Source organism: Vibrio iocasae, assembly GCF_042245395.1.
GTDB lineage: Bacteria > Pseudomonadota > Gammaproteobacteria > Enterobacterales > Vibrionaceae > Vibrio > Vibrio iocasae.
Window position 1 is genome coordinate 1 of sequence record NZ_CP145310.1, and the last position, 57,671, is coordinate 57,671.

The 57,671-nt window shown below is 43.5% G+C and carries 49 protein-coding genes (1 of these 49 running past the window's edge); 29 read left to right on the plus strand and 20 right to left on the minus strand.

Translation table 11 applies throughout. The features are described from left to right. The first annotated feature begins 294 nt into the window (after positions 1–294). From SNR28_RS00005 to SNR28_RS00020, 4 genes are all read left to right on the plus strand, one after another. Positions 295–945: a tetratricopeptide repeat protein gene (locus SNR28_RS00005; RefSeq protein WP_375748967.1), complete on the plus strand. Its 651-nt coding sequence runs from the start codon at positions 295–297 to the stop codon at positions 943–945. Beyond that, entirely contained in the window at positions 935–1,798 is an 864-nt protein-coding gene (locus tag SNR28_RS00010) for a helix-turn-helix domain-containing protein (protein WP_375748968.1), read from the plus strand. The genes SNR28_RS00005 and SNR28_RS00010 overlap by 11 nt, the downstream gene beginning before the upstream one ends. Positions 1,799–1,922: 124 nt before the next feature. Continuing rightward, on the plus strand, positions 1,923–2,183 hold the full coding sequence (locus tag SNR28_RS00015) for a type II toxin-antitoxin system Phd/YefM family antitoxin (RefSeq protein WP_375748969.1): 261 nt from the start codon (positions 1,923–1,925) through the stop codon (positions 2,181–2,183). Then, positions 2,183–2,437 carry a Txe/YoeB family addiction module toxin gene (locus SNR28_RS00020; RefSeq protein WP_375748970.1) on the plus strand — a complete coding sequence of 85 codons (255 nt, stop codon included), beginning with the start codon at positions 2,183–2,185 and terminating at the stop codon, positions 2,435–2,437. The genes SNR28_RS00015 and SNR28_RS00020 overlap by 1 nt, the downstream gene beginning before the upstream one ends. Before the next feature lie 13 nt (positions 2,438–2,450). Here SNR28_RS00020 and rpiB read toward each other — a convergent pair whose 3' ends face one another. From rpiB to SNR28_RS00060, 8 genes are all read right to left on the minus strand, one after another. After that, positions 2,451–2,900 carry a ribose 5-phosphate isomerase B gene (rpiB, locus tag SNR28_RS00025; RefSeq protein WP_375748971.1) on the minus strand — a complete coding sequence of 150 codons (450 nt, stop codon included), beginning with the start codon at positions 2,898–2,900 and terminating at the stop codon, positions 2,451–2,453. 87 nt (positions 2,901–2,987) lie between these two features. Further along, positions 2,988–4,472, minus strand: a complete 1,485-nt coding sequence (locus tag SNR28_RS00030) for a tripartite tricarboxylate transporter permease (protein ID WP_375748972.1) — start codon at positions 4,470–4,472, stop codon at positions 2,988–2,990. Positions 4,473–4,481: 9 nt separating this feature from the next. Beyond that, entirely contained in the window at positions 4,482–4,928 is a 447-nt protein-coding gene (locus SNR28_RS00035) for a tripartite tricarboxylate transporter TctB family protein (protein WP_375748973.1), read from the minus strand. A 72-nt stretch (positions 4,929–5,000) separates the two neighbouring features. Further along, the gene (locus tag SNR28_RS00040; RefSeq protein WP_375748974.1) at positions 5,001–5,930 is read right to left on the minus strand and encodes a tripartite tricarboxylate transporter substrate binding protein; all 930 of its coding nucleotides are present in this window, start codon (positions 5,928–5,930) and stop codon (positions 5,001–5,003) included. A gap of 16 nt (positions 5,931–5,946) precedes the next feature. Then, positions 5,947–6,423, minus strand: coding sequence for a hypothetical protein (locus SNR28_RS00045; RefSeq protein WP_375748975.1), 477 nt, complete (start codon positions 6,421–6,423; stop codon positions 5,947–5,949). Between the two features lie 382 nt (positions 6,424–6,805). Beyond that, positions 6,806–7,432 (minus strand): bifunctional 4-hydroxy-2-oxoglutarate aldolase/2-dehydro-3-deoxy-phosphogluconate aldolase, encoded by a 627-nt coding sequence (locus SNR28_RS00050; protein WP_375748976.1) that lies wholly within the window; start codon positions 7,430–7,432, stop codon positions 6,806–6,808. Positions 7,433–7,465: 33 nt separating this feature from the next. Continuing rightward, positions 7,466–8,398, minus strand: a complete 933-nt coding sequence (locus SNR28_RS00055) for a sugar kinase (protein WP_375748977.1) — start codon at positions 8,396–8,398, stop codon at positions 7,466–7,468. A gap of 11 nt (positions 8,399–8,409) precedes the next feature. Continuing rightward, positions 8,410–8,745, minus strand: a complete 336-nt coding sequence (locus SNR28_RS00060) for a cupin domain-containing protein (RefSeq protein ID WP_375749928.1) — start codon at positions 8,743–8,745, stop codon at positions 8,410–8,412. 317 nt (positions 8,746–9,062) lie between these two features. Between SNR28_RS00060 and SNR28_RS00065 the strand changes: the two genes are divergently transcribed. The 5 genes from SNR28_RS00065 (at position 9,063) to SNR28_RS00085 (ending at position 18,043) form a co-directional block, all read left to right on the plus strand. After that, positions 9,063–11,210 (plus strand): heparinase II/III family protein, encoded by a 2,148-nt coding sequence (locus tag SNR28_RS00065; RefSeq protein ID WP_375749929.1) that lies wholly within the window; start codon positions 9,063–9,065, stop codon positions 11,208–11,210. Further along, a complete protein-coding gene (locus SNR28_RS00070; RefSeq protein ID WP_375748978.1) occupies positions 11,207–13,357 on the plus strand; it encodes a heparinase II/III family protein in 2,151 nt (716 codons plus the stop codon). The genes SNR28_RS00065 and SNR28_RS00070 overlap by 4 nt, the downstream gene beginning before the upstream one ends. 221 nt (positions 13,358–13,578) lie before the next feature. After that, positions 13,579–14,658, plus strand: a complete 1,080-nt coding sequence (locus tag SNR28_RS00075; RefSeq protein WP_375748979.1) for a hypothetical protein — start codon at positions 13,579–13,581, stop codon at positions 14,656–14,658. Further along, positions 14,655–16,565: a DUF3857 domain-containing transglutaminase family protein gene (locus tag SNR28_RS00080; RefSeq protein WP_375748980.1), complete on the plus strand. Its 1,911-nt coding sequence runs from the start codon at positions 14,655–14,657 to the stop codon at positions 16,563–16,565. Before SNR28_RS00075 ends, SNR28_RS00080 begins: the two co-directional genes overlap by 4 nt. A gap of 437 nt (positions 16,566–17,002) precedes the next feature. Beyond that, on the plus strand, positions 17,003–18,043 hold the full coding sequence (locus tag SNR28_RS00085) for a porin (protein ID WP_375748981.1): 1,041 nt from the start codon (positions 17,003–17,005) through the stop codon (positions 18,041–18,043). Positions 18,044–18,132: 89 nt separating this feature from the next. On the opposite strand, the gene SNR28_RS00090 is transcribed toward SNR28_RS00085, so the two are convergent. Continuing rightward, complete coding sequence (locus SNR28_RS00090) at positions 18,133–19,965, minus strand: ABC transporter ATP-binding protein (RefSeq protein ID WP_375748982.1); 1,833 nt, start codon at positions 19,963–19,965, stop codon at positions 18,133–18,135. Between the two features lie 492 nt (positions 19,966–20,457). Between SNR28_RS00090 and SNR28_RS00095 the strand changes: the two genes are divergently transcribed. From SNR28_RS00095 to SNR28_RS00125, 7 genes are all read left to right on the plus strand, one after another. Beyond that, complete coding sequence (locus tag SNR28_RS00095) at positions 20,458–21,360, plus strand: arginine deiminase-related protein (protein WP_375749930.1); 903 nt, start codon at positions 20,458–20,460, stop codon at positions 21,358–21,360. A 194-nt stretch (positions 21,361–21,554) separates the two neighbouring features. Then, positions 21,555–21,983: a TetR/AcrR family transcriptional regulator gene (locus SNR28_RS00100; protein ID WP_375748983.1), complete on the plus strand. Its 429-nt coding sequence runs from the start codon at positions 21,555–21,557 to the stop codon at positions 21,981–21,983. A 412-nt stretch (positions 21,984–22,395) separates the two neighbouring features. Then, positions 22,396–22,830, plus strand: a complete 435-nt coding sequence (locus SNR28_RS00105; RefSeq protein ID WP_375748984.1) for a TetR/AcrR family transcriptional regulator — start codon at positions 22,396–22,398, stop codon at positions 22,828–22,830. 226 nt (positions 22,831–23,056) lie between these two features. Continuing rightward, positions 23,057–24,127: an efflux RND transporter periplasmic adaptor subunit gene (locus SNR28_RS00110; RefSeq protein ID WP_375748985.1), complete on the plus strand. Its 1,071-nt coding sequence runs from the start codon at positions 23,057–23,059 to the stop codon at positions 24,125–24,127. A gap of 48 nt (positions 24,128–24,175) precedes the next feature. After that, complete coding sequence (locus SNR28_RS00115; RefSeq protein ID WP_375748986.1) at positions 24,176–27,232, plus strand: efflux RND transporter permease subunit; 3,057 nt, start codon at positions 24,176–24,178, stop codon at positions 27,230–27,232. A 99-nt stretch (positions 27,233–27,331) separates the two neighbouring features. Further along, positions 27,332–27,958: a DUF3313 domain-containing protein gene (locus SNR28_RS00120; RefSeq protein WP_375748987.1), complete on the plus strand. Its 627-nt coding sequence runs from the start codon at positions 27,332–27,334 to the stop codon at positions 27,956–27,958. 121 nt (positions 27,959–28,079) lie between these two features. After that, a complete protein-coding gene (locus SNR28_RS00125) occupies positions 28,080–28,754 on the plus strand; it encodes a hypothetical protein (RefSeq protein ID WP_375748988.1) in 675 nt (224 codons plus the stop codon). Positions 28,755–28,815: 61 nt separating this feature from the next. On the opposite strand, the gene SNR28_RS00130 is transcribed toward SNR28_RS00125, so the two are convergent. The 4 genes from SNR28_RS00130 to SNR28_RS00145 all read right to left on the minus strand — a co-directional run bounded on the left by SNR28_RS00130 (position 28,816) and on the right by SNR28_RS00145 (position 34,642). After that, positions 28,816–30,075, minus strand: coding sequence for a hypothetical protein (locus tag SNR28_RS00130; protein WP_375749931.1), 1,260 nt, complete (start codon positions 30,073–30,075; stop codon positions 28,816–28,818). A 744-nt stretch (positions 30,076–30,819) separates the two neighbouring features. Then, positions 30,820–31,194, minus strand: coding sequence for a RidA family protein (locus SNR28_RS00135; RefSeq protein WP_375748989.1), 375 nt, complete (start codon positions 31,192–31,194; stop codon positions 30,820–30,822). A 93-nt stretch (positions 31,195–31,287) separates the two neighbouring features. Continuing rightward, the gene (locus SNR28_RS00140) at positions 31,288–32,568 is read right to left on the minus strand and encodes a serine dehydratase subunit alpha family protein (RefSeq protein WP_375748990.1); all 1,281 of its coding nucleotides are present in this window, start codon (positions 32,566–32,568) and stop codon (positions 31,288–31,290) included. A gap of 316 nt (positions 32,569–32,884) precedes the next feature. Next, positions 32,885–34,642, minus strand: coding sequence for a sigma 54-interacting transcriptional regulator (locus SNR28_RS00145; RefSeq protein WP_375748991.1), 1,758 nt, complete (start codon positions 34,640–34,642; stop codon positions 32,885–32,887). 426 nt (positions 34,643–35,068) lie between these two features. Between SNR28_RS00145 and ygeW the strand changes: the two genes are divergently transcribed. The 6 genes from ygeW to SNR28_RS00175 all read left to right on the plus strand — a co-directional run bounded on the left by ygeW (position 35,069) and on the right by SNR28_RS00175 (position 43,176). Next, complete coding sequence (gene ygeW / locus SNR28_RS00150) at positions 35,069–36,256, plus strand: knotted carbamoyltransferase YgeW (RefSeq protein ID WP_375748992.1); 1,188 nt, start codon at positions 35,069–35,071, stop codon at positions 36,254–36,256. A 95-nt stretch (positions 36,257–36,351) separates the two neighbouring features. Next, positions 36,352–37,554, plus strand: coding sequence for a diaminopropionate ammonia-lyase (dpaL, locus tag SNR28_RS00155; RefSeq protein WP_375748993.1), 1,203 nt, complete (start codon positions 36,352–36,354; stop codon positions 37,552–37,554). Between the two features lie 111 nt (positions 37,555–37,665). Further along, on the plus strand, positions 37,666–38,877 hold the full coding sequence (locus tag SNR28_RS00160) for a YgeY family selenium metabolism-linked hydrolase (protein WP_375748994.1): 1,212 nt from the start codon (positions 37,666–37,668) through the stop codon (positions 38,875–38,877). Positions 38,878–39,071: 194 nt separating this feature from the next. Continuing rightward, the gene (hydA, locus tag SNR28_RS00165; protein WP_375748995.1) at positions 39,072–40,523 is read left to right on the plus strand and encodes a dihydropyrimidinase; all 1,452 of its coding nucleotides are present in this window, start codon (positions 39,072–39,074) and stop codon (positions 40,521–40,523) included. After that, complete coding sequence (gene arcC / locus SNR28_RS00170; protein ID WP_375748996.1) at positions 40,520–41,422, plus strand: carbamate kinase; 903 nt, start codon at positions 40,520–40,522, stop codon at positions 41,420–41,422. The genes hydA and arcC overlap by 4 nt, the downstream gene beginning before the upstream one ends. A gap of 158 nt (positions 41,423–41,580) precedes the next feature. Then, positions 41,581–43,176 (plus strand): diguanylate cyclase domain-containing protein, encoded by a 1,596-nt coding sequence (locus SNR28_RS00175; protein WP_375748997.1) that lies wholly within the window; start codon positions 41,581–41,583, stop codon positions 43,174–43,176. 1 nt (position 43,177) lies between these two features. Here SNR28_RS00175 and SNR28_RS00180 read toward each other — a convergent pair whose 3' ends face one another. Both SNR28_RS00180 and SNR28_RS00185 read right to left on the minus strand, forming a co-directional pair. After that, positions 43,178–43,813: a nitroreductase family protein gene (locus tag SNR28_RS00180; RefSeq protein WP_375749932.1), complete on the minus strand. Its 636-nt coding sequence runs from the start codon at positions 43,811–43,813 to the stop codon at positions 43,178–43,180. Positions 43,814–43,855: 42 nt separating this feature from the next. Further along, positions 43,856–44,836, minus strand: a complete 981-nt coding sequence (locus tag SNR28_RS00185; protein ID WP_375748998.1) for an alpha/beta fold hydrolase — start codon at positions 44,834–44,836, stop codon at positions 43,856–43,858. A gap of 256 nt (positions 44,837–45,092) precedes the next feature. On the opposite strand from SNR28_RS00185, the gene SNR28_RS00190 reads away from it, so the two are divergent. From SNR28_RS00190 to SNR28_RS00205, 4 genes are all read left to right on the plus strand, one after another. Beyond that, positions 45,093–45,950 (plus strand): SMP-30/gluconolactonase/LRE family protein, encoded by an 858-nt coding sequence (locus SNR28_RS00190; protein ID WP_375748999.1) that lies wholly within the window; start codon positions 45,093–45,095, stop codon positions 45,948–45,950. 107 nt (positions 45,951–46,057) lie between these two features. After that, positions 46,058–47,002 carry a LysR family transcriptional regulator gene (locus SNR28_RS00195; protein WP_375749000.1) on the plus strand — a complete coding sequence of 315 codons (945 nt, stop codon included), beginning with the start codon at positions 46,058–46,060 and terminating at the stop codon, positions 47,000–47,002. A gap of 157 nt (positions 47,003–47,159) precedes the next feature. After that, on the plus strand, positions 47,160–47,699 hold the full coding sequence (locus SNR28_RS00200) for a hypothetical protein (protein WP_375749001.1): 540 nt from the start codon (positions 47,160–47,162) through the stop codon (positions 47,697–47,699). A 2-nt stretch (positions 47,700–47,701) separates the two neighbouring features. Then, on the plus strand, positions 47,702–48,601 hold the full coding sequence (locus SNR28_RS00205; RefSeq protein WP_375749002.1) for a sterol desaturase family protein: 900 nt from the start codon (positions 47,702–47,704) through the stop codon (positions 48,599–48,601). Between the two features lie 188 nt (positions 48,602–48,789). Here SNR28_RS00205 and SNR28_RS00210 read toward each other — a convergent pair whose 3' ends face one another. Continuing rightward, the gene (locus SNR28_RS00210; RefSeq protein WP_375749003.1) at positions 48,790–50,037 is read right to left on the minus strand and encodes an ankyrin repeat domain-containing protein; all 1,248 of its coding nucleotides are present in this window, start codon (positions 50,035–50,037) and stop codon (positions 48,790–48,792) included. A 424-nt stretch (positions 50,038–50,461) separates the two neighbouring features. On the opposite strand from SNR28_RS00210, the gene SNR28_RS00215 reads away from it, so the two are divergent. Both SNR28_RS00215 and SNR28_RS00220 read left to right on the plus strand, forming a co-directional pair. Next, complete coding sequence (locus SNR28_RS00215) at positions 50,462–51,958, plus strand: DUF4041 domain-containing protein (protein WP_375749004.1); 1,497 nt, start codon at positions 50,462–50,464, stop codon at positions 51,956–51,958. 182 nt (positions 51,959–52,140) lie between these two features. Further along, complete coding sequence (locus tag SNR28_RS00220) at positions 52,141–52,974, plus strand: DUF3626 domain-containing protein (protein WP_375749005.1); 834 nt, start codon at positions 52,141–52,143, stop codon at positions 52,972–52,974. Between the two features lie 128 nt (positions 52,975–53,102). Here the strand turns inward: SNR28_RS00220 and SNR28_RS00225 are convergent, their stop codons facing one another. Beyond that, a complete protein-coding gene (locus SNR28_RS00225) occupies positions 53,103–53,513 on the minus strand; it encodes a hypothetical protein (protein ID WP_375749006.1) in 411 nt (136 codons plus the stop codon). A 435-nt stretch (positions 53,514–53,948) separates the two neighbouring features. Between SNR28_RS00225 and SNR28_RS00230 the strand changes: the two genes are divergently transcribed. Then, complete coding sequence (locus SNR28_RS00230) at positions 53,949–54,791, plus strand: hypothetical protein (protein WP_375749007.1); 843 nt, start codon at positions 53,949–53,951, stop codon at positions 54,789–54,791. Positions 54,792–54,931: 140 nt separating this feature from the next. Here the strand turns inward: SNR28_RS00230 and SNR28_RS00235 are convergent, their stop codons facing one another. The 3 genes from SNR28_RS00235 to SNR28_RS00245 form a co-directional block, all read right to left on the minus strand. Beyond that, entirely contained in the window at positions 54,932–56,572 is a 1,641-nt protein-coding gene (locus tag SNR28_RS00235; RefSeq protein WP_375749008.1) for a methyl-accepting chemotaxis protein, read from the minus strand. Positions 56,573–56,839: 267 nt separating this feature from the next. Beyond that, positions 56,840–57,403: a rhodanese-like domain-containing protein gene (locus SNR28_RS00240; protein ID WP_375749009.1), complete on the minus strand. Its 564-nt coding sequence runs from the start codon at positions 57,401–57,403 to the stop codon at positions 56,840–56,842. A gap of 51 nt (positions 57,404–57,454) precedes the next feature. Continuing rightward, positions 57,455–57,671 carry the 3' end of a MauE/DoxX family redox-associated membrane protein gene (locus SNR28_RS00245; RefSeq protein WP_375749010.1) on the minus strand. 242 nt of this gene lie beyond the right edge of the window, so 217 of the gene's 459 nt are visible here — the last part of the coding sequence; the start codon falls outside the window, past its right edge; the stop codon is at positions 57,455–57,457.

Genomic DNA, 57,671 nt, shown 5'->3' on the forward strand with positions numbered 1-57,671 from the left:
GATTCCAGGCAGCAAGCAGACTGGTAATTGCTAACAGACGAAAGAGCTTTGAAAAATCAAATCGCCATTTGACCTTCGGCTCGGACTTTTTATTTTGGCAGCTACTCTCACTGCAACTTAAACAACTCATAAACTGTTCCCCAACAAATCGACAAGGGAATTATTTGCTTAGCTCGCCTATAAGTCACTGTGACATATCACAGTGCCATTGTTGTGTACGTCTACGAGAATTGCTCACTATCAATCTTTGTCCTAGGTGATATGTATCGTGTGCAAACAATTGGAGTTTAAATAATGAGTGAAGTGAATATTCTCAAGCATCCTGAATTCATACAGGCAGTGCAATTGATTCAGTCAGATAGTTTTACTGAAGCTTCCAGGTTATTGGAAAGGCTATTGGAAGTGCACCCAACGAATACATCGATCATGTATAACCTGGCAGTTTGCCATAGCCAGACTGGAACATATGATGTTGCGGCGGTGCTGTTTGAGAAGGTGCTGGAAGCAGAGCCAAATTTCGCCATTGCGTATATTAATTTCGGGAAAATGGAGTATTTACGCGGAAATCATGACGAAGGATTAGCGCTCTTTGAAGGTGCCTGCAAGATTGAACCTGAAAATCAGGACGCAAGAATTGCGAGAGCCATGGGCTACCACTCTTGTGGGCGTATCAGTGATGCTTTGCAAGAGTTCGAGGAGATAGTGAACAGGGAAGATGGCAGCGAGGTCGCGGTACATTTTTATATAAGTTGTCTGGTGCAACTTCAATATTTCAGTCGTGCGTTAAAAACGATTGAAGAACTGGACGCAAAAGGAATGATCTCATCAGAGCTAAATGAAGTGAAGGAGATGTGTGTACAGCATTTAGATTTCGACCAGGATTCAATCAAACAAGGAGAGCAAGAACAGGAACAGAGCAGAGTGATATTCCAACATGCATTGTAAGAAACTACCTGAAATAGAAAGTAACAGCTCTGAATTCAATGCGATGCTATTGACGGACTACGTTAGGCGTCAATTTAAAAGTGCTCTTACACTTCCATCGAAGCCAGAGAGCGGCTTATTGATATTGGTAACCAGTGGCAAAGGCTATCACTACATTGATGAACAGGTCGTATTTTTTAAACCTGGCACCCTGTTGATGATCAGTCAGGAACAGACTCACAAGTTTGCTAAAGAGATAGATTGGCAGGGGATAGTTGTTACGTATGACGAGCAAGACGTGTTCTCGATGGAAAAGTACGAGTTCAGGATACCGGTTCGAAAAAATGTACGAGAAATAAATGCTGTGTATGACACGGATGAACTTCTGAGGTCAGACTTTCAGTACTTGCTCAATGGTTATTTGAATCAAGCCAATCATTTTAGTGAAGCCATTTACAGAAACACGTTAAGAAACATTATTTTCAAAGCGCTTTCCAAGTCAGAGCAGGTGGATAAGCGAGAGGTACGGTGTAAGTATCAGAATATCTATTTTGACTTTGATGCCGTGCTAGAAAAAAACTTTAAGGATCGAAAGAATGTGAGTGATTACGCTGACACGATGAAGCTAAGCAGCAAGCTCATTAACACTGCCTGCCAAAGAGTTAAGGGCAAATCAGCAAAGTCAATTATTGACTCGCGAGTGATTCTTGAAGCTAAGAGGCTACTGCGGAACTCATCATTTACGATTACTGAAATAGCGGACAATCTGGGCTTTGACCAGCCTACAAATCTGGCTAAGTATTTCAGGCGACATACCAGTGTTACACCGACGGAGTTCCGAAATATGACTAAGTACTTTTCCGGCTCAATGTAATGGAGACCTATGGTAAAGAACGAAACCTCGCCGCTCATAGGTTGTTATACAGAGTTGATTAACTTGCACTTAAATACGTACAAGTTATAATCGGTACTTAGTTAAGTACAACTAGGGGTTAAACATGACAGTTTTTAATTATTCTGAGTTGCGAGCCAACCTGAAAAATGTATGCGATAAGGTCGTGAATGATTGTGATACAGTGACAATCCATCGTAGAGATTCAGAGAATGTCGTAATGATGAGTGAGTCCGAGTTTAACTCCTGGCGTGAAACGATCTATCTGATGTCTAACCCAAAAAATGCTGCCTGGTTGATGGAATCAATCGCTCAGGCTGAAAAAGGTGAAGTGAGCGAAAAACAGCTTATTGATGAGGATGACTGATGTTACTTTGTTTTACTGACAATGCCTGGAAAGACTACGAGTATTGGCAGACGCAAGATAAAAAGACGTTGAAACGAATTAACACCCTTATAAAAGATACTAAGCGGACGCCATCTGAAGGGCTTGGTAAACCGGAACCATTAAAAGAAAATCTATCTGGATATTGGTCAAGGCGCATTACCACTGAACATCGCATGATATATAAGTTTACTCAGGATACGCTGACCATCGTTGCCCTAAGGTTTCACTACTGATCGAAAGGGTGAACTAGCCCCACCGATTTTCGATTTCTTCCATCAACTCAAGCCGATATTTTCGGATCTCGGTTTCATCAAAAGTCGAACTTAACCAGACATCAACAAGCTCTTTAGCTTTTTCTGGGCTGGTGGTTATTGCCCCCAGAGTGAGGATGTTGGTGTCATTGTGTTCTTTAGACTGTTTTACAGTGTAAATATCTGCTCCTAACACCGCGCGAATACCGTTCATCTTGTTAGCGCAGATAGACATTCCAACACCTGTACCACAAATCAAAATACCTAGGTCGGCTTTGTTTTCGATAATTTGCTTACAAACCTGTTTGGCGTAAAGAGCAGAATGTGTTCTCTCAGGTGTATTGGTGCCGACATCAATCACAGTGTACTTCTGTGTTCCAAGGTAGTCAGCAATTTGCTGCTTTAGCGCTAAACCAGAATGGTCGTTGCCAATAGCAATTTTCATAAGCGAACAGTTCCTGAAATAAACTAAAAAAAGAGCGATGTTGATTACAATCAAAATCGCCCTAAGGGAGTGATCCAGTAAATCAGATCAGGTTTGCGGAGTTAGTTTCTTCTTCATTTTCATTGTCGAGTAGACAGAGAATACGGCCAGCACAATAAACGCTAGAGCGATGGGTCTTTCGTATAAGAATGACCAACTATTGTCGTACATCAGCAGGGCTTTACGCAGATTAGTTTCCGCCATTGGGCCAAGAATGATGGCCAACAGAATAGGAGAGGAAGGAATATCCATCTTACCCAGAGCAAATCCAAGTACACCAAAGCAAATAGCCACACCCACATCAAACATCGAGTTGTTGATCGCGTATGCACCGATAATCGACAGGAAGATGATGATAGGAATCATCAGAATCTTAGGTACTTCGATAATGCGGCAGAAGAAGCGAATACCGATCAGGCCGATAATCAGCATGATGATGTTACCTACCAACATTGAGCTGAATACGCCATAAACCACATCTGGACTTTGAGTAAACAGCAGTGGTCCCGGAGTGAGTCCCTGAACAATAAGCGCACCTAGCAGAACCGCAGCAACGGCATCTCCCGGTACACCCAGAGTAAGAAGGGGAACCAGAGCACCACCTGTAACACCGTTGTTCCCTGCTTCTGCAGCACTTAAACCACGTACAGAACCTTTACCGAACTCGTCAGGATTCTTAGAAGAGCGTTTCGCTTCGTTATAGCAAACGAAAGCTGAAATATCTGCGCCTGCTCCAGGAACTGAGCCGATTGAGGTGCCCATCAAACCACTCTTAACCGCGGTTGGAAGCATCTCTTTAAGATCTTTTTTGCTCATTAGGCTGTGGTCAAACTTAGGCATTTTAACCTTGTTACCAGCCATCACTTTTTCGATCTGGTTGAGTGATTCTGAAAGCGCAAACAGGCCGATCAGTACAGGGATAACGTTCACACCGCTATACAGATCCATGATGCCGTAGGTAAAACGAGGAACACTACTGATTGGGTCAAGGCCAAAGGTTGATATGAGTAAGCCAATAGCACCAGCAAGCAAGCCTTTCAGAATGTTCTGTGCTGAAACACTGGCAATGATCGTCAGGCCAAACAGTGCTAGCGCAAAGTACTCAGGAGCGTTGAATCTTAAGGCAAAGTTAGCCAGCAAAGGTGCAACTGCAATAAGAACGATAGTACTGATTGTGCCACCCACAAAAGAAGCTACAGCAGAAATACTCAATGCTCTGGCGGCTTGTCCTTTGCTGGAAAGTGAGTAGCCATCTAAAACAGTGGCAGCAGAGGCAGGAGTCCCGGGTGTTTTTAATAAGATGGCAGCAATGGAACCACCGTAGATACCACCGATGTAGACGCCGATAAGCATCACCAGTGCTGGCGTTGAGTCCATACCAAAAGTGAATGGCAGAAGAATCGCTACACCCATGGTTGCGGTCAAACCTGGCAATGCACCGAGAATGATACCGCCCAAAACACCAAAAAAGAGAACCGGTAGAACGGCAAAACTAAATGTAGTCGAAAGGCCAGCAATTAGATGTTCTAACATAAATCCACCTTAGAAAAGCGAGCCCTGTGGAAGTGAAATAATGAACACTTCACTAAACAGGTAATAAATAGCAACGACAAATGTCCAGGCGATGGCGTAATAAGATGGTTTCTTTACCTTGAATACAACCAGATAGACAGTGAATGCGATTAGAGAAGCGGGTAGGTATCCGATGAAGCTGATTAGTACCGCATAAACTAAAAGAAAAGCGACACCAAAAATCGCCAGTTTTGAAAATATGGGTTCAGCACCTTTAGCCGCTTCGTTTTTCAGTTTGCTTTGTACAGCAAGCAGCACAGAAATAAAAATAATGAAGCATGCAACAACCGTAGGGAAGAACTTCGCATTTACGCTGGCATCCTGAAACCTGGGATTGTCAAACTGGCTTATTGAAATAAGAGCAAGAATGCTGATTATCACCATAAGCACAGGAAATAATATATTGCGCTCTTTCATAGAATTGCCTAAATAAAATTATTTCATAAAGGGGACGTATCGTCCCCTTTATGAAGAGTGGAACAGTAAAACTTAGTTGTTGATTAGCTCACCAAGTGTTGCAGTGTCCTGTTTAACAAAGTTAGTAAATTCTTCAGCATTCATTGGGTGGATAGTCATCGCACCTTTCTGCATGAACTCTTTGAACTCAGTAGTTGCCATCGCTTCATCAAACGCTTTACCAAGAGTTTCGATTACAGCATCTGGCGTATTCTTAGGAGCACCAATACCACGCCATGTACCACTTTGTACGTCAACGCCTTGCTCTTTTAGAGTTGGTACATCTGGGATATATGAAATGCGCTCGTTAGACATTACACCCAGGGCTTTAAGTTGACCTGAACGTAGCTGAGCAATAGCTTCACCCGGAGTCACCATAGTCACGTCAGTGTGACCACCAAGTACTGCTGGGATTGCTTCTGCTGCGCCATTGTATGGGATAGCGTTTAGCTTAATGCCTTCAGCTTTTTCAAGTGTCATCAGGTAGAAGTTTGGAGCAGCTGTAGAAGCAAACTTCACTGCGCCATCTTTCTTCTTAGCTTCAGCAATCAGGTCATTGATCGTGTTGTATGGGCTGTCTTTCGCGACCAGAACAACCGCTGGGTCAAGGTTTACAAGACGAATCAGTTTAAAGTCATCAACATCGTGCTGCATCAGTCCCATTTGAGGAAGAGAGGCGATTTCACGCGTAACAACCGTTAGTGTGTATCCGTCGGGGCGTTGCTGAGCACCAAAGCTCATACCTACCGCACCACTACCACCCGTACGGTTCATTACAGCAATGTTTTGACCAAGGATATCTTTTGCAGAGTTAGCAAGAGTACGGCCAACAGCATCAGTACCACCGCCAGCACCAAAAGGAACAACAAGACGAATGTTTTTGCTAGGGTAATCAGCTGCCATAACAGAGGTAGAAGCGATAATGCCGGCAGTGACTAATACTTTTTTTAGTAGGTTACTCATAAGGGACACCTTTTGTTCACGAAATTCTAGTTTGTTGGGTAGGGTTATTTGTTTTTACAGATTGGTACTCGCTGATGGCTAACTGCTCGGTTGCTACTGCAATCCAGCCTGCCATGAGCATGTCGTACCATTGTTCAACGCCGCTGCATGCGACAACCACATCGCCATAGACGAATGAGCCATAAAACATCAGGTCATCGTCCTTGAGGGACGCAGGGTGAATATTTTGAATCTGAGTGTTGGAAACCGAGTTTCTCCACGCTTGTTTTGCTTTCTTTCTTGCAAACTCATCAAATGGAATGGTCCACTCTTCAGGAGAGCCGATAGAAGCCTCTACCAGAATCGCTTCTTCGAAGCTGGATTCCCAAGGCTTGATGGAAGGATCCATCACTACGATGTGAAGCTCTTTGCGGTTTGTTCTTTCGAACAGTCTTTCTATCGCCGGTTTTACCAGCTCAATAGCATCTAGAGCCAGTGCTTTGTTATTTCTCATACATCCTCCATGAATGACATGGGAATTAGCATATTGTAATACAATAATTATTTACAACATATTAAGAGTGAAACAATACCTAGGTCACATACCGGATTGTTGTGATGAGATTTCGATCAAGTTCCTAGCTATATCTAAGGATTGTTAGGTTTCTAGGATTGTTGATAGCTTTGTTTGTAGTGTATAGGGAGTAGCAGGTTTTGAGGTTATTGTATGTGTAGTTTGTGAGGTTTTAAGAATGTTAGGGGGAGAGATGGCTCCTGAATAAAAAAAGCAAGATTGCCGACAGAACAATCTTGCAACGGAGATTCATTGCGAGTGCGCTGAACAAACAGCACACTCTAATTATTATTATCAATAGGGTGATTCTTATTGGAGTTGATTACGCTTGAATAAACTCAACCGCTTCTTTCACAAGCGCAGCCAGTTCATCCCACTTACCTTCGTCGATCAGCTTGGTTGGAACCATCCATGTACCGCCACACGCGAGTACAGATGGGATATCCAGGTATTCATCCAGGTTCTTGGTGCTTACGCCACCAGTAGGCATAAATTTCACCGGGTAAACCGCAGTGAGTGCTTTTAGCATACCTGTTCCGCCAGATGGCTCTGCCGGGAAGAACTTAAGTGTGCGAAGGCCCATTTCCATTGCTTGCTCAACAAGGCTTGGGTTATTAACACCCGGTACGATTGCAACGCCTTTTTCCTGACAGTAAGCAACTGTACGAGGGTTAAAGCCAGGGCTTACTATAAAATCAACGCCAGCGTTAATCGCTTCGTCTACCTGATCGTTAGTCAGAACGGTACCAGCACCGATCAGCATCTCAGGAAACTCATCACGCATCAACTTGATAGCTTCAGCGGCACATTCTGTACGGAAGGTGATTTCAGCACATGGCATGCCGTTTTCAACCAAAACTTTACCAAGAGGGATTGCGTCTTCAGCTTTGTTAATTGCGATAACCGGAATAACTTTAAGTTGAGCCAGTTGTTCGTTAAGTGTTGCCATTTTAATGGGTTCCTTTGGTTTAATGAGTTTTGGTTAGAGGGTCAGGCCTGTCATAGCTTCTACAGGGATAACTGCGCCTTTGTACTGAATAACAGTACCCGCCATCTTGTGTGCCAGTTTTGCAGATTCTTCTGCGCTGCCGTCTGTCAGGCGTTTTGCCAGATAGCCACCGCTAAATGAGTCTCCAGCAGCTGTTGTGTCTACAACGTTTTCTACTTTTGTTGCAGGTACAGAAACTTGTTCGTCGCCTACTACAATAAGGCAGTCTTCAGCGCCACGTTTGATCACTATCTCTTTAACACCAGCAGCTTGAGTGCGCTCAATGCACTGATCTACATCAGTGTCACCATACAGATCCTGCTCATCGTCGAAGGTCAGCATCGCGATGTCGGTCAGTGACAAAATCGTGCGGTATGTGTTCAGAGCTTGCTCTTGGGTTTCCCAAAGCTTTGGACGGTAGTTGTTGTCAAAACAAACCAGACCACCTTTAGCACGAAATTTATCAAGTAGGCTAAACAGTACGTTGCGGCCAGTATCTGTAAGAATCGCGATAGTGATGCCACTGATGTAAATAGCATCGAACTCCATCAGGTTGTTAATGAGTTCAACTGAGCGCTCAGCCTGGTCGAAAATGTATTTCGCAGCAGAGTCGTTACGCCAGTAGTGGAACTTTCGCTCACCGGTATCGTCAGTCTCGATGTAGTACAGACCTGGTTGTTTTTCATCGATGTGCATAATGAGGCTGGTATCAACGCCATTCTCATTCCATTCACGAACCATTCCATGGCTAAACGGGTCATTGCCCAGGGCTGTTACATAGCTGGTTTGTCCCAAACCTTTTGTCAGGCGCGAAAGATACATAGCCGTATTCAGCGTATCACCGCCAAATGCCTGCTTTAGATATTCGCCATGCTGTTGAAGCTCTACCATGCACTCGCCGAGTAGCGCAATCTTAAATGGTCGCATTGGAGTACCTCTTATTTCAGAAAATCTTCACGAACCGGAGAGAACACATCCATAAGAATGCTGCGGTCTTCCAGTGATACAGCGCCGTGTACAAGGTGCTTTTTCGCAATGTAAGCATCACCGGCTTTTAGTACCTGCTTTTTGCCATCTACTTCAGCTTCAAAGCTACCTTTAACAACATATCCAATCTGGTCATGAATCTCATGAGAGTGCGGTTCACCAACAGCACCTTTGTCGAATTCAAGATGAACTGCCATTAGGTCATCAGTGTAACCAACAATCTTTCTCTTGATGCCGCCACCAAGCTCTTCCCATTCATTTTCATTAATCATAAAGAAAGGGTTCATAACATCTCCCGGAATTTGTTCAATACTTAACTCTGTAATTGGCGTCATCATAACCGTACTTTATTCAATTGTCATACAATAAGTTTAAGATAATGAGAGGTGCATCAAGTTTATATCCAGTTCATGGATAAGGGCGATACAAAGTAATAATCTTTAAAGGTTTATTTAATAAGGGCTTGTAGGGTTAATGTGATTTATCTCGTTATTTCTGATTTTGATTCGTGCAAAAAAAGCCTATTTGTATTATTTTATATTTAGAAATGAGATTTGCTTGTTGGGAGAGCTCTGTGAACACAGCAGTAACACAACCGATTTTGATGACTGAAGCCGAAATCGCTGAACTAAAAAAAGAAGTAGGCCGCGACACTCTAATGGGTCGTACTATCGCAAAGCATATTAAAGAAACAGAATCTTTTATGGCTTTGGGCTATGACGTTCCAGGTCATGGAGAAGCAGGTGGTTATGAGCATAACCGCCATAAGCAGAACTATCAGTATATGAACCTGGCGGGTCGTCTGTTTTTGGTTACCGGCGAAGAAAAGTACGCAAAGTTTGTTACTGAGTTACTTGAACTTTACGCAGAGAAGTACCTGACTTTTGGTTTCCATGTTCAGAAAAACACAAACCCAACAGGCCGGTTATTCCACCAGATTTTAAACGAACATGTTTGGCTGCTATACACCAGCCTTGCTTATTCATGTGTTGCTGCTTATATGAGTGAAGAGCAGCGCGAACGCATTGTTGAGCGTGTATTCGATCCTATGTTGGACATGTTTACCGTGAAGTATGCGCATGATTTTGACCGTATCCACAACCACGGGATCTGGGCTGTCGCTGCTGTTGGTATCTGTGGTCTGGCGGTTGGTAAGCGCGAATATCTGGATATGTCAGTTTACGGCATAGAGAACAATGGTTCTGGTGGCTTCCTTGCACAGATTTCAGAGTTGTTCGCACCATCTGGTTACTACATGGAAGGGCCTTATTACCATCGCTACGCGATTCGCCCACTGTGTGTATTTGCTGAGGTGATTCACCGTCATATGCCGGAAGTAGGTATCTTTAGCTACAAAGATGGTGTTATCGGAACCACGGTGCAGGCGCTGCTTTCTACTGCTTATCCTAATGGTGAGTTCCCGGCGCTGAATGATGCTTCCCGTACCATGGGTATTACAGATATGGGTGTTCAGGTTGCGGTATCTCAGTACGCGAAACATTACGGTACTCAAGAGACTGGTCTGGATGAGAACCTATTAGGTATGGCAAAAATTCAGGATCAGGTATGGATGCATGCTTGTGGTCTTGAGTTATCTCGCGCTTACGAAGGTAAAGAAGAAGAGATCGGATTGCCATGCTGGCCAAGCGTTGAGCTCAATGAAGGTCCGGATGGTGACCGTGGTGCTCAAGGCTTTATCCGTATGCCAGACCAGTCTGGCGATGTGTTCCAGCTAGTGATGAACTATGGTCAGCACGGTATGGGGCATGGACACTTCGATACACTGGGTATCTCTTACTTTAACCGTGGCCAGGAAGTATTGCGTGAGTATGGCTTTGGCCGCTGGGTAAACGTAGAGCCTAAGTTCGGTGGCCGTTACCTTGACGAAAACAAGAGCTATGCTCGCCAAACTATCGCCCATAACGCAGTAACAATCGATCAGACCTGCCAGAATTATTTTGATGTAGAACGTGCTGATGCAGTCCATGGCTTGCCGCACTTCTTCAAGATCGAAGGTGACAATGCTCGTGGTATGAGTGCGTTTGCAAACGAGCATTTTGGTGGTGTACAGCAACAGCGTAGCGTTCTTATGGTGAAACTGGATGACCTAGAAGCTCCACTCCTGGTCGACCTGTACCGTCTGACTGGCGAGGGTAATCATCAATATGATTACTCTCACCAGTTCGATGGTCAGATTGTTCGCACCAACTTTGAATATCAGACCAATAAAGAGCTGGATACGCTAGGCGATAAAGATGGTTATCAGCATCTTTGGGACGTTGCACGTGGCGGCTGCGGTGAAATGGCATTGGTCAGCTGGCTACAAAACAATACTTACTACACCTGGCTTGGTACAAGTTCAAATGGTGATGATGAGGTTATTTTCACCCGTAGTGGTGCTAACGACCCTTCATTTAATCTGAGAAGTGAACCAGGCTTTATCCTTCGCACAAACGGCGAAGACACCTTGCTTGCTTCCGTTCTGGAAACCCATGGCTACTTTAATGAAGAGTTTGAGCAGTCGGTTTCTGCACGCGGAAATGTAAAACAAATCGCGGTAATCGCGCATAACAATGAAGGTTCTGTTATCGAGATTAAGACTCACGCATCTAAAGCTATTGTGATGGTGAGCAATCAGCAGGATGTTGATGATAATACAGAACATAAAGTAGAAAAGAATGGCGTGACCTATGCTTGGAACGGTCAGTTTGCTATTGAAGCAATGGCTTTATGCCAGGAGACAAAACAATGAGTTATCAGCCTTTGCTGTTAAGCTTTGAAGAAGCGGCACAACTCCGCAACGATCTGGGTAAAGATACTATTCTGGGTAAAGCGCTGGCGCGTGATATTAAACAACTAGAAGACTACATCCAGGCAGTTGGTATTGAAGTGCCGGGCCACGGTGAAGCGGGCGGTTATGAGCATAACCGTCATAAGCAGAACTATATCCATATGGATATTGCTGGCCGTCTTTTCTTGATTACTGAAGAACAGAAATACGGTGACTACATCGTTGATATGCTTTCTGCATACGCCGATGTTTACCCGACTTTGGAAAGCAATGTCAGCCGTGATACTAACCCTCCGGGTAAGCTGTTCCACCAAACTCTGAACGAGAACATGTGGATGCTTTACGCATCGTGTGCGTATAGCTGTGTTTTCCACACTCTTTCTGATGATAAGAAAGCGTTTATTGAAACTAATCTGTTCCAGCCGATGATCGAGATGTTCGTTGTTACCTATGGACATGACTTCGATATCGTTCACAACCACGGCTTGTGGGCGGTTGCTGCGGTAGGTATCTGTGGCTATTCGATTAACGATCAGGAATCGGTAGATAAAGCACTATACGGCCTGAAAATGGACCGAGTAAGCGGCGGGTTTCTTGCGCAGCTTGATCAGCTGTTCTCGCCTGATGGCTACTATATGGAAGGCCCTTACTATCACCGTTTCTCACTGCGTCCAATCTTCCTGTTTGCTGAAGCCATTGAACGTCGTCAGCCAGATTTGAAGATCTACGAGCACAACGATTCAGTTATTAAGACAACAGCAGATGCTGTGATGTCTACAGCATTCCCGGACGGTACACTTCCTGCTCTGAATGACTCGTCAAAGACTATTAGCATCAACGATGAAGGTGTGATTATTGCCACCTGTGTTAGCTACCAGCGTTATGAGCAGACTGACACTCTGGTTAGCATGGCGAATCATCAGCAAAATGTCTGGGTTCATACGTCTGGTCAGACGCTGTCTGATGCGGTTGAGCAGGCTGAAGATATCAAGCCGTTTAACTGGGGTAGCCTGTACGTGACTGATGGCCCTCAGGGTGAGAAAGGTGGTTTAACTATCCTGCGTCACCGCGACAGTCAGGACGATGACACTATGGCATTGATGTGGTTTGGTCAGCACGGTTCTGATCACCAGTATCACTCAGCATTGGATCATGGTCACTACGATGGTTTGCACCTGAGCGTATTCAACCGAGGTCATGAAGTATTGCACGACTATGGTTTTGGCCGCTGGGTAAACGTTGAGCCTAAGTTTGGTGGACGTTATATCCCGGAAAACAAGTCTTACTGTAAGCAGACGGTTGCTCACAACACAGTAACGGTCGATCAGAAAACACAAAACGATTTTGATACCGCTACTGCGGAATCTCGCTTTGGACAGAAGCACTTCTTTGTCGCAGGTGAAGAGAAGCTGCAAGGCATGAGTGCTGTTATCGAAGAGTACTATCAGGGCACCAGGATGCAGCGCAGCGTGATACTTGCTGATCTGGAAGAGTTCGAAAAGCCTCTGGTTATTGATGTTTATCGAATCGAAGCAGACGAAGAGCACAGCTACGATCTGCCGGTTCACTATAAAGGCCAGATTATCCGCACCGACTTTGATTATGCGGTTGAGAGCAAGCTAAAACCTATGGGCGAAAACTTCGGTTATCAGCATCTTTGGAATCTTGGTTCTGGTGAAGTTGAAGGTAGCTCACTGGTAAGTTGGCTGCACGATTCAAGCTACTACTCGTTGGTTACAAGCGCGTCGGAAGGTTCTAAAGTGTTCTTTACTCGTACTGGTGCAAACGACCCAGACTTTAACCTGCGTAATGAGCCTGCACTGATACTGCGTCAGACGGGTCAGGACCATGTTTTTGCCTCTGTGCTGGAGACACATGGTTATTTTAATGAGTCTATCGAGGCCTCTGTTGGCGCTCGTGGCTTGGTAAAGAAGACAGAAGTTATTGGTCACAATGAAACTGGTACGGTTATCGCGATTCATTTAGAAGGCGGTAAAACGTATAAGGTTGGTATTTCCAACCGAGAAGAATCTCAGCAGAGCGAACCTCATCGTGTTTCGTTCGGTGGAGATAACTATGAATGGCGTGGGCCATTCGCGGTGCTTTAGTAGTTGTAGTAAATACCTACTTTTGGCCGGTGACCCTCACCGGCCTTTTTTCTTCCTAGGCTTTTATCCACTTCGCGTCTTAAATCATCTGTAAATGGTTATTTATACCATTTATAGATATTCCCATTTGAATCAATACTAATTATTGATGATAATTACGGACTATTTTTATCTGTAACCTAATGAATTATTAGTGTTTCTAGTACATGGATTCCGTATATATGCAAGAGATAAGTAGCGCTCAAATAGAAGAATATAAAGAGCATGAAAGCTCTGAAGAAGTCGCTAACCCAATTTTAATAAGTAAACCAAACTCGTTTATCTGGGAGTGGCTATTAGCATTCAGCACCTTCAATATGTATTCAAACTACTGGTTTTTTGCCAGAACAAGAGAGCTAAACAAGGTCTCTAACTCTAGTTTTACGCCCTGGTTATGGCTGTTCGTTCCGTTTGGTGCGATTTTTCAGCTCTTTGCGTTTCGAAGGTTAGGAAATGGGGTGGAAGAAATCGAGAGTGGAAAACAGGTAGCCAGAAATCGAAAGCTATATATTGTCGGTTGTATTGGTTTTATTGTTTCTACCGCTTTCTTTTCTTTTACGTCAGAGCTTGAAGTCCCTTATTGGTTAGAAGGCGTGTTCTATCTGACACTTACTTTCGCTTTCGCCTTTATGACCCAGCGTGTAAATGCCGCGAAATATAGCCTAAAGAATGCAGAATTCAAACCAAGAAATAAGTTGCTTACTGCTCTTCGTTGGCTGCTTGTAATTACACTCTTCCCGGCAATATTGGGTGGTTTCATTTATGTTTCGTATCCTGACTTGTTTATGGACAAACTGGATGATCACTCCGGCAGCACTGTCTATAGGCAAGAACATAAGAGCTTTGAAATGCCGTTTAGTGGTAATGGCTGGTTTAGCGTAGAGTCTGGAACTTTTAGTAATGGCACCGCTCTTGCGGAGTTTTCTAACTCAGTATTTGACTCCTATGTTCTTATTTTTGAAAACAAAAATGTCGGTGATGTAAACGAGCATATGAGTGGTCGAAAAGACTGGGTTAGAGAGTCATTTTCGGATGTGAAGTGTAAAGAAAAGAGGAGCTTTGTCCGGAATACGATGACCGTAAAAATAGAGGCAGAGTGCACAGGAACTCAGGTTCTTGAGCCTGCAGTTGTACTGATCACGTTTATTCAGGCAGATGATACTAACTATGAGTTCTTTGGTGTTCTTACAGCGCCAGATGATGTCTATAAAAGACAGGTGGCCTCGTACAAATCTATGGCTAGGGAGTTTACGGTAAGATGATAAGATATCGTTTGGCATTGCCCGTCACATTGTTTTTATGTTCACCAGGACTCGTTGTTGCTAGTGAAAACGTTGAGATAAATTGGCAGCTTTCAAGCGACAATCTATCTCATGTTCAGTCGCTATTACCCGATGGAGAGAAGCCAACTGAAATGACGCAGTTGCTGCGTGAGATTCGTTATCAGGTTAAATCAGATACGGTTAAGTTTATTGGCAAGTCGGTCAACTATTACCCTCGTTTTATTGATGCTAAAGACTACGGAACAGTGAGTGTTTACTTCAATCCTAATTATGAAAGCTTGAGAATTCTCTCCGTCGCTTCTATTTCTCCGGAAGGTGAGGTAATGCAAATTTCCCCTTCGGATGCTCAAATTCTGGATGTTGATGAATACAACACCTTCAACAGCGAGAAAGAAGTGGCACTAGCGATTCCCGGACTAAAGGAAGGCAGTTTCTCTGTACTGGAATATGAAATTGTTACCCAGAAAAATCGTATGGAGTCTGATTGGTCACAAGAGCTTTATGTCCAAAACAATTATCCGATTAATCAATTTAGCCTGGATGTATTTTGGGAAGAATCATCACCGATAACATGGGCTTTAGACTCTAAACATGTTCAGTGCGAAGAGCAGGAAAATCAGCTGAGCTGTCAGGGTAGTGAGTTACCTCTTTATAAGGGCGACACAAACGCCTATTGGCGAGATCATGTTGAACGCATCTCCATCGGCGTCAACGAGAGCTGGAATCAGGTTATTGAGCAGGCTTCTGAATTGATGGCTAAGGCCAATGATGACGTTGAAGGTCTGGATGAGCTCTATGGTGATTTGACGAAAGGGAGTACTTCAAAAGAAGAGAATATTGCTGCAATACTAGACTTTGTTTCCAGAGATATACGTTATGTGTCTATGTCTGACTATGGCAATGCGATGACACCACATACCATAGGCGAGACGATCAAGAACCGCTATGGTGACTGTAAAGATAAGTCGGTTTTGCTCAAGGCTCTGTTAGAGAAAAATGGGATACCAGCGAGGCTAGTTCTGGTTTCTACTTATAGGACAGACAATAGCAAGCTGCTTATTCCAACGATGAATGCCTACAATCACGTCGTTGTCTGTTTCAAACTGAACGGAGAAGATTACTGCGTCGATCCGACGGATACACAGACTAACTGGCAATACGTGTCGTCATGGATTCAGAACAAAGTCTCCCTTCCTTTGGAGCTTGGTTTTGTCCCTTCCCCACTGGATTCTGACCCTTATCGCTGGAAGCTCAATATTGTTACCGAAACAGAGTTTCTGGAGAACGGAGGTCAGTCAGAGCATCAGACACGTACCTATCTTGGTGAATACGCTTCTAGTTTCCGCTCAAGTCTATACAGCCAGAATAAAGCAGACAGACATGATTCTTTGTTAAAGCAGTATCAGGAAGTGGTTTACGATCAGCCTGAGCCATCTTTTACCATTCGTTCGATTGACGAGATGACCGAGGAGCTAGAGATTGAATCTAATGCTGAGATTCTTCCTTTTCTTGAGACAGATCAGCCTCTGACATACGCTGAAAACGATGCCTGGCTTCGTGATGAGATTGTGGACCTGAAGCTTAAAAATGAGCGGTTCCCAGAATACTTTCCTGGTTTGAGTGTTTATTCCGAGTACAACTACGATACCAATGATGTCTGGAAAATAACTGACATTCCACCAACACTAAGGCTGAATCACAAACTGGGTTCATTAACAAGAAACGTTACCCAGCTTTCTCCAACAAAGCTTAAGGTACTTACAACGGTAGATATTCGTTCACAGTTTGTCGATGTTTCCGCAATAGAAGAGTTCAACAAGTTACTCGATACTTTTATTGAACATTCTACTATCCGTTTTTACGGCTCTTCAACGCTCACAAAATAATAACAACTCTGAGTGATTCTTTAATAGTCAAATAGAATCACTCAGAGGTTTTATTTATCTCCCATATCCATACTTAGGTTCTGAATTATTCTTACCGCTAATCTATTGCTTTGTTTATGATTTTGTAGTGGTGAGATCAGATAGATAAACATAACTATTTTCTATTGAAGTTGTTGTGTTATATGTGTCGTAATTTTAATTGATAACAATATTAATTATAAATCTTATCTTGTTCTTGATGAAGTGAATATTACTTGTTTACAAGTTATCTGAATAGCGTGACTGATATTGAACTTATATGATTTAACAGAAAAATTTAGCATATTGGATGAAACTTTTTTCAATATGATGATATTTTATTCCTGTCTATCGTCATTATGTATTTTAATAATAATAAATTTTAATTTGCAAGCTATATATAAATCAGAGTAATGATTATGAATAAGAAAATATTATCTACTGCTATCATAGGCGCTTTATACACAACATCTTCTTTAGCAGTAACTCTTTATAATGAAGATGGCACAACTTTCTCAGTTGGCGGGCATGTTTCTGTGGCTTTGGATAGCCACGGTGGTGAGGATGCAACTGGCAAAGAAGAAGTCGGTATTTCTAGTGTATCTCCACGTATCAACATCAACGCTACACATGATGTAGGCAACGGTTACACTGTTGATGCGAAAGGTGAGTGGGCTCTGAACATGCTAGATGGTGGTGACAACTCTTTCACCACTCGTCTGGGTTATGTTGGCTTGTCACATGATGTAAATGGTCGTCTTGTAGTTGGTACACAGTGGGCTCCTTACTACGATGTCGCTGGTGTTGCAGACATGCCAATTGCGTTTGCTAACGACTTTATCTACGACGACCATGGTAACCTTGGCACTGGCCGTGGTAACGATATGGTGAGCTATCGTAACGGTATCGAATTTAGCAACAATATGTCCCTAAATCTTGGTGTTGCATGGCAGGGTTCTGATGTTACTAAAGACGAGAATGGCATCGTCGAAAAAGCATACGATGATCGTGCACAGGTTGCCGTTACATTTAATGTTGGTGACTTTAAATTAGGTTATGCGTACAACGGTGGTGATGTAGATAAGAAGTCTGCGAAATCAAACCTGTTCAGTGCTGCATATGGTTCATACGGTGATGGCTTGTACCTGGCTGGTGTATACGGCCAAAACAAATATATGAACAAGCTTACTCCTACATCAACGGTTTATGCGAAAGAATCGACAGTTACTGAATTTCTAGCGGCATACGCACTGAGCAGCAGCCTAAACCTAAGTGTTAACTACGAAAACGTAGAAGATGACAGTACAGATAAAACCATTCGTGAAGAGTCTGCTATACAGGCAGAATACAACTTCACATCACAGTTTGTTGGCTTCACTGGATACCAGTTCGATCTCAATGATCAGGACGGCAGAAAGAAAGACGACAAGTGGATGATCGGTGCTCGTTACTACCTATAAGTCACAAGCTAAACTTACTAACCGATAAACTAAAACACCCTCAGGTTCTGCCTGAGGGTGTTTTTTATCTAATGAGAAGTGATAGTGAACTACTCAGCAATAAACCCGCCTGTCTGATGTGACCAAAGCTGCGCATAAATACCATCACCTTTAATGAGCTCCTGGTGAGTACCTTGCTCAACGATCTGGCCTTTATCCAGAACAATCAGTCTGTCCATTGCTGCGATTGTTGATAGACGGTGTGCGATAGCAATAACGGTTTTTCCTTCCATCAGCTTATACAGGCTTTCCTGAATGGCGGCCTCCACTTCTGAGTCCAGTGCAGATGTTGCTTCGTCCAGAATCAGTAGCGGTGCGTTTTTCAGAAGCACGCGTGAGATAGCGATACGTTGACGCTGTCCACCAGACAACTTAACACCACGCTCACCAACTTGTGCGTCGTAACCTTTATTGCCGTGTGGGTCAGTTAGCGTCTCGATAAATTCATCGGCCTGAGCTTGTTTTGTGGCTCTGAACAGCTCTTCGTCTGTTGCGTCCGGTTTACCATAAAGGATGTTTTCTTTGATGGAACGGTGCAATAGCGACGTATCCTGCGTCACCATACCGATTTTGCTTCGCAGAGAGTCTTGAGTGACGTCAGAGATGACCTGACCATCAATCTTGATTTGACCACTCTCAACATCATGGAAGCGAAGCAGCAGGTTCACTAGTGTGGACTTACCTGCACCAGAACGACCAACAAGACCAACCTTTTCGCCTGGTTTGATGTTCAAGTTCAGGTTGCTGATGATGCCCTTTTCTTTCTCTCCGTAATGGAAGCTCACGTCATCAAACTCGATGCCACCGTTTTCGACTACTATCGGCTTCGCGTCTTTTTTATCGGTAATATCTACAGGTTTTGCCAATGTAGACATCCCATCTACAACCGTACCCATGTTTTCAAACAGAGACCCGACTTCCCACATGATCCACATCGACATGCCATTGATTCTTAGAGCCAGACTCACGGCAATGGCGATGGCACCAATAGTGATGGCGCTTTCCATCCATAGGTAGATAGAGATAGCTGCGATAGAGAATACGAGCAGGTAGTTCGCTATTTCGACGCTGATATTGAATCCAGTGACCAGACGCATCTGGCGGTAAACGGTATCAAGAAATCCATCCATACCTTCTTCGGCATACTCGGTTTCTCTTTTACTATGAGAGAAGAGTTTTACCGTAGCGATGTTGGTGTAGCTGTCTACAATTCGACCTGTCATCATGGAGCGAGCATCAGCCTGTTCCGAGGAAACGTTTTTCAGTTTTGGAACGAAGTAGATCTGAACCGCGATATACACGGCAAGCCAAATCAGCATAGGCACCATTAGTCGCCAGTCTGATTGTGCCAGCATTACTATGATTGCTGTAAAGTAAACACTCACATACACAAATACATCCAGCAACTTCATTACGGTTTCTCGTACCGCCAAGGATGTCTGCATCACCTTGGTCGCCACTCGACCAGCAAAGTCATCCTGATAAAAAGAAAGGCTCTGTTTCAGCAGGTATCTGTGTGCCAACCAACGTATCGACATCGGGTAGTTACCCAATAACGTTTGATGGATGGTTAGTGAATAGAGGATGATTAAAATGGGCATCACTATTAACAGCAACGCGCCCATCTTCCATAAAGTGCTGCTGTTTTCTTGTAAGAATGTTTCCGGATTACTTACAGACAGCCAGTCAACCAACTGACCCATAAAGCCAAAAAGGGAAACTTCGATGATCGCGACAATGGTGCTGAGTGATGCCATCACCAGCAATGGAATTTCGAAGCCTCTTGTGTAGTGACGACAAAAGGCAAATATACCCTTAGGAGGTTGAGTCGGCTCTTCTTTCGGAAAGGGTTTAGTAAAGCTTTCAAACAACTTAAATAGCATAATCGATCCTGACATTGTTATTGTTTTTATGTCTCAGCTGATAACTGAGTTTTTTATAAACTAGGAAGGCAGTTTAGTTTGTAAACACTAGCTCAAACATCAAAAAAAAGACATAGATCAAACAAATAAAATATCTATGCAGAATTGGTTGGATATATATTCATTTCTTATTCGTACGATATCGCTCTGTGCCTTGTTTGTTTGGGAATAAAATTCACAAAAGTGACTAATTATCCATTGGGTTTTCCTGGTGGATACGATTAGTACTGTGCTTTTTTACGGTTTCTTCCGGTCTTTGCAGTGAAAACGTAAAGATTGTGTGTGAGATTGGGAGAGATTTCAGTGAAAAGCGATGTCTCTCTGTAAATACAATTTTCTCAACAATCATTGATAGGATGAATTGAGATGAGTTATACGAACATTAGCGATCTGGCTGCAAAGAGAGACGGACTTCTCACAGAGCGCTCAATCCAGAATGCAAACTGTGTGGTGATGGTGCCACCGAAAGAGTTCTGCTTTAACGCGGAAACCGCGCAAGACAATGAGTTTATGCACAAGGTCGAACTAACAAGCGAACAGGTTCGAACCAATGCGATGAAAGAGTTTACCAATATGGTCGCAGGACTTCGTCGTGAGGGTGTGCAGGTCGTTGAATTTGATTATTCCCTTGGTGAAACAGAAACGCCAGATGCCGTTTTTCCAAACAACTGGTTTAGTACCACACTAGAAGGTGAGCTATTTGTTTTCCCTATGGCGTGCGACAACCGCCAGAAAGAAGTTCGCCCTCAGGCTTTAGTTGATGCACTGAATGCATCTGGCCGAGCTGTCACCAAGCAAGATTCCTTAGTTGCGTACAACGAGTTTAATGCCTATCTGGAAAGTACCGGAGTTATGGTAATGGATCATGTTGGTAAGACTATCTACGCAGCATTGTCTTTAAGGTGTGATCGTGAAGTACTTGAAGATTACGCAAGCCGTATTGGCTATAGAGTGGTGTCATTTCAGACAGCATTGCCTTCCGGCCAGCCCGTCTATCACACAAATGTCATGATGGCAGTGGGGGAAACATTCTGCGTTATCTGTGATGAAGTGATCCCCGAGTTCGAAAGACGTTACGTAGTCAAAGAGCTGGTTAAAACCAAGCAGGTGATTTCCATCTCTCTGGAACAAATGAACCGCTTCTGTGGCAACATTCTTCAACTGGAAAACAACCGTGGCGATAAGGTGATTGCAATGTCGCAGTCGGCATACAACGCCTTTACACCTGCACAGAGAAATCAACTGGCGATCCATGGAAAACTACTTCCATTCGATGTCACTACCATTGAGAGCATTGGTGGAGGTTCCGTTCGATGCATGCTCGGGGAAGTGTTTTTGCCTAAGTCGAGGAAATAGGTACATGGGGTTCGCTGGTTACCATTTGTATTTGGACTCTCATATAGTACTTTCTCTAAAAAACACGTCTCCTTTTTCGTACATTGCAATGAAATTTATTGTAAAATAAAGAATAATGTCCTTTATATATGATGGTGTAGTGATTATTGCTTCAGATGGGTGTAGCATATGAGCCCGAACTATAAGGAGACGGTATGCCTAGAGTTAGCCAAGAGGTAGCTAAGCTAACGAGACAACGTATAATAGACGTTTCGATTAAAATTGTTACGCTTGAAGGAGGCGAAAGTTTAACTTTCAGCAATATTGCAAAGAAAGCTGAGATTAGCCGTTCTGGCATCAATTGTCACTTTAAGAAAAAAGAAGATTTACTGGATGAGATTCGTCCAGAACTGGCAAAAAGGCTAGAGCAAGCTTTAGACTTTTCATCTCCAGAGCTGTTTTTTGAAACGTGGACATTAGCCGTTGATCATGACCGAATGTTTAGAAACCTTTTGAATAACTTGGGGTTCATCATCAACTCTCAAGACGGGGCAAAAAGCCTCGCGAATAAGATTAACGGTGGTGAGGAAGATGTTATGGCAGTAGTTTATAAAGCCATCGGCTACGCTGTTGTTAATGCATAGCAATAGATTTAAGTAATAAAACTCGGCACTGTCTGCGTGCTGCCGGGTTCCTTTCATTGCAATAATTTATTGCATCTTTTTGGTCGCTCTCATTTTGTTAGTTGGTACGTGACTTACTTACGTTCAACCTAAAAGCATTAGTTACCTTTGTACTCTATACTTTCATTCTGAAGTAATTGACAAGAATAGTGTTATATAGACAACTTTTTAAACTTCAGTGGCTTATAGGTATTTCACTAGTATGCTCTAGTTGGTCTGGTCTATTTTTGTACAATCTGAATTGCAATAATAGCGGACGAATGTATATTAAATGGAAGTTAAGGTCGGATTAAAATTAACTTTGTTTTACTTGTTATGTATAAACTAAGTTTATCTAAGAACTAGATCATAGCTTTCATTTGAGGAGTATTTGGTGGTACGAGTAAGCGCAGCCGAAGCTGAACTAACAAAGCAAAAAATAATTGATTCCGCTTTTGAGATCACTATGTGCGAAGGGTTTGAGTCATTAACATTTACTAAGCTATCTAACCACTGTGGCGTGTCACGTTCGGGCATTAATAGGCACTTTCCCAAAAAGAACGACATATTAAAAGTTCTAGAGCCAAGAGTAGAAAAGATTTTAAAAGCGCAGATGAACTTCGCATCACCGACTGAGTTTTATGAGTCATGGGTAGAAGGATTAGCTAATAATCCAGAGTTTCGGAGTGCTATTTTGGCTGCTGGTCCAATCATACCTACAGACAAGGGTATTAGAAACTTAAAAAGACTAATCAAAGGAAATGATGACGAAGTCATTAAATGTATATACATGTGTATTGGATATGCAGTTGTAAATCTCAACAAGTAATAGATTTCCTGAATTCTCATTGAAGATGGTATGTTGCATGGATATGAGTGTTTATTCCATGTAACGTTTGTGTTACTTGTTAGGTAGGTAACAATATAAAGGGTTTTAGCGTACATAATGGGGATATCGTCCCCTAAGTGAAAGGCCTCAAAGCGTATGTCACAAAAAATGCGTTAATAAACAATTAGATGTCTGGTTTTATATTTTCCACTATGGAGAAAAGTATATGTTCCGCAAAAACAAAAAATTGCTCATCACTTTGATTGCTTCTGTTATCGGGTTAACAGCCTGTAATAATGAAAGTGAAGTCGTTGTAGAAAAGGAGCAAGTTCGTCCGGTTAAAATCGCGATTACCGGAATGGATGAACAACAAAATGTGACAAAGTTTCCAGCGGTGGTAAATGATAATCGATTGGTTGAACTGAGTTTTTCATCTGGAGGGAAGCTTGTCGAGTTTCCTGTTAAAGGTGCACAACAAATAAAAAAAGGGGACTTGATTGCGCGATTAGATCAACAAGATCTAAAAAACAATCTGGATAAAGCAAGGGTTCAATACACCAGCGCGGACCAAGAGTACAAACGTGCTGTCCAGCTTTCAAAAAGCAAAGCAATTTCCAAGAGTACGCTTCAACAGCGTAAGACAGAGAGAGATGTGAGCCTTGCGCAGTTGAATAGTGCGAAAAAGGCCGTGAATGATGCGGTTTTGCTTGCTCCGTTTGATGGTGTCGTTGCTCAGACCATGGTTGAAAACGGGCAGTCCGTCTCGGGCGGTCAGGCCGTTATTGTACTCATTGGTGGCGACACATTAGAAGCTTCTATTGATATTCCTGCATCGTATTTAGCTAACTTGTATGAGAGTGACAAAGAAGATCTCGTGACCGAGTCTTATATTACGCTTGATATCGCTCCACAACAGCCGTTAGAAATCAGGTTTAAAGAAGCTTTATTGATTGCAGATGCAACTACCCAAACTTATTCCGTCACTTTTGAGTTCTCTGCACCAGAAGACTTGCTTGTACTACCAGGCATGAGCGCAACTATCGAGATGCGCGCAGCGGCTGATATCGCAGAAAATCGAGTTAGTGTGCCTTTGAATGCAATTACCAGTGATGGTGAGAAGAACTATGTCTGGGTTGTAAACCAGCAAGATATGACTGTAGCTAAGCGAGAAGTAATGATCGCAGAGGGCATTGGCGACATGCAGGTGGTAATTGACGGACTCGAGCAAAATGAGTGGGTCGTGAGTGCAGGTGTCTCGTACTTATACGAAGGAATGAAAGTAAGGAAATGGCAATGAACTTATTGAATTACTTTATAAAAGTTACTCGTATTAAGGCAGGCACACATGAATACTGCTGAATTTACTATAAAGAATACAGTGCTCAGCGTGATTGTCATATTGCTTACAATTGTCGGTGGTTGGCATGCGTATCAGGGCATGGCCCGTTTCGAAGACCCTGAATTTACTATCAGACAGGCGGTCATTGTTACTTCTTATCCGGGGGCCAACCCTCATGAAGTGGCTCTGGAAGTTACCGAACCGCTTGAAAAAGCAATCCAACAGTTACCGGAAGTCAAAACGATTGAGTCGGTCTCTACTTATGGAAAATCCGAAATCAACGTAGAGGTGAGATACAACTCGTCAAAAACTCGCGGTGATTTGCAGCTCGTCTGGAACAAGCTAAGAAACAAGATCAACGACACTGTATCTTCACTTCCACCGGGTGCAGGTACACCTTATGTCGCGGACGATTTTGGTGACGTGTTTGGTTTGCTCTATTTTGTCACTGGTGAGGGTTACTCCAACGTTGAGCTAAAACAATATGCTAAATCTTTGCAAAACTCACTGCTGCAGGTTGAGGGCGTTGCTCGAGTCTCAATTGAGGGCGAGAAAAGTGAAGCGATTTATGTAGAGATATCTCAGCAAAATGCGAAACGCCTTGGATTATCTTTTTCTAATATCGTAAACATGGTGTCACAGCAGAACGCGGTTGTTTCATCCGGCAGTGTTAAGGTAGGTGACAAGCGATTGGTCATAGATCCAACCAGCGCTATCGATTCTGTAGATTCCATCAAAAACCTTCTAATCTCAGCCGATTCAGACGGAAAGCTAGTTTATCTAAAAGATATCGCCAGAGTCTGGCGTGGTTATAAAGAGCCGGACGAAAAGCTATACCTGTATAATGGCGAGCCAGCGATCGCAATCGGTGTTTCTGGGCAACTCGGAAGCAATATTGTAAAAATTGGCCAGAATATCGACGCTAAAATCGCGGAAACTGAAGAGCTAAGACCTCTGGGTATTGAACTGCATGAGTTCTATCACCAGGGCAATATCGTAGACTCGTCGGTTGAAAACTTTGTCGTCAATGTTATTGCTGCACTTCTCATTGTTATCGTTACTCTGTTGATTTTCATGGGCTTGAAATCAGCCATCGTTATCGGTTCCATTTTGTTGCTGACCATCTTCGCAACACTGGCAACAATGAACATGGTTGATATTCCGATGCATAGAATATCGTTGGGTGCTCTGATTATCGCTTTGGGTATGATGGTGGATAACGCCATTGTGGTGACAGAAGGCATTCTTGTCGGTGTGAAAAATGGTATCCGCAAATTGTATATCGCGAAGCAAATTGTTCAGCGTTCGGTATGGCCGCTACTGGGTGGAACACTGGTTGGTATCATTGCGTTCGCACCTATTGGTTTTGCTCCTGGTGCTACAGCCGAATACACCGGACATTTGTTCTGGGTAATCTTGATTTCACTGCTGTATAGCTGGTTGTTTGCGATCACTTTAACTCCGCTATTCTGCTTCTGGTTATTTAAAGAGGCATCTGAATCATCAGGGTCGGAAGAGACAGAGAGCAGCTTCACACGAGTTTATAAAAAGTTTCTCTATGTGATGCTTAAGCAACGAGTGCTTGTGATGATTGGTGTTGTTGCGATGTTCTTTGCATCGGTATGGGGTTTCCAGTTCGTTAAATCAGGATTCTTCCCGGCTTCAACGACACCAATGTTTGTTGTTGACTACTGGTTACCGCAAGGTACGGATATCACTACAACCAAGAGTGATGCGGAAAAGCTGGGGCGTTTTGTGCAGACGTTGGATGGTGTAGAAGATGTGCAAACCTCCATCGGCGGCGGTGTGCCAAGGTTTATGCTGGTTTATGCACCAGAATCTCAAAACTCTGCATATGCTCAATTATTGATACGTACCACTGACGATCTAGTCATCGATGGCTTGCTAACCGAGATTCAGGGTTATATCGACGAGTCGTTTCCGGATGCACAAGGCAAGGTATGGAAATTCGTATTAGGCCCTGGTGGTGGTTCAAGAATCGAAGCCAAATTTAGTGGCCCGGATACCAAAGTCTTACGCAACCTTGCAACTCAGGCTAAAGCGATTATGGCCGCGGATGGTAAAGCACTATCCATTAAAGATAACTGGCGTCAGCCTATCAGCGTTATCGAGCCAGTATATGTCGAAAAAGCGGCTCAAAGGGCAGGCGTTTCTCGTGAAGACCTGGCGTCTGCATTGGAAACAAATTACTCCGGCAAAAGCATTGGTGCTTACCGTGAGCGTGATGAGCTGATTCCAATTATTGCCAGAGCACCTGAACATGAAAGAACGGGCATTGAGAACATTGATAGTGTTCAGGTTATCAGTTCTTTAACCGGAAAGGCTGTTCCTATCGGACAAGTAACGGATGGGTTCAGAACGATTTGGCGTGACGGTGTTGTAAGACGCGTTGACCGCCAGTGGGAAATTAGAGCTCAGTCTGACCCTGTACCGGGTGAGTTAACTACAGACTTATTTAGTCGAATCAGACCGAAAATTGAAGCTATTCCATTACCAGACGGCTACGAGCTGGAGTGGGGAGGTGAGTACGGTGATTCTGCTGAATCGAACAGTAACCTCGCTTCTACCATTCCACTTGGTTTTGCTGCAATGGTTATCACTGTGTTTGTTCTGTTCGGTACCGTAAGACAGCCCGTGGTTATCTGGTTAGTCGTACCGCTTGCTCTAATCGGTGTTTCTGTTGGTCTGCTTGCTACAGGGACGCCAATGGAGTTCATGGCGATTCTTGGATTGCTATCGCTTTCGGGCCTACTTATCAAGAATGCGATTGTACTGGTTGACCAGACCGACCTGGAGATAAGCGAAGGCAAAGCAAGGCATGATGCAGTTATCGATGCCGCTGCGAGTAGGGTGAGACCGGTAATGATGGGTGCATTGACCACGGTGTTAGGGGTTATCCCACTGTTTTTCGATGCTTTCTTTAAGTCGATGTCGGTCGTCCTGGTCTTTGGCTTAACCTTCGCTACGTTGCTGACATTAGTTGTTGTGCCTGTGCTTTACGCCATATTCTTCAACATTAAGTCTAATGAAAGCGCCAAGTAGCTAATAAAAGAGAGAACGTGGCAATAGTCGTTCGAGCTCTGTTTTGAACGACTATCGTCATGAGATTTGTAAAGTTAGATAAAAAATAAAAGGAAAGTTATGAGTATCAATAAAATGAAGATTTTGTTTGCTGCACTGCTAGTGTCAGTGGTATCTGGTTGTGCGAATGTTAGCCAGGATATAAGTTCTGGCAGTTCCTCTGTGAGCCTTAAAGGTCTTACTCAAGATAAAAGCAAAATGCCAACACTGGTGTATGAACGAAAAGGTGCTAAACCTCTTTCTGAGTACAATAGTTTTATCATTGACCCTATTAAAGTTGATTATGACGGTGAGTTATCTCAGGAAGACTTAGCGGAGCTTCAACAGTATTTCCAGAAAGCAATGACAGATGAGCTAACAGAAGCTGGTTATGAAGTTAGAACAACGCCTACGCCTGACACATTGCGAGTATCATTCAGAATATTTGATATTAAGACACCAACTGCTCTCGTAAACGTAACTTCTCTTGTGGTTCCGGGTACATCTGCAACGGTTGGTGAAGTGTCTATTGAAGCTGTGTTTTCAAATGCAGAAATGAACCAGGTAGACGCTGTTATTCTTGAACACAGCCGCGGAAGCTACCTGTTTAACGCTAACCCATATAGCAATATTGATGATATTGAGTACGCGTTTGACAACTGGGCTCGAGGCTTTACACGTGCGGTAAACACAGCGAAAGGTAAGTAATGTATAGAGACATTTAATGTCTTATCAGAAGAAATGTTGAGCGAAGCAACCATTCAAATAATGAAACACCGACAGAGAGTGATAAACTTTTAACATCAGTGTCAGTTAAAGGGTATTTATCATGTTGTCCAAAATCGCAGTGGCTGTGCAGGCCTTATTGATGGTGTCGGTGTTTTATCTTGGTTACTCCATTTATTCATTCACAAATGCCGTCTATAAGGTGGTAGACACCTACCCTCAGGTCATTGCCGATATTGATAGCACAACCGATAAGCTTGAGGTAGCTCAGTGGTTGGAAGTCGCGCGGACAATAGAAGAAGTACTCCCCAACATTGTCATATTGGCAGATAGGCTTGAAGGCACCATATCCGATGTAAACAAAACCGTAGAGTCGGTTGACCAAAAGATTCCGCTTATTTTGGAAGAAGTTCGAATCGTACGCAGTGACACGATACCTGCAGTACTTAAGACGACGGATGGTTTGGCCAAAGAAACCATTCCCTCGACTTTGGCTGAACTGAAGAGTTACCGAACCGATGTGATTCCACCGGCATTAACCGAAGCGAAAGGTTATAGAGAAAACGTTATTCCAGCCATCATCGTTGAATCAGAGGCATTGAGAGAGCAGGTACCTGTCTTGATTGCCCGTGCTGATGAACTGATGGAAAAAAGTAAAGAGGTGAGCAAGGCGGCGACAGAGGGAGCAATAAAAGGGGTGATACTCTCTCCGGTGAATCTGTTACTTGATGCTAAGGATGGAATAACGGAAAACAGAATCAAAGTACTGGAAGAATAACGCATACAAAAACCGCCTTCGGCGAAGGCGGTTGGTTCACTTGTCAAACGTCCAGTTTTGCTTAGATAAACGCCAGAATAGGTGAGATACAAAGCAGGATACCAGTGATAATAATCATGTTGGTCGCCATGCCTTTGTACTTGTGCAGATGCGGTACCTGATAAACAAGGTATGCAGGAATCAAACAACCGACCAGACCAAATACCGGGCTACAGATTGATGTGAATGACAGGATTGGTGCATTAATAGCGATCGCGCCCCACGCCAACAGGATGATAAATACTGTTACCAGCTTACTGATTAGCTTGGAATCGATCTGAGACTCATCGTACTTACGAAGCAATACGTTCATTGCCAAACCAGTACATGCCTCTTTGAACGCCAGGAAAACACCGAAGAAAGAGGTCACAACCGCGAAGATGTTGATAACGATACCCGCGATAGTTGCCCAACTGCCAGGGAAGTATTGAGCAATGATAGCCAGCGCAGAAATGTTCTGGTTCATTGCGCTTGTTGCCTGCTCTTGGCTGATAGCGAAGGTAAATGACACTGCAAAGAAGAATACAATCACAAATAGAATCGCGAAGGCAATTTTCATTGCGCGGCTTGCTTTGTATCGTGCTACTTCAATAGATTTCTCATGAGAGCGGTAAGAGATAACCATTGGGCTCAGAGACTGAATGAACAGAATTGAAGTGAGTGTGAATGGTAGGGTAATGATGGCATCTTTGATCATTGGGCCCATATCACCGATAGCTGGAATGTTGTTCATATCCCATTTAGCAACAAGCAGAACACCCATTACGGCAACCAAAGAAAGAACAGTCACGGCCATAAAGCCTGACAGTTTAAACAGTAGCTTTTCACCTTTAGAGCCGATAAACGACAGCACACAGATAAGGCCCAGGCCATAGAATACGTTATCACTAAGCTTACCTTCAGTGACACCAAAGGAGTGCAGGTAGGACGCACTATCGTTGGTTACTGCCAGTGAGTAGACAAGCACCCAGATAACCAGCATAACGAAGTAAAGGGCACCAAGCGCCATACCCCAGTTCTTGCCAAGGTATCCGGTGATGACACCTGGGTAGTCTGTACATTCTTTGGATTCTGCCAGCGTATTGATGAAAAGTTTTTGGAACAGGTACATTGCTGGGTAGCCAATAATGGAAGAAAGAAGGAAAACCCAAAGCCCCATCACACCGACCTGAACTGGCAGGAATACGATGCCTGCACCAATTGCCATACCGATGCTCATTACTATCCAACCAATGTCGACACTGTCGAACTTGGTGGCTTTTTTCCACTCCTGAATAGACATTCCAGCCTTTTCGTGCAGTGCTTTTGCACCATGCAAATCAATGTCTTCAATAGCTTGGGTCATTGTATGTCTCCGCTTGAATTTGAAATTTTTTTAATTAGTTTGTTTTTATAAGCTGTGATGTTCAGCTGATGTAGGAGAGATTACGCTAATAATATGAGAAAAAATTTTCCTTTTTTTTCCATAACTCGCAAGTAATAGAATTAAAATCTCTATTTTAGGCTGAATCACAAAACATTTTTCTTGTTTTGATGGTAATCAAAATACATAATTTTATTGTGGTTATTAAGTGTGACTCAAATAATATTTTTGATATTTATATCTTATATTTTAATTGAATGTTTTGTTGAGTGTGATCACAGAAATGGACAAATAAAAATCGACTCGATTAAGATTTTTGTGTATTGGCGGTTTTGTGTCTTACTTGTTGTTTTTATGAGCATTAATTGAAGGTGTGTTATTGGTGGTGTCGTTGGTTTTTGAGCCAATACAGACAAGCGAGCCCGCGTATATATAGATGAGGAAAGGTTATAAAGTGTAATTGTAAATACCAGGTAAAAATAGATATTACTTGTGTAAAATATTAATTACTTAATGGGTGTTAAATAACTCAATATGAATATTTTAGTTGATGGGTTTTTAATCTTTATTAGATGGGATTGATATTTTAAGATTGGCGTTCAGTTATATTAATTAGGCTGAAGCCAGGCAGCTTCAACCTTGAGTTCTTATTTAGCAGCAATTTTATTTAGTAGCAATAACTTCGATTTCAACTTTTGCATCCAGAGGAAGACGAGCGACTTCAACACAGCTTCTTGCTGGGTAGCTTTCACCGAAAAACTCACTGTAGATCGCATTTACCGCAGCGAAGTCATTTAGGTCTTTTACAAATACTGTTGTCTTAAAGATATCTTCTTTGCTCATACCAGCAGATTTAACGATAGCTTCAACGTTCGCCAACGACTGTTTCGCTTGCTCTTCCACGCTTTCTGGCATAGTACCTGTAGCTGGATCGATCGGTAGCTGTCCTGAGGTGTAAAGTACACCGTTCACTAGTTTAGCGTGAACAAAAGGGCCAACTGCAGCAGGTGCATTTTCACAATTAATTGTTTCTTTCATTATTTGATTTCCAAATCGTGGTTTCGAGTTAGGGCACACCGAGCGACTTTCCCGGAAAGAAAGCCGCTCAATGCTTTGAGGGTTATTTGGGATTTACTTGCTTACCATGATCTCAAGGATCTGAACATCAGTTTGGGTCATAGAGCCATTAGCCAGGCTAGACAGGTTACGTATTGAGTCATCAACGTTGTTAGAAACGATACCTTCGTTACCAGTAACCCGGATACCATCTAGTGCCATTAGTGTCGCCTTAAATGCGGCGCCGGCAGAAGAAGATACCTTCATCGCGCAGGCAGTTTTTGCTCCATCACAAATCACGCCAGCGACATCGCCAATCATGCTGCAAATAGCATCGCTGATTTGCTTAAAGTTACCACCCAGTAGCCAGGTCATCCCTGCCGCTGCACCCATGGATGCAGTCGTTGCGCCACATAGTGCAGACAGCTTGTTCTGATAGCTTTTTATGTAAATTGCCATTAGGTGGGAAAGCATGAGCGCTCTGATCATTGTCTCGCGATCAGCCTTTACATGTTCTGCTACAACAACAACTGGCATTGTCGCAGAGATCCCCTGGTTACCTGAACCTGAGTTGCTCATGGCGGGTTTCATAGCGCCGTCCATACGAGCGTCAGATGCCGCTGATGTTCTGCACAGAACGTCAGTCATCAACCCTGCAGACAAAAAGCCTTTTTCAACATTTCTTTTAAAGGTAGCGCCTACCTGAAGGCCATAGTCTTGAGAAAGACCTTCATGTGAAAGCTCATTGTTCAGCTGATACGCTTGCTCAATAAAGCTGATATGTTCAAGTGGTGCGTTAAGTGCGAAATCGTAGATATCTTCTGCGGTCGCATCTTGCATTGGGTTCTCTAGTGGTTCTTCTGTTGATTTCTGACCACCCGTGTTTAAAAACGTAGTCAGACCATCTTCTTCGATAGAAACCACATTAGTGTGGCTGTCAGCGATAGTCACAGCCACACGATGCTCACCATCGCTGACGATCACTTTCGCGTAGATGATATTGATAACATCGGCTACTTCAACCGTTACAGAGTCTTGTAAAGCTTGTGCTTTCGTCACATCAGAGGGAGTGATGTTTTTAAGTACTTCCAAGCCAGCTTCAGCGTCACCTGCAACAGCACCGATTGCAGCTGCAATGGATAAGCCAACCATGCCAGTACCAGGAATGCCAACACCCATACCATTTTTCATTAGGTTTGGTGATACATATGCTGAAATCGCTTTAACATCTCCGGATAATTTCTTCACAGCGATAGCACTGGCAAGAGCAACAGAAACAGGCTCAGTACAACCTAGTGCAGGAACGACTTCTTTTTTAATTATGCGGGAAAATCCATCCCAAAGTTCAGTTCTCATATGTATACCTTTGTTCGTCCGGCCCCTAATTCGAGGAGCGAGAGTTATCTGTCATTTCAGCCCGGTAGAGGTAAGAAGGCAGGGCCGAAGTAGTAACGAGTTATTGAGTACACTATACGAGCTTTTTAAGAGATATTTTTTGCCTTATTTGCTTTGATTTGGAGTAAATGGAGAAAAATTTTCTACTATTTGTTGTTTTTGTGTTATGTTGTTAGCGCGATCACACTTTTTTATGCAGGGATTAACTCTGGTAACAAAAAAGACTTCAAAACCCAGATTTGGGGATTGAAGTCTTTTTGAGGTTTGGTTGCAGAAATTAGTGATTGTTTACACTAAGCCCGTACTTCTTAATCTTGCGGTAGAGTGTCGCGATCCCGATGCCCAGTTCGTCAGCAACCAACTGGCGATTGCCAAGTTTGTTCAGAGCAGCCTCGATTCGAATCTTCTCCATCTCTTCAAGACTCATTGTTGGCTCATCAGCTTTGGTGACGACAACGGGCTGGGCTTCTTTCACCTGCTCGAAATATGGAGGAAGAAGGTCAACATCAATAGCGTCACCCTCAGGGACAACATTCACCAGGTATTCGATTAGGTTGCTGAGTTCACGAACATTGCCCGGCCAGTGGTAAGCATTGAGCAGCGCCATTGCACGATCTTCGATTCCCGGATAGCCAACACCAATCTTACGAGTATGTAGATCCAGGAAGAATTGAACCAGCAACTCAACATCACCTTCGCGCTCTTTCAGAGGTGGAAGATGAATTGGGATAACATTCAGACGGTAATACAAGTCTTCACGGAACCTGTTTTCAGCGATCATTTCCGCGAAGTTGCGGTTGGTTGCTGAAATAATGCGAATGTCGATAGGAATAGAGGTATTGGAGCCTATAGGCATCACTTCACGCTCTTCCAACACCCTCAACAGTTTAGCCTGAAGCGTCATCGACATATCACCGATTTCATCAAGGAACAGGGTACCGTTGTTGGCAGCCTGAATCAGACCGGTTTTGCCTTTATTAGAAGCACCGGTAAAGGCACCTTTAACGTAACCAAACAGCTCACTTTCGAGTAGCTGATCAGGGATTGCAGCACAGTTAATGGCAACAAACGGTTTATCGCTTCGGGTACTTAAATCATGAACTGCATGGGCTATCACCTCTTTACCAGTACCACTTTCACCGTTGATCAGCACACTTGACGGGCTGCTGGCGATCCTAGCGATCATGGTTTTCAGCTGTTTCATCTTCTTGCACTCACCGATAACACTGGTGAACTGAGGCTGAGGTTCATTGACGACAAAAGACTTGTTAGGCTGATAAAACGCCATCAGGAACAGTTGATGTCCACCTGCATTGTGGAACTGACCCACAACCAGTTCCTGTCGCTCACCCAGTGAAACGATATGCTGCTGATGACCTTTAAGCTCGTTGTTATGCATCGACAAAGGCTGAATATTCACTTCAATTTGAGAGAGCTCTTCCAGCTCGATATTCAGGTTTTTAAGGGCAGGTTGATTACCATATTTAACACGGCTGTTTCCATCCAGAACCAGAACACCCTGGTCCATGTTTTCGATAAGGCTGGTAAACACCTCATCAAGCCCGCCATTTTGCTCACTGTTCCCTTCATGCACTTTCGCAACAACGATCTGCGCGATGTGCTGAATATAATCGGAAAACAGTTGAACGTTATCTTTGATTCTTTCCTGAGATTCTTCTGTGAATGCAACCAGACTGACCACACCGATACAGCGATCTTCAGACATGATAGGCACGCCAAGAAACGCGGTTTCCCGACAGGTATCTTTGGACTGACAACCTTCACAGATTGGATCGGTACGGGATTTAACAACGACTTTTTCACGGTGTGTTTCGAGGATATATCGGAATATCCGCGAACTGGTGTTGATTTTCTTGCCAACAAATTTGCTATAAGGCCCGGTACCAGCAATACGTACTAAATCTGCATCAACAACTTCAGCATCCAGCTGAAGTACGGCTGAAAGCATTTTTGTAAAGCGCATTATTGTGGGCTGCAACTGCATGAGTTCGGATTGTTGGACTTTTTTCAACATATGTTTACTTCAGTTCTATTTATTGAACTTGCAAAGGTAATAAGAATTTACATCTCCGTGCGTGATGAAAGTCAGAGTTCTCTATTGTCTCGTTCAGGAAAAAACGGATTTGTAGGCAAGGTCACATCCCCATATCAATATGATAAATACATGTTTACTTACCTATCATTTTGGTCGTCCAGAGTGATAGATAGTGATAATTAATAATTTACAAAAACGCAAACGTTCACGCTTGACGAAAATTCTCTATCCCTTGTGTTTCAAGGGATGAAGAGCTGTTTTGAATATTTTTTTTAGTACTTTTTTGTTGTTGGCACAGAACTTGGAATATGACTACCAGTTGTCTGCGAATACCCAACAGACGTTTCTTACGAATATTTCGGCCATAAATGATTTAGCAATTACAAAATTACTGGGAAGAATAGAATGAAAAGTATTAATGAACTAATTAAGGAAATCAACGAGCTAAAATCTGAACTAGACAGTAAAGATTTCTTATTAACTTGGGAGCAGACTCCTGAAGAATTAGAGCGTGTTTTGAAAACAGCTCAGGTAATGAAAGCAATGAGACAAGAAAACATTGCAACTAACGTATTTAAAAACGGCCTGGGTATTTCTCTGTTCCGCGATAACTCTACTCGTACCCGCTTCTCTTACGCATCTGCTATCAACATGCTAGGTCTTGCTCAGCAGGATTTAGATGAAGGCAAATCTCAAATCGCTCACGGTGAAACTGTACGTGAAACAGCAAACATGATCTCATTCTGTGCTGATGCTATCGGTATTCGTGACGACATGTACCTAGGTGCTGGTAACGCATATATGCGTGAAGTGGGTGAAGCGCTTGATGATGGTGTTAAAGAAGGCGTACTTCCTCATCGTCCTGCATTGGTTAACCTTCAGTGTGATATCGACCACCCAACACAGTCTATGGCTGACCTTGCATGGCTTGAAGAGCACTTCGGTGGCTTAGACCAGCTAAAAGGCAAGAAGATTGCGATGACTTGGGCTTACTCTCCAAGCTACGGTAAACCACTTTCTGTGCCTCAGGGCATCATCGGTCTTATGACTCGCTTCGGTATGGACGTGACTCTGGCTCACCCAGAAGGTTATGACCTAATCCCTGAAGTTGTTGAAGAAGCACGTAAGAATGCAGAAGCATCAGGCGGTAGCTTCACTCAGGTAGCGTCTATGGAAGAAGCATTTGAAGATGCTGACATCGTATATCCAAAATCTTGGGCTCCATACCAGGTAATGGGTCGTCGTACTGAGCTTCTACGTGCTAATGACCATGATGGTCTGAAAGCGCTTGAGCAAGAGTGTCTGGCTCAGAATGCGAAGCACAAAGACTGGCATTGTACTGAAGAGATGATGAAGAAGACGAAAGACGGTGAAGCACTATACATGCACTGTCTGCCAGCGGATATCACAGGCGTATCTTGTGAAGAAGGTGAAGTTGAAGAGTCAGTATTCGAGAAATACCGCATCGCAACTTACAAAGAAGCAAGCTGGAAGCCATATATCATCGCTGCAATGATTCTGAACCGTAAGTACTCAGAACCAGGTGAGATCCTTCAGAAACTGCTTGATGAGTACGAGCAGCGCGTTAAGTAACCGCCAGATATAACAACAAGTTTGGCTAATCCTATCGCGGGGAACGACAAAAGCTTCCCCGCATTCAAAAAATAATTATTCGATGAGGTCTGGTTGTGTCTACATTTTCATTAAAGATGGAGATCGCCGATAACCGTCATTTCAACGGTCAGCAGTCTCCTCTATTCACTATCGAAGAAGCGGAAAAAGCCCGCGCTTTCCATCAAAAAGTGGAAGGTTATAAACCAACGCCACTGCATTCTTTAGATTGTCTGGCAAAAGAAATCGGTGTCAGCAAAGTTCTTATTAAAGATGAAGCTCATCGCTTCGATCTTTGTGCATTCAAAATGCTTGGCGGTGCTTACGCTATCGCTCGATTGCTTTGTGACGAGTACAAGCTTGATATCAATAACTTTGATTTCGACAAGCTGAAAAACGACATCACAGACAAAATGACATTCGCTACAGCAACTGACGGCAACCACGGACGTGGTGTTGCTTGGGCTGCAAACAAGCTGGGTCAGAACGCAGTTGTTTACATGCCTAAGGGTGCTGCTGACGAGCGTGTTAACAACATTCGTGCGCTGGGTGCTGAGTGCATCGTTACAGACATGAACTATGACGACACTGTGCGTCTGGCGATAAAAACTGCTGAAGAGAACAACTGGAAAGTGGTTCAGGATACAGCTTGGGAAGGATATACAGAAATCCCAACCTGGATCATGCAGGGTTATACGACAATGGCTGCTGAAGCGATTGACCAGATGAAAGAGCAGCAGGTTGAAAGACCAACTCACGTCTTCTTACAGGCTGGTGTTGGTGCGATGGCTGGTGGTGTGCTGGGCTACCTATGCGATATGTATGGCGCAGACAAACTTCATTCTGTGATTGTTGAACCTGATTTGGCCGACTGTATCTACCAGTCTGGTATCAGTGACAAAGGCGAGATGACCAATGTAGAAGGTGATCTGGCAACTATCATGGTAGGTCTTGCATGTGGCGAGCCTAACCCAATCGGCTGGCCAGTACTTCGTGACTGTTCCACTCAATTTGTTTCATGTCAGGACAGCGTAGCTGCACTGGGTATGCGAGTTCTTGGTAACCCACTGGGTGATGATCCAAGAGTCGTTTCCGGGGAATCCGGTGCAGTTGGCGCTGGCATGTTGGCAGCCGTTTACTACCACCCAGAGCGTGAAAAACTGATGGAGAAACTGGGTTTGAATAAAGACTCAGTGGTTCTTCTCATCAATACAGAGGGTGATACCGATCCAGTCCATTACCGTGAAGTGGTATGGCAGGGCAGACACCCAACTCTGTAATAGCAATTACTAAGCGCTCTGTTGCTGTCATCTAAACAGGGCGCATAGATTTTATACATAAAATCATCACGTCGGACGCGATGACCACCGTTCGACCCAAGGAGCATAATAATGAACATTCCATTCCATAAGGTGCTAGAGAAAGCACAAGATTACAAAGCGGATATGAGCCAATTCCTTCGTGACATGATCGCTATCCCAAGTGAAAGCTGTGACGAAGAAAAAGTAGTACTAAGAATTAAAGAAGAGATGGAAAAAGTTGGTTTCGACAAAGTTGAAATCGACCCAATGGGTAACGTTCTGGGTTGGATCGGACATGGTCCACACCTAATCGCGATGGATGCACACATTGATACTGTTGGTGTGGGTAACATGGACAACTGGGACTTCGACCCATATGAAGGTATGGAAGATGACGAAGTGATCGGTGGCCGTGGTGCTTCTGACCAGGAAGGCGGTATGGCTTCTATGGTTTACGCAGGTAAGATCATCAAAGATCTAGGCCTTGAAGACGAGTACACACTACTTGTAACAGGTACGGTTCAGGAAGAAGACTGTGACGGTCTGTGCTGGCAGTACATCATCGAAGAGAGCAATATTCGTCCTGAGTTTGTGGTTTCTACAGAGCCTACAGATTGCCAGATCTACCGTGGTCAGCGTGGCCGTATGGAAATCCGTATCGACGTTGCTGGTGTGAGCTGTCACGGTTCTGCTCCAGAGCGTGGTGACAACGCTATCTTCAAGATGGGCCCAATCCTGAGCCAGCTAGAAGGTCTTTCTCACAACCTGAAAGATGACCCATTCCTAGGTAAAGGTACTCTGACTGTATCTGAAATCTTCTTCACATCTCCAAGCCGTTGTGCGGTAGCAGATAGTTGTGCAGTGTCTATCGACCGTCGTCTGACTTGGGGTGAAACTTGGGAAGGTGCACTAGAAGAAATCCGTGCACTACCTGCAGTGAAAGAAGCAAACGCTGTGGTTTCTATGTATGAGTACAACCGCCCTGCATACACTGGCCTTGTATACCCAACAGAGTGTTACTTCCCAACTTGGTTGATCGACGAAGATCATGTTGCAACTAAGACTCTTGAAGCGTCTTACGAGCTACTATTCGACAAGAAACCAACAGTTGATAAGTGGACATTCTCTACAAACGGCGTATCTATCATGGGGCGTTACGGCATTCCTGTAATTGGCTTCGGTCCAGGTAAAGAGCCAGAAGCTCACGCGCCAAACGAGAAGACTTGGAAAGACCATCTGGTAACGTGTGCGGCAATGTACGCGGTTATCCCACAGATGTACCTGAAAGAGATTAAGAAGTAAAAACTAATGTTAGATAGCTAGCATTAGCAAGTTTTTCCATCCCGGGGAATTCAGTATCTACTGTCTTGATACTGAGCTCATATCCTACTCGGGATGGATATTTGCTCTTAGCTAAGACTGTCTTTCCGAAGTTCCAGATATCGGGCTGGTTCTTCGAAAGGACATTCAATTAACCTAAAGAGTATGGTGGCGTTATGATCTCAAAAAGGTCTTTTCCCCTGAGTTTAAGCGAAAGTATTGACGGTGCTCCACAACCGATACTGCTTCGTCAGGGCATTGTGGTTGACCATCTGAGCGAACGAGACGCGGATGTGTTAATCATTGATGGCAAGATAGCGAAAGTTGCTTACGAGATTACTGACTACCCGGAAGATACTAAGATAGTCGATGCAAAAGGCATGTATGTGATGCCGGGTGGCATTGATGTTCATACCCATTTCAATATTGATGTCGGCATTGCGCGAAGCAGTGACGACTTTTTTACCGGAACCAGAGCAGCGGCTTGTGGCGGAACAACTATGGTGGTTGACCATATGGGGTTCGGCCCAAAAGGTTGTAACCTACATCATCAGCTATCGGTTTACAAAGAGTACGCCAAAAACACCGCTGCCATTGACTACAGCTTCCATGGTGTTATCCAACATATCAACGATGAGATCCTTTCTGAGATGCAGTCGATGGTTGAGGTTGAAGGGATTTCAAGCTTCAAACTCTATCTCACATACGGTTACAAGCTCGATGATGAGTCGGTATTCAAAGCGCTTAGTCAGCTTGGCAAGGTAAAAGCGCTGACTACCGTTCACCCTGAAAATGACGCAGCGATTGCCATGAGGCGCAGTCAACTGCTGAGTGAAGGGAAAACCGCACCCAAATATCACGCAGAAAGCAGACCTTTGGAGTGCGAAGCGGAAGCCATTGCCAGAATGATTAACTTAGCGAAGCTTGCTGGTGATGCGCCACTTTATATTGTTCACCTTTCAAATGGACTGGGTCTCGACTACGTTCGCCTCGCAAGAAAAAACCGACAGCCAGTATGGGCGGAAACTTGTCCACAGTATCTTGTTCTGGATGAAAGCTGTTACGAAAGGGAAGATGCTCTTAAGTTTATTCTGAGCCCGCCACTTCGTCCGTTTGAAGAGCGCGAAAAACTTTGGAAAGGGCTGGAAGATGGCAGCATAGATACAGTCGCGACCGATCACTGCTCATTCACCTATTCAGAACAGAAACAACGCGGTAAAGATGACTTCAGTGCTTGCCCTAACGGTATGCCTGGCGTTGAAAACAGAATGCCTCTGCTATTTTCAGAAGGCGTAATGAGAGGGCGTATGAGCCCAAGCCGATTTGTTGAATTAACCAGTTATAACCCGGCTAAGCTATTCGGACTTTTCCCTCAGAAGGGTAGCTTAGCGCAGGGTTCTGATGCCGATTTGGTGCTTTTTGATCCTAAGCAGCAAGTCACTATTACTCATGATTTAATGCACGACAACACAGACTACACTCCGTACGAATCAATGAAGTGTCTTGGCTGGCCGATGATGACAATCAGCCGTGGACAGGTTGTTGCGTGTAATGGTGAATTTACGGGGAAAGCCGGGAATGGCCGCTTTGTTCACCGTCAACCATTTTCGAAAGAGGAGATAAAATGAAACCTACTGCAGTTGTAGCCCTAGGAGGCAACGCACTATTACGTCGCGGTGATGCACCAAGCTTTGATAACCAACTGGCGAATATTAAAATTGCTGCTTTAGCCATTGCAGAGATCGCGAAGGACTATCAGGTTGCGATTGTACATGGTAACGGACCACAGGTTGGTCTGCTGGCCCTGCAGAACCTTGCGTATGACAAAGTTTCTCCGTATCCACTTGATGTATTGGGTGCAGAAAGTGAAGGTATGATTGGCTACATGTTAGCTCAGGAGCTACAGAACCTGATGCCGGATACAGAAGTTTCCAGCCTACTGACTCGTATCGAAGTCGACGCTAACGACCCAAGCATGAAAGATCCAACCAAGTTTGTTGGACCTGTTTATGACGAAGAAGAAGCGAAGAAGTTGGCAGAAGCAAACAACTGGACTATGAAACAGGATGGCGAGTATATTCGCCGCGTTGTTCCTTCGCCAAAACCAATCAATATCATCGACAAGCATTCAATCGAAACACTACTTAAGTCAGGCGAGATTGTTATCTGCTGCGGCGGTGGCGGTATTCCTGTCTGTAAAGGTGAAGTAGGCTACAAAGGTGTTGAAGGCGTTATCGATAAAGACCTTGCTGCAACACTGCTGGCGAAACAGCTTAAAGCTGACAAGCTACTTATCCTGACCGACGCTGATGCGGTCTACCTTAACTGGGGTACTAAAGAGCAGCGTGCGCTTCGCATTGCTACACCAACTCAACTAGGCGAGCATGACTTCCCGGCAGGTTCTATGGGACCTAAAGTAGAAGCAGCGGCAGACTTCGCATTGTCTGGTGGCCGAGCTTACATTGGTGCTCTTGAAGAAGGATTGGATGTACTTGCAGAACGCGCTGGTACTTGCGTAGCTGTATAAACGCACCTCTTTACAAAGTAAAATCCAGAATACCGCTTATCGTTTAGAGAGCGGTATTTTTTTATCCCTCCTTCAGAAAACGGGTATACACTTAATAGATAATGATTTTAATTTCAGGTTCTAACTCATTGTAAGAATTAAGGAAGGTTCCCTTTTTTATGAAGCCAACTAATCTAACCGTCCCCTTACTAATCGTTACGTTTGGCATTATTTTGTCAGCGTTCAGCAGCTGGTCTATTCATAAGTCTGAACAGAGCTCCATCATGAATGAGTTAATTCATGATGTAGATGTAAGAGCTGCTGCATTACACAAGGAAGTTGTGGTTAATTTCGAGGCTTTGCAGGCACTGGCTATCTTGTTTAGTAACAATACCGTTCCAAGTAAAGATCAGTTCAGTGCTGAAGCCAGAAAGATACTGGCGCGTCACAGTAATATACAGGCTCTGGAGTGGATCCCTCGTGTACAAAAGGACCAGCGAGAGCAGTTTGAACAGATGTTACAACAGTATTACCCCTACTATGAGTTTGTTGAGCGCCAAGGCCAGGGAAGTATGATTAGCGCAGAAGTAAGGCCAGAATACTATCCGGTATATTATCTGGAGCCTTTAATCGGAAATGAAAATGCGCTTGGCTTTGATTTAGCTTCGAGCAAACAGAGGCTGGAAACACTACAACAAGCTCGCGATATGGGTGAGCCACTAGCAAGCAGCAGCATCACATTGATACAAGACATAAATAACCAGAAAGGTTTTTTGGCCTTTATTCCCATTTATAAAGGTGTGTCAGTGACAGCTCAAAAGCGTTCAGAAAACCTTGTTGGTTTTGTGTTAGGTGTATTTCGTATTCAGGATATCTTCCTTAGCTCCTCCTTAACTAAAACCCCTCTGGGAATAACCATGACCTTAGTGGATGAGACTATCGCGGATCAACCGGAAACGCTTCACCATCATGCTTCACGCACGTTGGAGCCCATGTACGAATCCATTCAATATTCAACGAAATTACCTGAATTATGGAGCCGTCAATGGACTCTGCATGCCACGCCTACGGAAAGTTATGTCACGTTACGAAGCTCCCCGTTGGCAACCATAATTGGGGTTTCTGGTGTCCTGTTTGCCAGTGCTATTGCCTTGTATATTTACATACTGTCTAACCAGACCGTAACCATAAGAAGGATGGTGGACGAGAAAACTCAAGAGCTAACAGAAGCCAACGAAAAGCTATCACGCATATCTCGTACCGATGGGCTGACTGGTGTTTATAACCGCCGATATCTGGATGAGTTGCTGGAAAAAGAGTGGAAGATGGCGTTTCGCAATCAGAACTGCATCTCGGTCATTCTGTTTGATATCGATTTTTTCAAACCCTATAACGACACCTATGGCCACCCTCAAGGTGATACCTGTATTCGTCAGGTAGCGAAGGCGCTGCAAAATGAACTAGGCAGACCATCCGATATTTTAGCTAGATATGGTGGTGAGGAGTTTATCGCAGTGTTACCGGATACCAGCAAAGCGGAATTAATAGCTGAGCGTTGTCGTATAGCCGTTACAAAGTTAGAACTACCTCATTCCGCTTCTGAAGTGAGTGATATTGTGACTGTCAGTGCCGGAGTATGCAGCCTGACCCCACTTCAGCATCAATCGATAGATGATCTGATAGAGGCGGCCGACCAGGCTCTGTATCAGGCTAAATCAACCGGCAGAAACCGTATTGCATCTGCCAGTGAGTCGAAGTTACGTAAGTTAGTTTGAGCTAAACGACAGTAAAAATATCGTCCATTGCTAAACGTGCTTTTGGAAGGCCATAGTTGTGGTCGCCGTCTTCCAGGTGGTAACCCATGGCTAAGGCAACATCACAAGTATAGCCGTCCAGTTCGCTAGCAAAAGCTTCACTAACTAAGTCTGTATCAATCCCTTCCATTGGTGTCGAATCGATACCTAACCGGGCAAGAACATGTAAGGTATTGCCTAATGCGATATAAACCTGAGATTTGGTCCAGTTGCTATTAGAGCCATTTTTATCTCTGTGAAGATCAGCAAAATGGAACGCTCCGTTTAACATGGCGTCATAGCTTTCCTTTGGAAGGCGGCCGAGTTCCACGTTGATATCCAGTACCTTTCTGTAATCTTCTTTCTGGTAATTTGGATTGTGAGCAAAAAGGATGATGTGCGATGCCTCGATTGCATGTGGGCGGTTTGGTTGGTATTTATTCGCAAATGTTGCATCAAGACGACGCTTACCCTCGTCACTTTCAATAAGCACAAACTTCCAAGGCTGTGAGTTAATGGATGAAGCAGACAGGCGGATAGCCTCTTTTATGATGGCTAAATTGTCTTCCGATATACGCTTATTAGCATCGTATTTTTTAGTGGTATAGCGTTTAGTCAGATCCTAGATAATTGAGTGAGTCATATGATTCCTCCTTTCTGTTTATCTGGTTACTTTGCTGAGGATGTTTCTTAGTGCAACCCCAAAGCTTTCCGGGCTGTCTTCTTGTACAAAATGGCAAGCGTCAGGAACTAGCTGAACATTCGCATTCGGGAAATGAGAGTGCCATTTCGCTATTGCCATCGGTGTGCCGTGATTAAAATCTTTTTGACCAAAAATGAACTCTATTGGCTTGTCTGCCAGTGTTTTCAGCCGATTTTCTATGTCCTTCAGCCATTTAGATGCCAGCGTTATCTGCTGAGGGAAAATCACCGTTCCTATTCTTGATTTCGGTGTAGGGAGAGCCATGGTATAGGCATCAATTACCGCCTGATTGTTTCGTGAGTCTTCGTTGATATTTGCCAACATCAGGTTTCTGACAAAGAAGTTTTCATTTAAAACCCGTTGCTCCATTTCAGGTGTTCTGAAGAGCATGGAGAACTCTTTTATCCCGCCATCGACTTCCCGTGCCCAGGTATTCGAAATTACGACACCAAGGATATGCTCGGGAAAGCGAGTGGCGATGTTCAGGCCAGTAGGACCTCTCCAGTCTTGTACGACCAGTATGAACTTGTCTAATTTCAAATGATCAAAGATAAGTGATTCGATCCACTCTGAGTGTTCTTGTGGGGTAAAACCAAAACTCTCTGGAGCATCTGAAAAACCAAATCCTGGCAAGTCAAAGGCAATGACTCGGGCATCTCTGGACATGTCTTTGATGATATTTCGATTTAGGAACGACCAGTCTGGGTTCCCATGTGTCAGTACGATAGGAACCCCTTCTCCTTCATCAACATAGTGCATGGATACACCATCTCGGTTGTACCAATGGCTTTTAAATGGATACTCTTCTTTGTCTACAATAAATGGGCGCTGTTTTGTGTTAGAAACATCTGCATTCCAAATAACGGGGTCGGGTGTCACCTCATAGGTGATCGGCTCAGAACTTGTAGCAGTGAGCTTTTTCAGTGCATCAATAGACATTTCCACTCCGGTTTTAAAACGATTTTTATTATCTTGTCAGTACCAAGGCGTTGACAAATACAACTGATTGGCTGGTATTTTTACTATAAAGTGGATTTTAACAGTCTTCTTTGTGATTATTATTTCTAAATAGTCAATTATAAATTGACTGTATCTCTCTATTTCAATGGATTTGAAAGCGCAATACTTTGTCCAAACCAGTCATATTTCTTCTGGATTCCATATTGAAATCAACTTGCCATTACGGAGTTTAATCATGCGCTCAACTCTAACATCAGCACTTTTGGGGCTGTCCCTATTCTTTACTAATACAAGTCTGGCGACTTCTCTGTCACCTCAATGGGAGCTATCTGGTTTCTCCGGACCAGAATCTGTATATGTATCTCCTGATCACCCGTGGATTTACGTGACAAATATTAATGGCGAAAAAGAAGGCTTTATCAGCAAGCTTTCCAAGACCGGACAGATTGACCAAATGAAGTGGGTAGAAGGCTTGGGAATGCCAACAGGTATGGGGATGTTTGAAAACAACCTCTATGTCGTAGATGGCAAACAGGTTCATGTTATTGATGTAGAAACCGGAAAGGTTCACCAGAGTATTGAGGCAAAAGATGCCGCAATGCTTAACGACCTGACGATAAGTGAAGCAGGGCAGGTGTTTGTAGGGGATATCGCAGCAGGGAAAATCTACACCATCATCGACAACGAACTTGTGGTGTGGCTGGAAGATAAGAACCTTCCGCATCCGAACGGATTGCTGGCTCAGGGGAACACATTGATAGCTGCGAATTTAGCAAGCAAGCTGGCTCAGCAATTTAAACCAGAGGAGTTCGGCTCAGTGTACAAAATTGATCTCGTGAGCAAGTCAGTGTCACTGATGAATAGCAGCTATCGCCTTGGTGGCCTGGATGGCGTAACAGAACTCAATGGCACACTCGTTGTCAGTCATTTTCCAGCGGGAGAAATCTATCAAATCACAGATAACGAACGTATCTTGTTAGGCAAAGTAGATGCTAGTGCCGCGGATATCAGTATCGATGACAGCTCAGATACCCTTTTCATTCCCTTTTTGTTTAATGGCAAAGTCGCTGCATACAAAATCATTAACGACTGATAGTAACAAGTAAAAAATCTGCGTTTATCTTTTGGTTATTCACTTTGCGAAATGCATTAGAATGAAAGTTCTGATGCATTTTGCTTTTGATAACTGACGGAAATCATATGGATATTGCCACCCGCCTTGACCTGTTTATTGACATCGTTTACCAAGGCTCATTTGCTAAAGCTGCTGAACTCAGGCATATGGACAGAGCTGTAGTGACTAAACAGTTTAAGATGCTGGAAGAAACACTGGGTGTCAGATTACTGAACCGAACCACACGTTCTCTGTCTTTGACAGACGCAGGGCGAGAGATATTAGAGCAAGCCAAGGTCATCCGAAAAGAGATAAGCAAAACTCAGCGTTTAGCAGAGTCCTTTCACACTGAACCGAGAGGGTTATTGCGGATAACCAGCAATGTGTCATTTGGAAACTTATACCTACAGAAAGCCATCAACCTCTTTATGAAGAAGTATCCCGATACCTATGTCGAGCTGTCGTTGGACGACCGGATGGCGGATATCGTCGGTGAAAAGTTTGATATCGCCTTTCGGATGGATTCTCCAAAAGACTCAACAAACATCGCGAAAAAACTAGCCTCAACAAAGCTGGTTCTTCTTGCTTCACCAGACTTTATTGAGCAACACGGTGATCCACAAACCCTTAAAGAGCTTGTTGCCTTACCTGCAATTACATACTCGAATGGTCCTTTTACATTGGATAAGTTGGAAATGGCGGCATCCGGGCAGGACAAAATGGAAAGGTACAGCATCAACGGACGTTTCAAAGCGAACAGTGTCGACTCTCTTATTAGTGCTACTCAGGCGGGGTTGGGTTATTCCATCGTAGATCTGTCTGTACTTAGGTCTAACATCAAAGAGCTAGGACTTGTTCCCATACTACAAAACTATCGATTCCCCAGCGAGTTTGGCTCCCTGCACGCTGTTTATCCTCACAGAAACCAGACCCCACTGGTTAAGAAGTTTATCGAGACGGTTCAAGAGGAGATGGGCACACCTCCAGTATGGTATGACTATGTCGATAACTATTCTTCTATGTATGTTTAACAACATGTATTGAATGTCTTTAACGAGCCTTTGTTCTTGTTGTCTTTTTGCTCGTTCCTCACGCAGAGCGTTGGAGCGAGTAAGTGACAGGTAACGTTTTATTAACTTTTACTCCCGTAGATTGGTGGTGTTATTGTCAATCGAGAAACGGGTGTATATGTCCCTATTCAAATCTATCGTAGTCACTGTTGTCATCACTCTCGCTGTGTGGACGGCTGTCATCTATCAGCCTCAAAATACGGCTAGTGCAGTATCAGTTCAATCTAATAAGTCGCAACCTACCATCATTCCAGAAGATTATGTTGAGCTTGTGCACCAAACGGTTCGTTTGGATAAAACCGATCAGCTTTGGGATGCACTGAATATGCAACTTGCAAAGCATTCCGAGAAAGATCTCAATGCAATTGTTCTTGTCTATAACGAGTTTTCTGCCGATTTTTCGATGGTGGAAATATCCGCAGGAATAGTACGTGCTGAAAAAAGTAACCACCTGGAGTTTGCATCAAAGTCGGATAGCGAAACCTCTTCGGTATTGCTTCCTCCTGGATACTATGACGAGGTAGCAATGGAAGATGCTTGGCTGAAGGTTAATTACAACCGCGAGATCGAAGCGATTGTTGAAGTTCATTATATGGAATCAAGCCATATGCCCGGTGGCAACTCATTGACCGTGTTTTATAAGAATGAAAGGAGTTAGGGATGGACATTATCTTGAATTTGTCGGAAGTCATGTCTGCCGAAGCAGTTTCCTATTTTGAAATGTGGCTAGATAATAATTTTTTCTTACTCGCTATGCTGGTATTCATAGTCGAATTGATGCGCTATGCATTTATGCGCAAGATTAGCTGGAAAATGCTCGGGGATAGCGTAACTAGCTTCATCACCCTGGGATTTATGATTGTGATGGTGTTTGTCTTTGGTCTGGCTTATCTGAGTGTATTCCTAGAGGCTTATGAAAATTGGAGTGTCACGCAACTACCGATAACCGGATGGACCCTGATTGGCTGTTTAATTCTGGCTGATTTGGTGTACTACTGGGAGCATCGATTCCTACACAGCAATGGCTTTGCGTGGGGGACGCACTCTGTACACCATAGTTCTCCGTTTTTTAATATCTCGGTCGCTTATCGGTTTGGGCCTCTGGATTGGTTGTTTCCGTTGTTTTTTCATTTGCCGCTAGTGTTATTGGGTTTCCACCCGTTTGTGGTTCTATTGTGTGAAAGTGTTGTGCAGATTTTTCAGACGTTACTACATACCGAAGCAGTCAAACGTTTCCCAAGACCAATTGAGGCCGTGTTTAATACTCCGTCTCATCATCGGGTACATCATGCAACGAATAAGCGATATTTGGACAAAAACTATGCTGGAATTCTGATTATCTGGGACCGTATGTTTGGCACCTTTGCCCGAGAAGAAGAGAGAGTGAGATACGGCATTTATCCGACGATTAACTCCGTTAATCCGGTAAAAGTACTGTTCAACGGCTATGCCAAAATATGTGTTGATATCTGGCATGCTCCTTCTTGGAGTATGAAAGCTAAACTGCTTGTGAAGTCTCCTTTATGGGCGTGGAAGCAGGCACAAAAGCGAGTTGATTAAAAAATGTCAGGTGTCGAGTGCAATATGTAGCGGGTTGCTTTCTCGTAAACTATAACGAAGTTAGAGTCAGTTCTGACGAGAAATACTCGCATCAAGTATTGTTCCTTATCCAATGAAACGAATCATGTCACGGGGGCGGCTTAGATGGCCGCTCACCAGAGTACCTAAGCTATTAGAAGCCAAGCCAATTACTCTATACAAACATTCATTTTTACTCCCTGGTCACGATCATCAATACCATCACGATTACAGTCGAGCAGAAAATCATGCTTCTGAACAGGACGTTTTTGATTTTCTGTGCTTATGTTTTGCTTAGTCGATTTAGGTTTCGGCGATACCGGCACAGGAATAGGCGTTGAAGCGTTTGCAGCCTGCTTCTCTGCCTCCTTAAAAGTAGAAATGAGAGGAACAGCCCAGTGATTCGATTCGTTGTTTTCTCCACTATCTAATCTTCGCCTTATCTCCGCTTCGTAGGCCTCATTAGCGGCACGAACTTCTGCTGCTTTTTGTTGAGCCTCGTTCTGAGTACGCTTTGCTGCCGCAACAGCTTTGGCTCTCTTTCGTTCGTTTTCGAGATAACTTTGATGTTCTTGCTCTATACTCTGTCGAATATCGTTCAAATCCGTTTTCGTCATTTTTGTAATTTTGGCGTAGGCCTCGATAGAATATTCTGCCAGACCAGGCTTACCTTCGCGAAGAGCGTACGCTGGGAAGGACGATACTCCTCCACTATGCCTGATGTAAAAAGGGTCAGCACCCGCTTCCAGCAATGAACTAACAATATAATTAGAGAGGGTGCTGTAGTCGGTTAAATAAACGGCAGCGACAGTTAGGGCATCAAAATAAGTCTTTTCAGGACCCGCAGATTCTAATTCGTAATCAAGACCTTCAGGGTCTTTGGATGAAAATGTTCCAGTATAAGCATCTGCTCCCAAAAGAGTTTGGACAGTTTCTAAGTAACTTTTCTTGATTGCTAGATGTAGAGCTGGTTTGAAATTTCGGGTAGCAAAATCAGGCCCTGACCCTTTTTCCAGCAATAGTTTGACCCACTTATTTGCCTCGTCATCGGAGCCTGCGTAGAGAAGAGCATCTTGAATGGGATACGAAATATAGTACTCTTTCCTTTTTGTTGTTTTCGAGTAAAGTCGAACAACTCCACCAACATTAGGATCTGCTCCAGAGCTAAGCAGAAACTCAGCGACATCGAACTCTCTGTTTGCAATTGCACACTGGAGTGCAGAGAAGCAATCATCAAAGGTCTCCGTAGCATTTACTTCCTTCTTCCAAGCGTCAGGGCCAATGTCACTCTGGTGTTCTTTGTAAAGAACCAGCTTTTTTTCGGGAGTTAGATGCTTATTGGAGCCAATAGACTGAGTAGTTGCAACACAACCAATAAGTGAAAGGCTAAGAAAAGCAAAAAATGCATGTCGAATCATGAGTATTTTCCTTTGTATTTATCCATCTAATTACTCGAACCATCTTAACTAACAGCCTCTAATCAAATCATACAGTAACTTCCTCAGGTATCGTTCTGAGCTGGCTCAAGGTTATGTTCCTAAGTTAATGACCTCCTCAGGTAACTGTATTTTTATTAAACCAATAGGTAATTACTGTACGAGACCGTTTATCGTTTTTTACGCAAGCCCGGTAACGCGGTTAAGGCTGTTAGTTAAGCCGACGTATTAATACTCAGCAGCCTGAATGTTCTTTTCTGCTTGTATGAAGACTTCAATCATCGCTAGTTCCTATACAGCAAGACACAAATGCAAACAGGTTATTGTGACCTAGCTAAAAAACAGCCTATTGAATATGAGATAAGTTGAGCCTCAAACAAACATAACAATAAGTTGGGCTAGGAATATGGAACAGTTTTCGACACTACAAGTAGTCTATGCAGCATTGGTGGTCATCGCCGTATTGATACTGATCGGTTGGGTTCTAAACAGTAGGTCAAAGAAAGAACTTAACAAAGCAAAAAATAAAATCACCTCAACCGAAGATCAACTTCAGCAGTCTAAAAAGGTTGTAGAAAGTGTGATCAGCCAACTCAGTGAATATGAAGAGAAGTACTCAATAATCATTAATATCGAGAGTGAGCACCAAAAACTCAAGTCAGAATTTGAATCAGAACGGAGCGACCTAGAAAATCAAATCACTAACCTTCGAACAGACTATAAGTCGAAGAAAAGCACCTATGATGCTCTTGCAAAGCAGGTAGCTATCTTTGATGAGGATATAGAGCTGATCGAGCTGGGATTCTATAAGCCGCGATTCGACTTCGATACAACTGAAGCCTTCAAAGAGAAAATTAAGCAGTGTAAAGAACGGCAAAAAGAACTCATGAGGAATAAAAGTTCTCAAGGGGCGATCTACTGTTATCGGGATTGGACAGTTGATGGTTCCAGAGTGGAAGGTAAAAAGATGACAAACAAAGGTATTCGTCTCACCGCTAGGGCCTTTAATAACGAGTGTGAGGCTGCTATAGCAAACTGCACATGGCGTAATGTAGCCAAAATGGAAGAGCGAGTTAAAAAGGCGTTTGACTCCATAAATCAACTAAATGAATCCAATGCTATCCGCATCACAGAGCATTACTTAAATGCCAAGCTTACGGAACTCCAGCTAACTTATGAGTACCACGAAAAGAAACAAATTGAGAAGGAAGAGCAGGCAGAAATAAAAGCTCAAATGCGTGAAGAGGCCAGAATTGAAGCCGAGATCCGCAAAGCTGAAGCTGAGGCCATTAAAGAAGAGAAACGGTACCAAAAGGCTCTTGATATCGCCAGAAAAGAACTTGTTAAGGCAAGTGATGATATGAAGCAAGAATTGGAAGAACAGATTGCCCAACTCCAATTTGATCTCGAAGAAGCCGAACTTAAGCACCAGCGTGCTCAATCTATGGCTGAACAAACCAAGCAAGGGCATGTTTACATCATCTCGAACATCGGCTCTTTCGGGGAAGGGGTCTATAAAATTGGGATGACACGACGACTGGAGCCAATGGATCGGGTTAAGGAGCTTGGTGATGCATCTGTTCCATTCACCTTTGATGTTCATGCTATGATTCACACAAAAGACGCACCATCATTGGAGAAGAAATTACATGACCAGTTTGATTCTCGCCGCCTGAACATGATTAACCGTAGAAAAGAGTTCTTTCATGTATCACTGGATGAGATTAAAGAGGTTGTTCATGACTTTACTGAAAACGCAGTTGAATTCATTGAGACAGCAGTTGCCAAGGATTACCATGAAACTCAAGCGATAAAGAAACAGCAGCTTCTCATGGAAGATAAATTAGCCGCAGAGAAGCTTGAGATATCGAGTAAAGTTCCTGAGTTTGCAGAAGAAATATAACCTCAGATCCAAGTATAACCAATAGGGAGAACACCGTGATAAAAACCAGTTCAAAGGAGTTTCAATCTATCCTTACGGGTAAACCCAGCTCGGTTCTGCCCCATTTCTAGATAGGGTGCTTTTCACTATACCATACTAGCGCTTATTACCTTCAACTAATACTAGCAAACAAAAGGCCCATAATGACGGAAAACGCTGTGAGTAAGGCGATAGAGATGGTGAAAACCAAGTCTGATGGAGAGTCTATTTGTGTCAACCATGATGTCACGATCAACTTTCACCCTGATCGATACACCACATCAAATAAACCTTTACTCTTAGCTATAGCGAAAGATGGCTACTTAAAGTCTCAGTTTGAAACTCAAACCAGCAATGGTGGGCTCACAGCATACAAAGGTGGGGAGCGATGGTTATGGGAACAAAGTATTTTTGGTAGAGCTTACGATAAAGTCGACAACTGCTTTCGCCCCAAATATGGGGCACTGAATTTTCGAAACTATGACGTTGGAGCGGCACCTCGCTTTGGTTCTTCATATTTTAAATTAAGGCCTCATACACTTGAGAGAACAACCTTTTGTTATCCAGATAGCTACTTTGAACCACAGGACTTTGCTGTTTCAAATCGCCTAGAATCGTTAATAAGCAAGGCTAAATCCTCATGTGCGGACTTGTTAGATGATTACATTGAAGCCCATATCCACGGAGTTATATCTATACGAGATGACATTGAGAGTGTCGTGTTAGATCCCATATATAAAGGTAGCGAAATTCACGAACAAGCTTTGGAGTTGGGGATTACTTTGGAGTGGCACTGCGGTTTTGAATTATCAGTAGAAGAAATGAACCGTTACCCGGACTATCGAGGTCAGTCATTTGTTGATTTAGCTAGAGAGCTCGCACCCAACGGTATGCTCAATGTCAAGTTACTAGGGTTAGCTGTAACTGAGCATGGCTATAAAGAACAAGATATCAAAAAAATCTGGCACTACTTGGCTAGGTTTGGCCGAAAGCGATAGTTTCTGGACATAACCTTTCACCTCAAAACCGTGGTAGCAGAATCGTTTTATGCAGTTGTTTTCGGAACATGCAAGACAACGCTAACCCTTGAAACGTTCATTCCTAAAAGCAAGTTTGGTGGCCCCATTCAGTCCTTGTGAGCAGATTTGATTGACTTTCTACAACTTTGAGTATCGAACCAAGATAAAGCCGATGGTATATCTGAAAACACTTTTGAGTTGTGGTTTTTCATCATCGGAATGTCTCTATTTTCAAGGTGCTTTAGTGTTGGTTGAGTATGTACTAGAGCAATGGCGGACAAGTTTTCGTAGTTTAAATCAGCGTAAAACTTATCTACCAACTCATATGTTTCAGGTGTTGCTCCTATCTGCGTAGTGCAATCTACAAGTAGGAAACACGGTTCATCAGCAAAGGTCTCTATGGCATCCTTTTGTGCAGCTAAGCAACTAGCCATGCCATACTCATTAAATGCCCCTGTCAGAAAGAAGAAAATTACCTTACCTCTAATTTCATAACTGAAACTACCATGCTCTTTCATTAACTGCTCCACAGTTTGTATCCACCTATAATATCGCTTTAATAGCAACGGAAAATTATGAATGCATCAACGTCCGTATTTCAAGAATTATGTTAATCAACAGCTCGGGAACCAGTTGCGATCCGATCAAATGCTAGGAGGATTTTAAGCTCCATTTACAATCTAGTACAATCAGTTTTCCGTTCCTAGCTAAGGATTGTTCACCTTAGAGTTAGCTACACTTGCTAACTCAGTGCTCTAGAAGCTACCTATGCTCGTCATTGAAGCAACATAACAATGTGAACGGAAGTCTGAAGAAGCATATCAGTAAACATCTAGCTCAGTCCTGCCCATCACTTTTCCCAACTTTGTTCTGGTGGGAATAGAAAAAGGGTTGTATAAACAGGAATAGACATTGTGAACTATAGTTGAGAGTAAAAGTACGGGGTGGCTTACATGTGTCAGCGTCTTATGTTGTTTTTAATGGTGTTTATATTCAGCTCTGGCGTTATGGCCCGAGAACTAAAATATTTAGATATGAACGGAATAGGTGAAGACATTATAGGTTTTGCTGTACTTAAGTTGGCTTTAGACAAGGTAGATAGAGAGTATCAATTAAGTATAGATTCTACGATAGTCAATCGGGCTAGAGCGACATTTATGATAGAGTCTGGTCAATTTGATGTTGCTGATTTTAGTTCTTCTCTTGAGCTTGACGGTAAATTGGAGCCTATTTACTTACCTTTAGAGATGGGCTTATTAGGATGGCGAGTATTTATCATACGTGAAGACATGGCTGAAACCTTAACCCCCGTAAGAACCATTGAAGATTTAAAGCCCTTTACTTTCGGCCAAGGTCAATGGGTTGATGTTGGTATTCTTGAAAGTTCCGGTTTTACTGTTGTCACCACTGCAAAACTCAACAATCTATTTAAAATGCTTCAAGGTGGGCGTTTTGACTTGCTTCCTCTCGGAGGTAACGAAGCACATCGGTTATTGAAGCGGTTTGGAAACAAAGACGCCAAATTGATGGTTGATAAATCAATTGTACTGATATATCCCTTTGGACGTTTCTTTTATGTCAGAAAAAATGATGATGAGTTGATAAAAGATATTAAGACAGGTATGGAGCAAGCTTTGTCTGATGGCAGCCTGCTTTCGTTATTGAAGTCTCACCCTTTCTCTCGAGATATTTTTGAGAAGCTCCACCTGAACGAAAGAGTGCAGATTCGTATAGAAAACCCCTATCTAACAGAAGGCTTTACCGCTATTGATCCCAAATGGTGGTACTCACCTTAACTATACTGGCGGATCTTTTAACAAAAACCGTATAGGCACTGCGCAAGTAAACATTAATGCAGTTGGAGATTTCTGATGACCACGTAACCCTCCATTCCCTTTCCCACGATTCACCGTGGGAAAGAGTGCTTTACGACAAACTAAACCTTAAAGAAAGCCACTTCCTGCTTTAACTGGGAAGCAAGCTCATTTAACGTCTGAGTCGCGTCTTCATTTCGCTTCATATAGTCGATTGACTGATTGGACATCTCAGAGATCTGGCCCATTGCTTGGGAGATGTCTCCTACAAGGTCTACCTGAGCAGCGGCAGCAATTGCAACCTCCTTAGCGTTTTGTAACGAGCCATTGGCTTGTTGTTCGATATCTTGCAGCAACTCAGACGCTTTTTCGGTTTGGGCTTTACCATTTTCAACTTGTGGTTGTGTGGTACTCATTGCTTCCACAGAGGCTGCGGTCTCGTTCTGAACCTCGTTAATCATCGAGCCGATCTGAGATGTCGCATCACTGGTTCGTTGTGCCAGGCTTCGAACCTCGTCAGCGACGACCGCAAAGCCTCTGCCGGATTCACCTGCACGTGCTGCTTCTATCGCTGCATTTAGCGCCAGAAGGTTGGTTTGCTCAGATATCTCATTGATGACATTCGCAATACCGCCTATCTGTTTGGTTCTGTCTTCCAGAAGCTTTATCTGCTCGACTGTTGAGTTAACCGTGTTTGATATTTTCTCCATCTCCTGAGCGGCTTCGCTTACGACTTCGCGACCCATTCTGGCAAATTCAGCGGTCTTTCCAGAGTTCTCTTCAGTCTGGCTGGCGATAACAGCAACCTGATCCAGGCTCGTGCGCATTTCATCCAGTTTAAAAGCGGTATCTTCTGTTAAGTCGGCTTGTTGGTTTGCTGATTCCAATACCTGAGAAGAACCCTTAGATACTTCATCCACCTGAACAGAAAGATTATTGGAAGCACCAACAATATTACCCACGATACTGGTAATGCGATGTCCCATATCAGACAGTGAATCGAGAATACTTCCTTTGTAGGCATTGCTGTTTTGCTGGGTTAGATCACCCTGCGCCATCTTGCTGATACGAGACTGTGCCTCAAACGGTTCGCCACCAAGGGAGTTTCTAAAGCTCCTCTCGATGAGAATGCCAATAAAAATGGATACAACAAGAGCGATACCGCTTAACAGCATCATGAGTTCCTGGAACCCTCCGGCAACCATTCTTGCCTCTGGTGTGAGCACCTGATTCTGTTCTTCCTGATAATCAATGAACTCATTGATGGTATCTAACCAGGCAATAAAGGCAGGGCGTGCCTTATCCAATATGGTGTCTGTCAATTCAGCCTGATCTTTTTTGGCTGTAAGAATTTTATTGATAAGAGGTAATGTATCGCTCTGAATCTGTTCGATCCTGCTGAGAATATCCCGCTCTTGTGCTGAGAAAGGTATTCCGCTGCGCAGCATTTCATTCATTTTCTTTTCAGAGTCGAGGTAAAAAGATTCTAACTCTCGAATTGTCTGTTCAAATGAGCTCAACTCCTGAGGTGTTCTTGCCATTGCTGCATCACGAATCGCGATAGCTCTGTCATGTACACTGCCCCGGAAGTTAATGGCATAGCGCTGCTTTACGGAGTTTACATCCGTGATTTCAGACAGAGAACGATCAATAAAATTAACCTTCTGTATACCCAGAACTGTAAGCAGTACCATAAATGCCAGTATGAACCCGAAGCCGATAACCAAACGGCTTCGCACTGTTAACGTAGATAAATAATTCACAGTTACCTCTTAATATCTGCAATACCCACAATTCAATACGTTCATCCGAGTGGGTTTAGGATATAGCTCAATTTCAAGGCTGGAATGTTATCATTAAGTTAAATGGAATGGCGCGCGGTTATTTATACCGAAAATACATATAAGATAACCAGGCCGATTTTTTTGGGAAAACTTGGATTGCGAGGTAAGAAAAATGGGATCAAAAGATCCCATTTATTGTGAGCAAAACTGAAGTTAAGAGTGGGTCAACTATTCTGAGGTTTGTACTTAATCGCTCTCGGTGTTAAAGCCTGCACCTTTCCACGCGTAGATACCGCCTGGGTATCTATATACATCGGTGTAGCCCATTTTAACAGCCCAGCTCGCGGCATTATGGCTTCTTCCGCATTTTACAAAGCCACAGTAAAACACTAGGGTCTGGCTTTTATCTGCACCAAGAAGTCGGGCGAAGGTTTCTTGTGTTTTGCCTTCAGTACCTTCTGTGCTCCACTCTGGCATAGGTTTGATAGGGAACTCAAACTGTGCTGCAGCAGGAATGTGTTCTGCTTTGTAGCTTGCTTCATAAGGCATTGCATCGACGATCAGTACATTTTTTTTACTATCAATGAGCGTCTTCAAACCTTGTGTATCTATAAGCTTATAACCGCCTTCAACGGTTTCATTGTGCAGTTTGATAGCAACTTGCTCGGCCTGAGTTTCAGCTTCAAACTTGTTGGAGAACAAACCTGCATCTACTGAAAAAGAGAGTCCGATAAGTCCTGTTGCCAGAAATAGGAAATTGATCCGGGTTTTGTTGTTTAGATCGCGAAGGCGAAGTTTTTTATTTTCCATGACAGTTCCTTTAGTTTGGTTTCACCGTTTAGTACGGCAAAAAATTCGAATTCAGTAATGCTTTCCTGCGTGACTGAAAGTTGTCTGGCTTTCAGCCAATCGGTTAAAAATGTACAGTCCCAACACCGCGACTATCAGAACCAACTGAAAGACAAACAGGGGTATGAGCTCGTTGTATACCTGTGACTCGAGGGTGCCGGGCAGGTAGCAACCACAATCGAGATATAACCCTTGATAGACCGCTAAGCCTGTTGGAAGCGTATTTATC

Excerpts from the sequence above, each read along its gene's own strand:
- SNR28_RS00020 (WP_375748970.1), top strand. The coding sequence starts at position 2,183 with ATGTTACTTTGTTTTACTGACAATGCCTGGAAAGACTACGAGTATTGG.
- SNR28_RS00160 (WP_375748994.1), top strand. The coding sequence starts at position 37,666 with ATGAACATTCCATTCCATAAGGTGCTAGAGAAAGCACAAGATTACAAA.
- SNR28_RS00085 (WP_375748981.1), top strand. The coding sequence starts at position 17,003 with ATGAATAAGAAAATATTATCTACTGCTATCATAGGCGCTTTATACACA.
- SNR28_RS00120 (WP_375748987.1), top strand. The coding sequence starts at position 27,332 with ATGAGTATCAATAAAATGAAGATTTTGTTTGCTGCACTGCTAGTGTCA.
- SNR28_RS00075 (WP_375748979.1), top strand. The coding sequence starts at position 13,579 with ATGCAAGAGATAAGTAGCGCTCAAATAGAAGAATATAAAGAGCATGAA.
- SNR28_RS00040 (WP_375748974.1), bottom strand. The coding sequence starts at position 5,930 with ATGAGTAACCTACTAAAAAAAGTATTAGTCACTGCCGGCATTATCGCT.
- SNR28_RS00080 (WP_375748980.1), top strand. The coding sequence starts at position 14,655 with ATGATAAGATATCGTTTGGCATTGCCCGTCACATTGTTTTTATGTTCA.
- SNR28_RS00185 (WP_375748998.1), bottom strand. The coding sequence starts at position 44,836 with ATGTCTATTGATGCACTGAAAAAGCTCACTGCTACAAGTTCTGAGCCG.
- hydA (WP_375748995.1), top strand. The coding sequence starts at position 39,072 with ATGATCTCAAAAAGGTCTTTTCCCCTGAGTTTAAGCGAAAGTATTGAC.
- SNR28_RS00225 (WP_375749006.1), bottom strand. The coding sequence starts at position 53,513 with ATGAAAGAGCATGGTAGTTTCAGTTATGAAATTAGAGGTAAGGTAATT.
- SNR28_RS00100 (WP_375748983.1), top strand. The coding sequence starts at position 21,555 with ATGCCTAGAGTTAGCCAAGAGGTAGCTAAGCTAACGAGACAACGTATA.
- rpiB (WP_375748971.1), bottom strand. The coding sequence starts at position 2,900 with ATGAAAATTGCTATTGGCAACGACCATTCTGGTTTAGCGCTAAAGCAG.
- SNR28_RS00045 (WP_375748975.1), bottom strand. The coding sequence starts at position 6,423 with ATGAGAAATAACAAAGCACTGGCTCTAGATGCTATTGAGCTGGTAAAA.
- ygeW (WP_375748992.1), top strand. The coding sequence starts at position 35,069 with ATGAAAAGTATTAATGAACTAATTAAGGAAATCAACGAGCTAAAATCT.
- SNR28_RS00055 (WP_375748977.1), bottom strand. The coding sequence starts at position 8,398 with ATGCGACCATTTAAGATTGCGCTACTCGGCGAGTGCATGGTAGAGCTT.
- SNR28_RS00125 (WP_375748988.1), top strand. The coding sequence starts at position 28,080 with ATGTTGTCCAAAATCGCAGTGGCTGTGCAGGCCTTATTGATGGTGTCG.
- SNR28_RS00205 (WP_375749002.1), top strand. The coding sequence starts at position 47,702 with ATGGACATTATCTTGAATTTGTCGGAAGTCATGTCTGCCGAAGCAGTT.
- SNR28_RS00015 (WP_375748969.1), top strand. The coding sequence starts at position 1,923 with ATGACAGTTTTTAATTATTCTGAGTTGCGAGCCAACCTGAAAAATGTA.
- SNR28_RS00130 (WP_375749931.1), bottom strand. The coding sequence starts at position 30,075 with ATGTCTATTCAGGAGTGGAAAAAAGCCACCAAGTTCGACAGTGTCGAC.
- SNR28_RS00215 (WP_375749004.1), top strand. The coding sequence starts at position 50,462 with ATGGAACAGTTTTCGACACTACAAGTAGTCTATGCAGCATTGGTGGTC.
- SNR28_RS00200 (WP_375749001.1), top strand. The coding sequence starts at position 47,160 with ATGTCCCTATTCAAATCTATCGTAGTCACTGTTGTCATCACTCTCGCT.
- SNR28_RS00060 (WP_375749928.1), bottom strand. The coding sequence starts at position 8,745 with ATGAACCCTTTCTTTATGATTAATGAAAATGAATGGGAAGAGCTTGGT.
- SNR28_RS00010 (WP_375748968.1), top strand. The coding sequence starts at position 935 with ATGCATTGTAAGAAACTACCTGAAATAGAAAGTAACAGCTCTGAATTC.
- SNR28_RS00030 (WP_375748972.1), bottom strand. The coding sequence starts at position 4,472 with ATGTTAGAACATCTAATTGCTGGCCTTTCGACTACATTTAGTTTTGCC.
- SNR28_RS00195 (WP_375749000.1), top strand. The coding sequence starts at position 46,058 with ATGGATATTGCCACCCGCCTTGACCTGTTTATTGACATCGTTTACCAA.
- SNR28_RS00095 (WP_375749930.1), top strand. The coding sequence starts at position 20,458 with ATGGTGCCACCGAAAGAGTTCTGCTTTAACGCGGAAACCGCGCAAGAC.
- SNR28_RS00110 (WP_375748985.1), top strand. The coding sequence starts at position 23,057 with ATGTTCCGCAAAAACAAAAAATTGCTCATCACTTTGATTGCTTCTGTT.
- SNR28_RS00135 (WP_375748989.1), bottom strand. The coding sequence starts at position 31,194 with ATGAAAGAAACAATTAATTGTGAAAATGCACCTGCTGCAGTTGGCCCT.
- SNR28_RS00230 (WP_375749007.1), top strand. The coding sequence starts at position 53,949 with ATGTGTCAGCGTCTTATGTTGTTTTTAATGGTGTTTATATTCAGCTCT.
- SNR28_RS00070 (WP_375748978.1), top strand. The coding sequence starts at position 11,207 with ATGAGTTATCAGCCTTTGCTGTTAAGCTTTGAAGAAGCGGCACAACTC.
- SNR28_RS00115 (WP_375748986.1), top strand. The coding sequence starts at position 24,176 with ATGAATACTGCTGAATTTACTATAAAGAATACAGTGCTCAGCGTGATT.
- SNR28_RS00210 (WP_375749003.1), bottom strand. The coding sequence starts at position 50,037 with ATGATTCGACATGCATTTTTTGCTTTTCTTAGCCTTTCACTTATTGGT.
- SNR28_RS00220 (WP_375749005.1), top strand. The coding sequence starts at position 52,141 with ATGACGGAAAACGCTGTGAGTAAGGCGATAGAGATGGTGAAAACCAAG.
- SNR28_RS00145 (WP_375748991.1), bottom strand. The coding sequence starts at position 34,642 with ATGTTGAAAAAAGTCCAACAATCCGAACTCATGCAGTTGCAGCCCACA.
- SNR28_RS00005 (WP_375748967.1), top strand. The coding sequence starts at position 295 with ATGAGTGAAGTGAATATTCTCAAGCATCCTGAATTCATACAGGCAGTG.
- SNR28_RS00035 (WP_375748973.1), bottom strand. The coding sequence starts at position 4,928 with ATGAAAGAGCGCAATATATTATTTCCTGTGCTTATGGTGATAATCAGC.
- arcC (WP_375748996.1), top strand. The coding sequence starts at position 40,520 with ATGAAACCTACTGCAGTTGTAGCCCTAGGAGGCAACGCACTATTACGT.
- SNR28_RS00065 (WP_375749929.1), top strand. The coding sequence starts at position 9,063 with ATGACTGAAGCCGAAATCGCTGAACTAAAAAAAGAAGTAGGCCGCGAC.
- SNR28_RS00240 (WP_375749009.1), bottom strand. The coding sequence starts at position 57,403 with ATGGAAAATAAAAAACTTCGCCTTCGCGATCTAAACAACAAAACCCGG.
- SNR28_RS00050 (WP_375748976.1), bottom strand. The coding sequence starts at position 7,432 with ATGGCAACACTTAACGAACAACTGGCTCAACTTAAAGTTATTCCGGTT.
- SNR28_RS00175 (WP_375748997.1), top strand. The coding sequence starts at position 41,581 with ATGAAGCCAACTAATCTAACCGTCCCCTTACTAATCGTTACGTTTGGC.
- SNR28_RS00140 (WP_375748990.1), bottom strand. The coding sequence starts at position 32,568 with ATGAGAACTGAACTTTGGGATGGATTTTCCCGCATAATTAAAAAAGAA.
- SNR28_RS00190 (WP_375748999.1), top strand. The coding sequence starts at position 45,093 with ATGCGCTCAACTCTAACATCAGCACTTTTGGGGCTGTCCCTATTCTTT.
- SNR28_RS00090 (WP_375748982.1), bottom strand. The coding sequence starts at position 19,965 with ATGCTATTTAAGTTGTTTGAAAGCTTTACTAAACCCTTTCCGAAAGAA.